Origin of the sequence: Halomonas sp. NyZ770 (assembly GCF_020616575.1) — a bacterium.
In the GTDB taxonomy this organism is placed as follows: domain Bacteria; phylum Pseudomonadota; class Gammaproteobacteria; order Pseudomonadales; family Halomonadaceae; genus Vreelandella; species Vreelandella hamiltonii.
In genome coordinates this window covers 286,165-342,787 of record NZ_CP085143.1, presented here as the reverse complement: position 1 = coordinate 342,787, position 56,623 = coordinate 286,165, and the positions used below count along the sequence as shown (strand labels likewise).

At 61.9% G+C, this 56,623-nt stretch carries 54 protein-coding genes, 1 tRNA gene and 1 other RNA gene (2 of these 56 running past the window's edge); 18 read left to right on the top strand and 38 right to left on the bottom strand.

Going from position 1 to position 56,623, the window contains the following annotated elements; genetic code table 11:
• The 3 genes from dnaJ to grpE all read right to left on the bottom strand — a co-directional run.
• On the bottom strand, positions 1-373 hold the start of the coding sequence (gene dnaJ / locus LG409_RS01670) for a molecular chaperone DnaJ (RefSeq protein ID WP_227407476.1). 779 nt of this gene lie to the left of the window's left edge; the window shows 373 of its 1,152 coding nt (coding positions 1-373); its start codon is at positions 371-373; its stop codon lies beyond the left edge, outside the window.
• 109 nt (positions 374-482) lie between these two features.
• The gene (gene dnaK / locus LG409_RS01665; RefSeq protein WP_096921580.1) at positions 483-2,417 is read right to left on the bottom strand and encodes a molecular chaperone DnaK; all 1,935 of its coding nucleotides are present in this window, start codon (positions 2,415-2,417) and stop codon (positions 483-485) included.
• Between the two features lie 151 nt (positions 2,418-2,568).
• Complete coding sequence (gene grpE / locus LG409_RS01660) at positions 2,569-3,198, bottom strand: nucleotide exchange factor GrpE (protein ID WP_227407475.1); 630 nt, start codon at positions 3,196-3,198, stop codon at positions 2,569-2,571.
• Between the two features lie 200 nt (positions 3,199-3,398).
• Here grpE and recN point away from each other — a divergent pair, with 200 nt between their 5' ends.
• A complete protein-coding gene (recN, locus tag LG409_RS01655) occupies positions 3,399-5,072 on the top strand; it encodes a DNA repair protein RecN (protein ID WP_227407474.1) in 1,674 nt (557 codons plus the stop codon).
• Positions 5,073-5,221: 149 nt separating this feature from the next.
• Here recN and fur read toward each other — a convergent pair whose 3' ends face one another.
• Complete coding sequence (gene fur / locus LG409_RS01650; protein ID WP_016915905.1) at positions 5,222-5,674, bottom strand: ferric iron uptake transcriptional regulator; 453 nt, start codon at positions 5,672-5,674, stop codon at positions 5,222-5,224.
• 72 nt (positions 5,675-5,746) lie between these two features.
• Between fur and LG409_RS01645 the strand changes: the two genes are divergently transcribed.
• Positions 5,747-6,214 (top strand): outer membrane protein assembly factor BamE, encoded by a 468-nt coding sequence (locus tag LG409_RS01645; protein WP_227407473.1) that lies wholly within the window; start codon positions 5,747-5,749, stop codon positions 6,212-6,214.
• 3 nt (positions 6,215-6,217) lie between these two features.
• Here LG409_RS01645 and LG409_RS01640 read toward each other — a convergent pair whose 3' ends face one another.
• Both LG409_RS01640 and LG409_RS01635 read right to left on the bottom strand, forming a co-directional pair.
• A complete protein-coding gene (locus LG409_RS01640) occupies positions 6,218-6,529 on the bottom strand; it encodes an RnfH family protein (protein ID WP_016915903.1) in 312 nt (103 codons plus the stop codon).
• Positions 6,519-6,953, bottom strand: coding sequence for a type II toxin-antitoxin system RatA family toxin (locus LG409_RS01635; protein WP_039181434.1), 435 nt, complete (start codon positions 6,951-6,953; stop codon positions 6,519-6,521). The genes LG409_RS01640 and LG409_RS01635 overlap by 11 nt, the downstream gene beginning before the upstream one ends.
• A 126-nt stretch (positions 6,954-7,079) precedes the next feature.
• Here LG409_RS01635 and smpB point away from each other — a divergent pair, with 126 nt between their 5' ends.
• Together smpB and ssrA are read left to right on the top strand one after the other, a co-directional pair.
• Positions 7,080-7,571 (top strand): SsrA-binding protein SmpB, encoded by a 492-nt coding sequence (gene smpB, locus LG409_RS01630; RefSeq protein WP_039181437.1) that lies wholly within the window; start codon positions 7,080-7,082, stop codon positions 7,569-7,571.
• Positions 7,572-7,615: 44 nt separating this feature from the next.
• Positions 7,616-7,995, top strand: a transfer-messenger RNA (tmRNA) gene (gene ssrA / locus LG409_RS01625).
• Between the two features lie 77 nt (positions 7,996-8,072).
• Here the strand turns inward: ssrA and LG409_RS01620 are convergent.
• Positions 8,073-9,017 carry a sodium-dependent bicarbonate transport family permease gene (locus LG409_RS01620; RefSeq protein ID WP_227407472.1) on the bottom strand — a complete coding sequence of 315 codons (945 nt, stop codon included), beginning with the start codon at positions 9,015-9,017 and terminating at the stop codon, positions 8,073-8,075.
• Positions 9,018-9,149: 132 nt separating this feature from the next.
• Here LG409_RS01620 and LG409_RS01615 point away from each other — a divergent pair, with 132 nt between their 5' ends.
• Both LG409_RS01615 and LG409_RS01610 read left to right on the top strand, forming a co-directional pair.
• Positions 9,150-10,118: a LysR family transcriptional regulator gene (locus LG409_RS01615; protein ID WP_227407471.1), complete on the top strand. Its 969-nt coding sequence runs from the start codon at positions 9,150-9,152 to the stop codon at positions 10,116-10,118.
• A gap of 100 nt (positions 10,119-10,218) precedes the next feature.
• Positions 10,219-11,175 carry a calcium/sodium antiporter gene (locus LG409_RS01610; RefSeq protein ID WP_227407470.1) on the top strand — a complete coding sequence of 319 codons (957 nt, stop codon included), beginning with the start codon at positions 10,219-10,221 and terminating at the stop codon, positions 11,173-11,175.
• Here the strand turns inward: LG409_RS01610 and LG409_RS01605 are convergent.
• Positions 11,172-11,402, bottom strand: coding sequence for a TAXI family TRAP transporter solute-binding subunit (locus tag LG409_RS01605; RefSeq protein WP_264477630.1), 231 nt, complete (start codon positions 11,400-11,402; stop codon positions 11,172-11,174). The genes LG409_RS01610 and LG409_RS01605 overlap by 4 nt on opposite strands.
• 311 nt (positions 11,403-11,713) lie before the next feature.
• On the opposite strand from LG409_RS01605, the gene LG409_RS01600 reads away from it, so the two are divergent.
• The 6 genes from LG409_RS01600 (at position 11,714) to nhaD (ending at position 19,283) form a co-directional block, all read left to right on the top strand.
• Positions 11,714-12,481, top strand: coding sequence for an HAD family hydrolase (locus LG409_RS01600; RefSeq protein WP_227407468.1), 768 nt, complete (start codon positions 11,714-11,716; stop codon positions 12,479-12,481).
• 19 nt (positions 12,482-12,500) lie between these two features.
• Positions 12,501-14,099, top strand: coding sequence for an ABC transporter substrate-binding protein (locus LG409_RS01595; protein WP_227407467.1), 1,599 nt, complete (start codon positions 12,501-12,503; stop codon positions 14,097-14,099).
• A gap of 14 nt (positions 14,100-14,113) precedes the next feature.
• Complete coding sequence (locus LG409_RS01590) at positions 14,114-15,073, top strand: ABC transporter permease (protein ID WP_016915892.1); 960 nt, start codon at positions 14,114-14,116, stop codon at positions 15,071-15,073.
• A 45-nt stretch (positions 15,074-15,118) separates the two neighbouring features.
• Entirely contained in the window at positions 15,119-15,958 is an 840-nt protein-coding gene (locus LG409_RS01585) for an ABC transporter permease (RefSeq protein ID WP_100731973.1), read from the top strand.
• On the top strand, positions 15,951-17,564 hold the full coding sequence (locus LG409_RS01580; RefSeq protein ID WP_144984309.1) for an ABC transporter ATP-binding protein: 1,614 nt from the start codon (positions 15,951-15,953) through the stop codon (positions 17,562-17,564). The genes LG409_RS01585 and LG409_RS01580 overlap by 8 nt, the downstream gene beginning before the upstream one ends.
• Positions 17,565-17,804: 240 nt before the next feature.
• Complete coding sequence (gene nhaD / locus LG409_RS01575; protein WP_096921589.1) at positions 17,805-19,283, top strand: sodium:proton antiporter NhaD; 1,479 nt, start codon at positions 17,805-17,807, stop codon at positions 19,281-19,283.
• A gap of 118 nt (positions 19,284-19,401) precedes the next feature.
• Here nhaD and LG409_RS01570 read toward each other — a convergent pair whose 3' ends face one another.
• The 5 genes from LG409_RS01570 to LG409_RS01550 all read right to left on the bottom strand — a co-directional run bounded on the left by LG409_RS01570 (position 19,402) and on the right by LG409_RS01550 (position 23,818).
• Positions 19,402-21,258: a putative bifunctional diguanylate cyclase/phosphodiesterase gene (locus LG409_RS01570; RefSeq protein WP_227407466.1), complete on the bottom strand. Its 1,857-nt coding sequence runs from the start codon at positions 21,256-21,258 to the stop codon at positions 19,402-19,404.
• Positions 21,213-21,962, bottom strand: coding sequence for a transporter substrate-binding domain-containing protein (locus tag LG409_RS01565; RefSeq protein ID WP_227407465.1), 750 nt, complete (start codon positions 21,960-21,962; stop codon positions 21,213-21,215). The genes LG409_RS01570 and LG409_RS01565 overlap by 46 nt, the downstream gene beginning before the upstream one ends.
• 8 nt (positions 21,963-21,970) lie before the next feature.
• The gene (locus LG409_RS01560; protein ID WP_189463003.1) at positions 21,971-22,642 is read right to left on the bottom strand and encodes a glutathione S-transferase; all 672 of its coding nucleotides are present in this window, start codon (positions 22,640-22,642) and stop codon (positions 21,971-21,973) included.
• Positions 22,643-22,891: 249 nt separating this feature from the next.
• Entirely contained in the window at positions 22,892-23,473 is a 582-nt protein-coding gene (locus LG409_RS01555) for an antibiotic biosynthesis monooxygenase (protein ID WP_227407464.1), read from the bottom strand.
• Positions 23,474-23,587: 114 nt separating this feature from the next.
• Positions 23,588-23,818, bottom strand: coding sequence for a DUF2835 family protein (locus LG409_RS01550; RefSeq protein ID WP_039181469.1), 231 nt, complete (start codon positions 23,816-23,818; stop codon positions 23,588-23,590).
• Positions 23,819-23,890: 72 nt separating this feature from the next.
• Here LG409_RS01550 and LG409_RS01545 point away from each other — a divergent pair, with 72 nt between their 5' ends.
• Positions 23,891-24,490, top strand: a complete 600-nt coding sequence (locus tag LG409_RS01545) for a putative metalloprotease CJM1_0395 family protein (protein WP_039181472.1) — start codon at positions 23,891-23,893, stop codon at positions 24,488-24,490.
• 10 nt (positions 24,491-24,500) lie between these two features.
• On the opposite strand, the gene LG409_RS01540 is transcribed toward LG409_RS01545, so the two are convergent.
• The 12 genes from LG409_RS01540 to LG409_RS01485 form a co-directional block, all read right to left on the bottom strand.
• The gene (locus tag LG409_RS01540; protein WP_227408085.1) at positions 24,501-26,216 is read right to left on the bottom strand and encodes a putative bifunctional diguanylate cyclase/phosphodiesterase; all 1,716 of its coding nucleotides are present in this window, start codon (positions 26,214-26,216) and stop codon (positions 24,501-24,503) included.
• A gap of 251 nt (positions 26,217-26,467) precedes the next feature.
• Positions 26,468-26,947: a C40 family peptidase gene (locus LG409_RS01535; RefSeq protein ID WP_144984320.1), complete on the bottom strand. Its 480-nt coding sequence runs from the start codon at positions 26,945-26,947 to the stop codon at positions 26,468-26,470.
• Between the two features lie 112 nt (positions 26,948-27,059).
• Entirely contained in the window at positions 27,060-27,689 is a 630-nt protein-coding gene (locus LG409_RS01530; RefSeq protein ID WP_039181483.1) for a histidine phosphatase family protein, read from the bottom strand.
• Between the two features lie 12 nt (positions 27,690-27,701).
• Entirely contained in the window at positions 27,702-28,517 is an 816-nt protein-coding gene (gene phnE, locus LG409_RS01525) for a phosphonate ABC transporter, permease protein PhnE (RefSeq protein WP_016915879.1), read from the bottom strand.
• 34 nt (positions 28,518-28,551) lie between these two features.
• On the bottom strand, positions 28,552-29,379 hold the full coding sequence (gene phnE, locus LG409_RS01520; RefSeq protein ID WP_016915878.1) for a phosphonate ABC transporter, permease protein PhnE: 828 nt from the start codon (positions 29,377-29,379) through the stop codon (positions 28,552-28,554).
• A complete protein-coding gene (gene phnC / locus LG409_RS01515; protein WP_096921597.1) occupies positions 29,376-30,260 on the bottom strand; it encodes a phosphonate ABC transporter ATP-binding protein in 885 nt (294 codons plus the stop codon). The genes phnE (LG409_RS01520) and phnC overlap by 4 nt, the downstream gene beginning before the upstream one ends.
• Positions 30,261-30,368: 108 nt before the next feature.
• The gene (phnD, locus tag LG409_RS01510; protein WP_039183168.1) at positions 30,369-31,349 is read right to left on the bottom strand and encodes a phosphate/phosphite/phosphonate ABC transporter substrate-binding protein; all 981 of its coding nucleotides are present in this window, start codon (positions 31,347-31,349) and stop codon (positions 30,369-30,371) included.
• Between the two features lie 129 nt (positions 31,350-31,478).
• A complete protein-coding gene (locus tag LG409_RS01505; protein WP_039183171.1) occupies positions 31,479-33,227 on the bottom strand; it encodes a bifunctional diguanylate cyclase/phosphodiesterase in 1,749 nt (582 codons plus the stop codon).
• Between the two features lie 98 nt (positions 33,228-33,325).
• Positions 33,326-35,272: an alkaline phosphatase family protein gene (locus tag LG409_RS01500; RefSeq protein ID WP_227407463.1), complete on the bottom strand. Its 1,947-nt coding sequence runs from the start codon at positions 35,270-35,272 to the stop codon at positions 33,326-33,328.
• A gap of 10 nt (positions 35,273-35,282) precedes the next feature.
• Positions 35,283-36,653, bottom strand: coding sequence for a sensor histidine kinase (locus LG409_RS01495; RefSeq protein ID WP_227407462.1), 1,371 nt, complete (start codon positions 36,651-36,653; stop codon positions 35,283-35,285).
• Positions 36,650-37,324: a winged helix-turn-helix domain-containing protein gene (locus tag LG409_RS01490; RefSeq protein ID WP_144984332.1), complete on the bottom strand. Its 675-nt coding sequence runs from the start codon at positions 37,322-37,324 to the stop codon at positions 36,650-36,652. Before LG409_RS01490 ends, LG409_RS01495 begins: the two co-directional genes overlap by 4 nt.
• A gap of 12 nt (positions 37,325-37,336) precedes the next feature.
• A complete protein-coding gene (locus LG409_RS01485) occupies positions 37,337-37,699 on the bottom strand; it encodes a PepSY domain-containing protein (RefSeq protein WP_144984335.1) in 363 nt (120 codons plus the stop codon).
• 124 nt (positions 37,700-37,823) lie between these two features.
• On the opposite strand from LG409_RS01485, the gene LG409_RS01480 reads away from it, so the two are divergent.
• A complete protein-coding gene (locus LG409_RS01480) occupies positions 37,824-38,300 on the top strand; it encodes a PepSY domain-containing protein (RefSeq protein WP_039183184.1) in 477 nt (158 codons plus the stop codon).
• Between the two features lie 88 nt (positions 38,301-38,388).
• Here the strand turns inward: LG409_RS01480 and LG409_RS01475 are convergent, their stop codons facing one another.
• Positions 38,389-39,738, bottom strand: a complete 1,350-nt coding sequence (locus LG409_RS01475; protein WP_227408084.1) for a Glu/Leu/Phe/Val family dehydrogenase — start codon at positions 39,736-39,738, stop codon at positions 38,389-38,391.
• Positions 39,739-39,936: 198 nt separating this feature from the next.
• Between LG409_RS01475 and LG409_RS01470 the strand changes: the two genes are divergently transcribed.
• Together LG409_RS01470 and LG409_RS01465 are read left to right on the top strand one after the other, a co-directional pair.
• Positions 39,937-41,250, top strand: coding sequence for a ferredoxin reductase family protein (locus tag LG409_RS01470; protein WP_227407460.1), 1,314 nt, complete (start codon positions 39,937-39,939; stop codon positions 41,248-41,250).
• A 102-nt stretch (positions 41,251-41,352) separates the two neighbouring features.
• Positions 41,353-42,372, top strand: coding sequence for a DUF1853 family protein (locus LG409_RS01465; RefSeq protein WP_227407459.1), 1,020 nt, complete (start codon positions 41,353-41,355; stop codon positions 42,370-42,372).
• Here LG409_RS01465 and proB read toward each other — a convergent pair.
• The 4 genes from proB to rplU all read right to left on the bottom strand — a co-directional run bounded on the left by proB (position 42,345) and on the right by rplU (position 45,474).
• The gene (gene proB, locus LG409_RS01460) at positions 42,345-43,505 is read right to left on the bottom strand and encodes a glutamate 5-kinase (RefSeq protein WP_227408083.1); all 1,161 of its coding nucleotides are present in this window, start codon (positions 43,503-43,505) and stop codon (positions 42,345-42,347) included. The two genes, LG409_RS01465 and proB, sit on opposite strands and share 28 nt — an antisense overlap.
• A gap of 39 nt (positions 43,506-43,544) precedes the next feature.
• Positions 43,545-44,735: an Obg family GTPase CgtA gene (gene cgtA / locus LG409_RS01455; protein ID WP_039183193.1), complete on the bottom strand. Its 1,191-nt coding sequence runs from the start codon at positions 44,733-44,735 to the stop codon at positions 43,545-43,547.
• Positions 44,736-44,874: 139 nt separating this feature from the next.
• Positions 44,875-45,132 (bottom strand): 50S ribosomal protein L27, encoded by a 258-nt coding sequence (gene rpmA / locus LG409_RS01450; RefSeq protein ID WP_016915864.1) that lies wholly within the window; start codon positions 45,130-45,132, stop codon positions 44,875-44,877.
• Between the two features lie 30 nt (positions 45,133-45,162).
• Complete coding sequence (gene rplU, locus LG409_RS01445) at positions 45,163-45,474, bottom strand: 50S ribosomal protein L21 (protein ID WP_016915863.1); 312 nt, start codon at positions 45,472-45,474, stop codon at positions 45,163-45,165.
• Positions 45,475-45,759: 285 nt separating this feature from the next.
• Between rplU and ispB the strand changes: the two genes are divergently transcribed.
• Entirely contained in the window at positions 45,760-46,764 is a 1,005-nt protein-coding gene (ispB, locus tag LG409_RS01440; RefSeq protein WP_039183196.1) for an octaprenyl diphosphate synthase, read from the top strand.
• A gap of 89 nt (positions 46,765-46,853) precedes the next feature.
• Positions 46,854-46,930, top strand: a tRNA-Pro gene (locus tag LG409_RS01435).
• Positions 46,931-47,013: 83 nt separating this feature from the next.
• Here the strand turns inward: LG409_RS01435 and LG409_RS01430 are convergent.
• From LG409_RS01430 to LG409_RS01395, 8 genes are all read right to left on the bottom strand, one after another.
• Positions 47,014-48,741, bottom strand: coding sequence for an ExeM/NucH family extracellular endonuclease (locus LG409_RS01430; RefSeq protein WP_052196489.1), 1,728 nt, complete (start codon positions 48,739-48,741; stop codon positions 47,014-47,016).
• Between the two features lie 28 nt (positions 48,742-48,769).
• Entirely contained in the window at positions 48,770-49,549 is a 780-nt protein-coding gene (locus LG409_RS01425; RefSeq protein ID WP_144984347.1) for a sulfite exporter TauE/SafE family protein, read from the bottom strand.
• Positions 49,550-49,597: 48 nt separating this feature from the next.
• Positions 49,598-51,865: an ATP-dependent DNA helicase gene (locus LG409_RS01420; protein ID WP_227407458.1), complete on the bottom strand. Its 2,268-nt coding sequence runs from the start codon at positions 51,863-51,865 to the stop codon at positions 49,598-49,600.
• Positions 51,862-53,541, bottom strand: a complete 1,680-nt coding sequence (locus LG409_RS01415) for a VRR-NUC domain-containing protein (RefSeq protein WP_227407457.1) — start codon at positions 53,539-53,541, stop codon at positions 51,862-51,864. The genes LG409_RS01420 and LG409_RS01415 overlap by 4 nt, the downstream gene beginning before the upstream one ends.
• Positions 53,542-53,573: 32 nt before the next feature.
• Positions 53,574-54,002, bottom strand: a complete 429-nt coding sequence (locus LG409_RS01410) for a hypothetical protein (protein WP_039183209.1) — start codon at positions 54,000-54,002, stop codon at positions 53,574-53,576.
• A 64-nt stretch (positions 54,003-54,066) separates the two neighbouring features.
• Positions 54,067-55,101, bottom strand: a complete 1,035-nt coding sequence (locus tag LG409_RS01405; protein WP_227407456.1) for a histone deacetylase family protein — start codon at positions 55,099-55,101, stop codon at positions 54,067-54,069.
• A 25-nt stretch (positions 55,102-55,126) separates the two neighbouring features.
• Entirely contained in the window at positions 55,127-55,414 is a 288-nt protein-coding gene (locus LG409_RS01400) for a GIY-YIG nuclease family protein (RefSeq protein WP_039183214.1), read from the bottom strand.
• A 9-nt stretch (positions 55,415-55,423) separates the two neighbouring features.
• Positions 55,424-56,623, bottom strand: the end of a protein-coding gene (locus LG409_RS01395; protein WP_227407455.1) for a bifunctional diguanylate cyclase/phosphodiesterase. It continues 2,286 nt past the right edge of the window; the window shows 1,200 of its 3,486 coding nt (coding positions 2,287-3,486); the start codon falls outside the window, past its right edge; it ends in the stop codon at positions 55,424-55,426.

Below are 56,623 nucleotides of genomic sequence, written 5' to 3'. Positions count from 1 at the left end.
GCAGGTCGGACCCTCGCGCGGGCGCATTGGGCCCCCGCCGACGACCACCGCCACCCCCGAAGATGTCGCCGAATACATCGCCAAAAATGTCGCCAAAATCACCGGCTCCGCCGCCGAAGCCGCCGCCACCAAAGCCACCGCCCTGGCCATCCACACCGGCATGACCAAACTGGTCATAGGCGGCGCGCTTTTCGCCGTCGCTCAAGACTTCGTAGGCTTCTGACACCTCGCGGAATTTTTCCGCTGCGGTGTTATCGTCCGGGTTTCGATCAGGGTGGAATTTTTGCGCCAGACGGCGATAGGCCTTTTTGATCTCTTTCTGATCGGCCCCTTTTTCGACCCCCAGGACTTCGTAATAATCGCGCTTGGACATGGGTCCTACGCCTCCTGGTTAGCTACGCACTATTGGCGTCTCGGCCGCGGAAACAGCAACGCGGGAGTTGCCTCCCGCGTCACCGCTTTCCTTGGCAGAAAGAGGTGGGTTACTGCTTCTTCTGCTCGTCGTTGACTTCTTCGTACTCGGCGTCAACCACGTCGTCGTCCTGCTTGGCGTTGGTGCTTTCCGCGCCTTCTGCGCCCGCCTGCTGGGCAGCGTCTGCCTGCTCGGCGTACATCTTCTGCGCCAGCTGGCCGGAGGCTTCGGTCAGCGCATCCAGTTTCTTCTGGATGTTGTCCTGGTCATCGGTCTTGACCGCTTCTTCCAGTTCGGCGATGGCCGTTTCGATGGCTTGTTTCTCGTCATCGGTGGCCTTGTCGCCCGCTTCCTGCACGGTCTTGCGGGTGGCGTGAATCATGCCGTCCGCCTGGTTGCGCAGTTGCACCAGCGCTTCGAACTTCTTGTCTTCGTCGGCGTGGGCTTCGGCGTCGCGAACCATCTGCTCGATCTCTTCGTCCGTCAGGCCGCTGGACGCCTTGATCACGATGGACTGCTCTTTGCCCGTCGCCTTGTCCTTAGCCGACACGTTCAGGATACCGTTGGCATCCAGGTCGAAGGCCACTTCGATTTGCGGTACGCCACGCGGTGCCGGCGGAATGTCGGAGAGGTCGAAACGACCCAGCGACTTGTTCTGCGACACTTGCTTGCGCTCGCCCTGCACGACGTGAATGGTCACCGCCGTCTGGTTGTCATCCGCCGTCGAGAAGGTTTGAGTCTTCTTGGTGGGGATGGTGGTGTTCTTGTCGATCAGCGGCGTCATGACGCCACCCATGGTTTCGATACCCAGGGTCAACGGCGTGACGTCCAGCAGCAGAACGTCTTTCACGTCGCCGCCCAGTACGCCACCCTGAATCGCGGCACCTACGGCGACGGCTTCATCGGGGTTGACGTCTTTACGGGCTTCTTTACCGAAGAAGTCTGCCGCTTTCTTCTGAACCATCGGCATGCGGGTCTGGCCGCCGACCAGGATCACTTCGTCGATTTCAGACGCGGACAGGCCAGCATCTTTCAGAGCCGTTTTGCATGGCTCGAGAGAGCGCTGCACCAGGTCTTCTACCAGCGACTCCAGCTTGGCACGAGTCACCTTGACGTTCAGGTGTTTCGGGCCTGTGTTGTCTGCCGTGATATACGGCAGGTTGACGTCGGTCTGCTGAGCGCTGGAAAGCTCGATCTTGGCTTTCTCGGCGGCTTCCTTCAGACGCTGCATGGCCAGGTTGTCGCCCGACAGGTTGATGCCGCTGTCGGTTTTGAACTGGTCGACCAGATAGTTGATCAGCGCCAGGTCGAAATCTTCACCGCCCAGGAAGGTGTCACCGTTGGTGGCCAGTACTTCGAACTGGGTTTCACCATCGACATCGGCGACTTCGATGATGGAGATATCGAAGGTACCACCGCCCAGGTCGTAGACCGCGATGGTCTTGTCACCACGAGACTTGTCCATGCCGTAGGCAAGCGCTGCGGCAGTCGGCTCGTTGATGATGCGCTTGACGTCCAGACCGGCAATACGGCCCGCATCTTTGGTGGCCTGACGCTGGCTGTCGTTGAAGTAGGCCGGTACGGTGATGACCGCTTCGGTCACCGGCTCGCCAAGGTAGTCTTCGGCGGTTTTCTTCATCTTCTTCAGCACTTCGGCGCTGACCTGCGGGGGAGCCATCTTCTTGCCTTTGACTTCTACCCACGCGTCACCGTTGTCGGCTTCGGCAATCTTGTACGGCACCATCTTGATGTCTTTTTGAACGACGTCGTCCTTGAAACGACGACCGATCAGACGCTTGATGGCGTAAAGGGTGTTTTCCGGATTGGTCACGGCCTGACGCTTGGCCGCCTGACCTACCAGCGTTTCGCCGTCATCGGTGTAGGCAATGATGGAAGGCGTGGTACGACCGCCTTCGGCGTTTTCAATGACTTTAGCGCTGTCACCATCGAGCACGGCTACACAAGAGTTAGTGGTGCCCAGGTCGATACCAATAATGCGTCCCATAGCAAAAACCTCGAATTCGGTTGAAACAAAAAACTAGTGGTTTACGCCGTCAAAACTGTTTAAGGCGTTTGCGAGCATTCTCGCGGGTTGCCCTTTATTTGGGGGCCGGCTGGCGCATTTCAAGGGCTTTTTTCTGCAATGCGTCATCGGATTAACCGGCTTTCTGGCTGACCACCACCATCGCAGGACGCACCAGACGGCCATTCAGGGAGTACCCCTTCTGTATGACGTCCATTACCGTATTGGGCTCCAGCTCGGGATTGGGCACCATAGCCATGGCTTCATGCACCTGCGGGTCGAAGGGCTCGCCCTGGGGCTCGATGCTTTCGACGCCAAACTTGGCCAGCACGCCCAGCTGCATCCTCAGAGTCATGGAGACGCCTTCACGATGCACGTCGGAAGCGTCTTCCTGCATGCTTTCCAGGGCTTTCTCCAGGCTGTCCACGACGGGCAGCAGTTCCTTGACGAACTTCTCCAGCGCAAACTTGCGCGCCTTTTCGGCCTCTTGCTCGGCGCGACGGCGCACGTTCTGTGCTTCAGCGGCGGCACGCAGGGCCTGGTCCTTGGCCTGGGCCAGGCTCTGCTCCAGCTCTTCTACCTGGGCGGCCAGCACGTCGGCTTCAGGGTTGCCTACGCTGCCATCGAGCACTGCTTCGTTTTCGATCAGCCCTTCCAGCTCGCCTTCTACCAGGCGTTCTTCTGCCGTTGGCTCCGTGACTTCGGCTTCCTGCTCCTGACGCGCCAGCTCTTCATCCAACGGGGTTTGCGGTTCTTTAGCCATGCCTTGCTCCTGAAATACGTAGCGGTGCCGTTGGCGGCCACCTGAGTTGATTCGCGGGATTTAGACCACGGATAAAAGCTATATGGGGGCCATCAAAGCCATCTCAAGAGGGGCATTGAAGTGAGTTATCGACTACTGTATAAAACAACAATTATTGGATAAGCATCCAGCATTCGGGATGCACCGCCTCAGGAGGCCTCATGCTGACACAGCTAGCGATCCAGGATTACGCGATTGTTGACCGCCTTGAACTCGACCTCAGCCGTGGCATGACCGCCATCACGGGGGAAACCGGGGCGGGTAAATCCATCTTGCTGGGCGCACTGGGGCTCTGCCTGGGCGAGCGTGCCGACGCAGGCAGCGTGCGCCACGGCTGCGAGCGCACCGACCTTTCCGCCCGCTTCGACATTCAACACCTGCCCGCCGCCATCGAGTGGCTGCAGGCCCGAGAGCTGCCTACCGACGAGTGCCTGTTACGCCGCGTCGTTACCGCCAGCGGGCGCTCCAAAGCATGGATCAACGGCCACCCGGCCACCATTGCCGACCTGAAATCGCTGGGCGAACAGCTGATTCAAATCCATGGCCAGCACGCCCATCAGGCGCTCATGCGGGAAGAAACCCACCTGGCGCTGCTGGATGACTACGCCGGGCTTCGTGAGCGCAGCCAAAAGTTGGCCGAGACTTACCGTGAATGGCGCAATGCCCGCCGTCGGTTGAAAAAGCTCAGTGAAGAGGGCAGCGAGGTAGAGGCCAAGCGCCAGCTGTTGCGCTATCAGGTGGAAGAGCTCGACCAGCTGGGCCTCGCCGAAGGCGAGCTGCAAACCCTGGAAGAAGAGCAGCACACGCTGGCCCACGCGGAAGAGACCCTGCGAGAAACCCAGTTTGCCGCCGACTGCTGTGAAAACGATGAGGGCGGTGCGCTGTCGTTGCTGAACCAGGCCTACGCGCACTTGAGCGCCCTGCCCGGCAGCGACAAGGGTACGCTGGCCAACACCCTGGCCATGCTCAGCGATGCGCGCATTCAGGTAGAAGAAGCCGCCAGCGAGCTGCAGCGTCTGGCCAGCACCACCGAACTGGACCCCGAGCGCCTGGCCTGGGTCGAGGAGCGCATGGGCGACGTGCACCGCATTGCGCGCAAGCACCATGTCGCCCCGGAGGAAATCTGCGCTCTGCATGCCCAGCTACGCCAGGAAGTGGCGCAACTGGAAGCCAGCGATGATGACCTGGAGGCCCTGAGCAGCCAGGTGGCCGACTACCGCGAGCGCTACCGCAGCGATGCCAAGCTGCTCAGTGACGCTCGCCAAAAGGCAGCGGTGCGGCTAGGCAAGGAAGTCCAGCAGCAGCTGGCTTTTCTGGCCATGGGCAAGGCGCGTTTCGATGTCGACGTTACCCCTCGCGACACGCCCACCCCAGAAGGGCTGGATCACGTACAGTTCCTGATCAGTGCCAACCCTGGCCAGCCTGCGCGCCCGCTGGCGAAAGTGGCATCCGGCGGTGAACTGTCGCGTATCAGTTTGGCCATTCAGGTCGTGGCGGCCTCGCACTCCACCATTCCCAGCCTGGTCTTCGATGAAGTGGACGTGGGTATTTCCGGTGCGACGGCCGAAATCGTCGGCCAGCTGCTGCGCAAGCTGGGCGAAAACGGCCAGGTGATGACCGTGACCCACCTGCCGCAGGTGGCCGCCCAGGCGCATCAGCATCTGCATATCGAAAAACGCGCCAAACGCGATACCACCTTGACCCACATGGCACTGCTGGACGAGCGAGGCCGCATCAGCGAGCTGGCCCGCATGCTGGGCGGGGTTACGCTTTCCGACCAGACCCTGGCCCATGCCCGCGAGATGCTGCACGCCAGCCAGCGCCCTCCTCACTAAGCTCAACCAAACTCAACCAAACCCACGCCAAGCCTTTGCCCTTCGCCGGGCGAAGGCAGCGCTCGGCCATCACGCGACCTACAAAAACGCCCCTGAGGCGCCAGATGAACTGCTCTGGCACCCCAAGGGCGTTTTCATGTGGCAGCGGACTACTTGCGGTTCGTGGGGCCACTGTCCTGGCGCGTGACGTCCGACCCACGGGGGCGTACGTACAGCACCAGAGCGTGGTCCACTAGCTCGTAGCCGTGCTCTTCGGCGATCTCTTGCTGGCGACGCTCGATGATGTCATCGACGAACTCGATGATTTCACCGCTTTCCAGACACACCATGTGGTCATGGTGGTCTTCTTGGGTCATCTCGAAGACCGCATGGCCACCGTCGAAATTGTGACGAATCACAAGGCCTGCCGACTCGAACTGAGTCAGCACGCGGTAGACGGTCGCCAGACCAACATCCTCGCCCGCATCAATCAGTGTTTTATACACTTCTTCTGCGCTAAGGTGGTGTTGGCCCGAAGCATTTTCGAGAATCTGCAGGATCTTGACGCGCGGCAGGGTCACTTTCAGCCCGGCTTTGCGTAGTTCATGGTTCTGATCGGCCATGGTTGCTCTTCGCAGTAACAGGTTAGGTCGGGTATCATCGACCGAAACCACGATAGTGAAGAACAGGCTCAAATGCAAAAATTGACTCGTATCATTACTCTTTCCGTTGCCCTGACCGTCGTTAGCGGCTGCAGTTACGTCGGCGTGTACAAGCGCGACATCCCCCAGGGCAACCTGGTCACCCAGGAGATGGTCAGCCAGCTCCAGCCGGGCATGACCCAGGAACAGGTCACCTATGTGATGGGCAGGCCGCTGCTGGAAGCCCCCTTCGATGCCCGCCAGTGGGACTACGTATACCGCCTCGATAAAGCGTACGGGGGCGTGGAACAGCGTCGCGTCACGCTCACCTTCGATAACGCTGGCCGACTGGTGAACGTCGAGCAGCAAGGCGACCTGTCTAGCGACCTGCCGGTCAGCTCTGACCGCGGCATGGGGCCTGCCGTAGAGGGCACCGAGCCCATGGACAGAACGCTGCCGACCCAACAGGCTCCCACCCCTGAGACCGCGCCAGAACCGCAGCCGGTGCCCATCAGCCAATAGCGGTCACTGGCCGCTGGCCTGACGTTTGGCCCGCTCCAGGCGGGCCGCTTTGGGGTCGATCTGCAGCGGCCGGTAGACTTCTACACGGTCGCCTTCGCGCAGCGGCTCCTTATCGGGGTGGCGCAACGCCTTGCCGAAGATGCCCAGCGGCGCCTGCTCGAAGGTCTCGGCGGGCAGTTCCTGAAACAGGCTGGGCAGGTCGGCCATGGCAACGGCTGCTCTGGCAGTGGTGCCGCTGGGTACCTTCAGCGCGACGATACGCTGCTTGTGAGGCAGCGCGAAGGCTACCTCGACGGCAATGTCATCAACGGCCATACAGTTCGTTGGCGCGCTTGGTGAAGGCATCGACCAGTTGTCCGGCAATCTGCTGGAATAACTTGCCAAACGCCATGCTCAGCAACCGATTGGCGAAAACGAACTCCATTTCCAGGCTGACCTTGCAAGCATCATCCCCCATGGGGATGAACAGCCAGCGGCCTTTGAGCTGCTTGAAGGGCCCTTTGACCAGCGAAAGCTCGATCCGCTCTGGTGCGTGCAGGTCGTTGCGCGTAGTGATGGTTTGCTCGACCCCCGCACGACCCAGAGTCATTTCTCCGACCAGGTGCTGATCGTCCTTTTCCAGCAGACGCGCGCGGCGGCATCCCGGCAGGAACTCGGGATAGCGTTCGAAGTCATTGACCAGATCGAACATTTGCTGGGGGGTATGGCGCACCAAAGCGGTACGATTGACGGTTGGCATTGACCTCTCCGCTGACTTCACAGTGCCCAAAGCGTATCATGGGAAACATAGTTACAGACCTTGAATGGTATCACGCCTCCCCGCATAACGAAGGGGGTGCGAACGACAGATCAACGATGAGGTTCCATGGCCACTAAGAAAGGTAACAGCAAGGGCCCCGGCAGCAGCGTGATAGCCCAGAACAAGAAGGCGCGGTTTGAGTACCATATCGACGAAACCTTCGAAGCGGGCCTGGCACTGGCAGGCTGGGAAGTCAAAAGCATGCGCGCCGGAAAAGCGCAGCTCACCGACACCTATATTTTGATTCGCAACGGCGAAGCATACCTGCTGGGCAGCCATATCACGCCACTGAACACGGCCAGCACCCATGAAATAGCCGACCCCACCCGCACCCGGAAACTGCTGTTGCACCGCAAGGAGATCGCCAAGATCTTTTCGGTCACGCAGGACAAGGGCCACACCTGTGTACCGCTCAAGCTGTACTGGAAGCGCAACAAGGTGAAGTGCGAGCTGGCGCTGGTGACGGGCAAGAAGATCCATGACAAGCGCGCCACCGAGAAGGACCGCGACTGGAATCGCCAGAAAGGCCGAATTATGCGGGAACATAACAAGGCATAACTGGTCAATTGGGCACGAGCACGTTAGAATGCGGCTCTGAACAAGGGGGCGACATGGTTTCGACGCCGGTGACAAACCCTGCGGTGCATGCCGAGAGCGTGATGTATCTCGTAAATACCACATCACGAAAAATAGTCGCAAACGACGAAAACTACGCTCAAGGCGCGCTGGCAGCTTAAACCCTGCTAGCTTCTTGTCTGGCCCCAAAGTGATGTGCCTATTCATCGCAGCGGGGATATGAGCTAAAGCTGATAGGACCGCGGTTGGTGGTGTCTTCTCGCCAACCGTCAAACTTTAGAAGGCTCGCGTAGCTGAATCCTGATCGTCGGAGTCAGACACGTTAAAGCAAATGACGAAATCTAAGCATGTAGAGCCAATGGGCGCGTGCTGGCGGACGCGGGTTCAATTCCCGCCGCCTCCACCAGACACCCCTTCGAATCAAGCACCCTCGGGTGCTTTTTTCGTTTCTGGGCGCGGTGAAAGCGCCCAGAAACCATGGCGTTACGACACCAGCAGCCACTCGATCAGCCGGTGGTAGACCGGGATGCCCAGCATCACGTTGAGCGGGAACGTGATGCCCAGCGAGGCCAGCATGGCGAGGCCGATGTTGGCTTCTGGGATGGCGGCCCGCATGGCGGCCGGGGCCGCGATGTACGAGGCGCTGGCGGCCAGGGTCGCGAGAATCACCACCGAACCAATCGGCAGGCCGACCAGCGCTCCCACGGCAATCCCCATCAGCGACAACACCATGGGCGTGACCAGCGCAAAGGTCACCAACCGCCAGTGATGCCAGGGCATTGGCCGTAGCGTTTGGGCGGCAGTCAGGCCCATCTCGAGCAGGAACAGGGCCAACACGCCCTTGAAGGCACCGGTAAACAGATTGGTGACCTCTTCGCCCTGGAAGGGGCCGTAAAGCGCACCGATGAGGACACCGCCCGCCAGCAGGATGACTCCACGGTTCGTGAGCGTTTCATGCCACAGTTTGCTGGTACTTTCCTTGACGGCTGCGCCCTGGTAGCGCCGGTACAGGGCAATGGCGATCATGATGGCGGGTAGCTCCATGGCCACCAGATAGAGGGTGACCTCGCTGCCCACGGCCAACTGGCGCGCCTCCACATACGCTAGTGCCACAGCGAAGGTACCTGCGCTCACCGAACCGTAGTGGGCGGCAATGCTGGCACTGTCCGCCGGCGATAGGCGTACCAACCGCCTGAGCACGGGCATCAACATCAAGGGAATGACCGCAGACAGCAGCGCTACGCCCATCAGTTCGGGCACCAGCCCCCAGTGCAGGTTGCCATGCAGCGCCATGCCCCCCTTGAGGCCAATGGTCAGCATCAGCAACAGGCTCAGCGTGTCGTAGGTGGCCTTGGGAACCTGAAGGTCGGACTTGACCGCGCCAGCCAACAGTCCAAGTAGAAAAAACATGACCACTATATCGGGCATCGCCGCTGCTCCATCGGATGAAAGTGGCCGCATTTTGCGATGTACACGGCAAGACAACTAATCATATATTGAATGCTCGGCATAGATGATTCTCTATACCCTGAACTTGACCTTCGTATAAAGGCTGCCTTCGTGAATATCCGCCATTTAACCTTTCGTCTGTTGCAAGTGTATGTCGCCGTGGTGCGCCATGGCTCGATCAGCGAGGCCGCCCGGCAGCTGCACCTGACACAACCCACCGTGTCGCAGCAGTTGAAGCGGCTGAGCGAGGCCATTGGCAGCCCGCTGCTGGAGCACCACGCTCAAGGGCTGACCATGACCGCCACGGGCCAGGCGCTGTATCAGGCCAGCCGTGACGTATTGGGGCGCTTCGATGATTTCGCGGACCAGCTCAGCGATTTGCAATATGGCAGCAAGGGGCGCTTCAGCATTGCCTTGGTGAACACGGCGCAGTACGTGCTGCCGCGCCTGCTGGGCCCGTTCAGCCACGCGTTCCCTGATGTGGACGTCACCGTTAATATCGGCAATCGACGGCAGGTCCTGGCTCGCTTCGAGCGGCGCGAAGACGACTTGTATATCTTCAGCCACCCCCCTGCCCTGGCCCACGCCGTGGCGGCCCGCTTCATGCGCAACCCGCTGGTGGCCATTGCTGCCGCCCATCATCCGCTGGCCAGCCAGCCAAACGTGACCATGGAGCAACTGCTCGGCGAGCGCCTGCTGCTCCGCGAGCCCGGCTCGGCATCGCGCATGCTGCTGGAAAGCTGGTTACAGGAGCATGGCCTGACCATGCGCAAGACCCTGCAAATGGCCAGTAACGAAGCCATTCGCGTGGGCGTGGCCGCCGACATGGGGGTAGCGGTATTGTCAGAGCACGTGCTGCCCAACGAGCACTCCGAACTGGCTGTACTTTCCATCGCTGGCTTGCCCATCGAAAGCCATTGGCAGTTCATCGTGCGCAACGACCAGCGCTTGCCCCCCACTGCTCAGCGCTTTCTGCACTATGTGCATGAGCATTTAAGCCAATGGATCGAGCCACGCTTCGTCTGCAACGAATTAGGGCTTTTACTGGAGGCCTACCCCACCTTCCCGGTGCGCGAGTGAGCCATCATCAAGCAAAGACGTTGCAGCCATCTTCAATCCCGCTATGTTGACAACATGAGGCCCGACACCAGGTCGGGCCATTGAACAAGGAAGCGACACCATGCTGTATGGGCTGAGCCTGCTGGCAGGGATTGGACTACTGTTTCTGGGCGGTGAAGCGCTCATCCGTGGAGCCGTCGCCAGCGCCCAGCGCATGGGCGTCTCTCCGTTATTGACCGGGCTGGTAGTGGTGGGGTTTGGTACCTCCGCGCCCGAGCTGGTGGTGTCGGTGGACGCAGCGCTTCGTCAACAGCCGGATATTGCCGTGGGCAATATCGTGGGCAGCAACATCGGCAACATCTTGCTGATTCTGGGCTTGTGTGCCGCCATCTGCCCCATGACCGTACAACCATTGGCACTGCGCCGGGATGGCGTGGTCGTCGTGGCGGCCAGCGTGCTTTTCATCGTGCTCTCATGGGGGGGAGCATTGGGGGTATGGCAGGCCTTGCTACTACTGGCCTCATTGGCCGCTTATCTGGTGTGGGCCTATCGTACCGAGCGCAATGTGCCGCAACCTGCCGGTGAGATGCACAGCGCTGAAGCCGAGGAAGTGTCGGCGGTCCCCAGGTCTACCGGCATGATCGTCACGGCGCTGGTCGTCGGGCTAGGCATGCTGATTGGCGGCTCGCAGCTGCTGCTATACGGCGCCATCGGGCTGGCGCAGGCCGTGGGTATTTCGCAAGCGGTGATTGGCTTGACCATTGTCGCGGTGGGCACCTCACTACCGGAAATGGCGGTATCGGTCATTGCAGCCCTGCGCCGCCATGCCGACGTTGCCGTTGGCAACATCCTGGGCAGCAATATCTTTAACGTGCTGGGCATACTGGGTATTTCCGCCCTGCTGCAACCCCTGCCCATCGCCGCGCGCGTCGGTCAGTTCGACCAGTGGGTCATGCTGGGCTCGGCAAGCCTGCTGCTGCTGTTCCTGTATACCGGCATGCGCCTTTCACGCGGGGAAGGGGCGGCGCTGCTGGCGGGATATGGCGCTTATATTGCTCTGAGCTTCACGGTGTTCTAACGCAACGCTTCCGGTAGTTCGACCTCGGCTTCTTCGTAGTAGCGCAGCGCACCGGGGTGCAGGTCCACCGGCAGATGGGCCAGCAGCTCAGCAGTCACGCTGCCCCACCAGGGTGATGTCTCCATCAACGCGGCCTGCTGCTCCCAGAATGTCCTGGTCAACCGGTAGGCCACGTCTTCGTCCATGTGCACCGTGGCAAGCGCGAAGACTGGCGACGACGTGGTCACTACCCCTTGTCGATGCCTGGGTAAGTACCGCCGGGAATGATCTGGTGTACGGCCCTGTGCGCTCGACCTGCTCATCGGTCAAACTGATCATGTAGACGTGACTGGCCAACCCCTGCGAACCCTTCCACTTGACATCAACGATAGGAATGCTCAGGATAAATTTTTATTTTCAATTGAACGTTCAAAAAAAATCCTTGGTAATGGTTTGGGTGATTTTCACGCTGCCTGACACGGCTAGTGTCATGAAACCCGTGTAACCTATGTGCCATTGTCACCTTCATGAGATGGCTGCATCACAGCCCTGACACTTTATGCCCCAACTCACCTTGCACGGCGCGATTTACGATATCGATGCCATTTTGTTCGACAAGGACGGTACGCTGCTCAATTTCGGCGACCTCTGGATTGGTTGGTTCGACCAACTGGTCACGACCCTTAACCAAAGTCTGCCCGAGGCACACGCGCTATCGCACCAAGCGCTCTACCCCAGAGTCGGCATCGATCCTGAGCAGCGCCTGTGGGACCCCACCGGCCCGTTGACCATTGGCTCGCTGGACGACATCGCCACCATCGTCTCGCTTAGCCTGTTCGAGGCGGGCATCGCTTGGAACGACGCTACTCAGCTGTCCCACGATGCCATCGCCCGCCTGGCCGACACGCTGGACTGGCCCAATTGCGTGACCCCCGTCAAGGGCCTGATGAACTTCGTAGCGCAGGCCCGGCAGGCAGGCATTTCTCTGGCCGTGGTCACCTCCGATGACGCCCACAACGCGCATTTGCATCTAAAGCTGCTCTCGCTGGCCGATGCGTTCTCTGTCGTGTTGGGGCATGATCAAGTGTCGCGCGGCAAGCCCTACCCGGAGATGGCGCTACTCGCCTGCGAACAGTTGGGCACGTCGCCGCAACGTACGCTGATCATCGGCGACTCCAATGGCGACATGGCCATGGGGCAAGCCGCCGGTCTACTGGCCGGCATCGGTATCTGCGCCGCTCCTCACCTGGACGGCTCCCATCTTACCCACGCGGATCACGTGATTCGTGACTATGACGAGTTGACTATCGCACGGCCTCATCATTAATCCATCAAGGGAATACACCATGCATCCAACACTCGAGTCTCTCACCCAGCAAGCAAAACGCGGCCAGCTGTCGCGCCGCGACTTCATGCGTCGCGCCATGGCTCTGGGCATTGCCGCGCCCTTTGCTGGCTCGCTGCTCTCCAGCCAGGTATTGGCCAGCTCGGGCACTCCTCAACGCGGCGGTATTCTGCGCGCCGGTATGCAAGGCGGGGAGTCGACGGACAGCCTTGACCCAGCCAGCTGGACCAGCCAGGTGCAGCACTCCTTCGGGCAGTCCTGGGGGGAAGCCTTGACCAATGTTTCACCAGAAGGCGAGCTGGTACCCCGCCTTGCGGAAAGCATTGACTCTTCCTCGGATGCCAAGACCTGGGTCTTCAAGCTGCGCCGTGGCGTGCTGTTCCACGATGGCCAGGAGATGACCGCCGACGACGTCGTGGCCACGCTGGAGCGCCATTCGGACGAGAGCTCGCAGTCGGGTGCGCTGGGCATCATGCGCGGCATCGAGTCGATTCGCGCCACGGACACCTACGAAGTCACCATCGTCACGCTGGAGCCCAATGCCGACCTGCCGTTTTTGCTTTCCGATTACCACCTGATGATTCAGCCGGGCGGTGGCAAGCAGGACCCGGCTGCAGGCATCGGCACCGGCCCCTACAAAGTGGTGGAGTTCCAGCCCGGCGTGCGCCAGATCGCCGAGCGTTTCGATGGCTACTGGAACCCGGACGAGTACGGCTTCGCCGACCAGATCGAGATCACCATCATCAACGACCCGACGGCGCGCATCTCGGCGCTGCAGAGCGGTCAGGTGCACATGATCAACCGGGTCGAGCCACGGGTGGTGGACATGGTGCAGCGCCTGCCCAACATCGTGATCAACAACACTTCCGGGCGTGCTCAGTATGTCTTCCCCATGCACTGCGACACGGCGCCGTTCGATAACAACGACCTGCGACTGGCCCTGAAGTACGCCATCAACCGCGAAGACATGGTCGAGCGTATCCTGCGCGGGTATGGCAGCGTGGGCAACGATTTCCCCATCAACGCTGCTTACCCGCTGTTTCCCGACAGCATTCCCCAGCGGGAATTCGACCCCGAGCGGGCCAGCTATCACTACAAGAAATCCGGCCACGACAGCCCCATCGTGCTGCGCACCTCCGACGTGGCCTTTCCCGGTGCCGTGGATGCCGCACAGCTGTTTCAGCAGAGCTGCGCCCAGGCGGGCATCAACATGGAAGTCCGCCGCGAGCCCAGCGACGGCTACTGGTCGGAAGTGTGGAACAAGCAGCCCTTCTGCGCCTCCTACTGGAGCGGTCGCCCCACCCAGGACCAGATGTACTCCACGGCGTACATTTCCAGCGCCGACTGGAACGACACCCGCTTCTTCCGCGAGGACTTCGATGCCTTGGCCCGCGAAGCACGCGGCGAGCTGGATACAGACCGCCGCAGCGAGCTGTACCACGACATGGCCATGATCGTCCGCGACGAAGGCGGATTGATTCTGCCCATGTTCAATGACTACATCGAGGCCACTCTGGACAACGTGGGCGGCTGGTCAGCCAACCCGATGGGCGAAATGATGGCAGGCTTTGCGCTTTCGAAGTGCTGGTTGACGTCATAACCCGGAAGGCTGCCATGAACTCTTTTGTCCTTAAACTGATTGCCCAGCGCCTGGCGCTGGGCCTCTTGCTCCTGCTGGCCGTGTCGGTGCTGATTTTCGCGGGCACCGAGATGCTGCCCGGCGACGTGGCCCAGTCGATTCTGGGGCAAAGCGCCACGCCCCAGGCCGTCGACAACCTGCGCAGGGAACTGGGCCTCGACCAGCCGGCTTGGTCACGCTACATCGACTGGCTGGGCGGCATTCTGCAAGGCGATCTAGGCACTGCCCTGTCCAACCGTCAGGATATCGCCCAGTCTCTTTGGGGCCGCGCAGGCAACACGCTGTTTCTAGCCTTCTGGACAGCGATCGTTGCAGTGCCGCTGGCCATCCTGCTGGGGCTGGTCGCCGTGCGCTACCAGAGCCGCTGGCCGGACCGGGTGATTTCCGGCTCCACGCTGACCGCTATTTCCCTGCCGGAATTCTTTATCGGCTACCTGCTGATCTACCTGTTCGCCGTCCAGCTCAACTGGTTTCCCAGCGTCTCCACGGTGCATGGCGGCATGAGCCTGGGTGAACGTCTGCACGCCATCGCACTGCCTGCGGCCACGTTAACGCTGGTGATTCTAGCTCACATGATGCGCATGACTCGGGCCGCCATTCTCAACGTCATGCAGTCCCCCTATATCGAAACCGCCGAGCTCAAGGGGCTGGGCTCGTTTCGCATCATTGCCCGCCACGCGTTTCCCAATGCCATCGCGCCGGTGGTCAATGTGGTGATGCTGAACCTCGCCTTCCTGATCGTCGGCGTGGTGGTGGTCGAGGTGATTTTTGTCTACCCAGGCATGGGGCAGTACTTGATCGACCACGTCTCGAAGCGCGATGTCCCGGTGGTCCAGGCGGTGGGGCTGATCTTTGCGGCGGTGTACATCGGGCTCAATATGCTGGCCGACATCATTGCCATCTTGACCAACCCACGCCTGCGTCATCCCAAATGACCGGCTGCTTGCCAGGCCACAGTGACCAGACAGGAACGTAACACCATGTCGAAACCCTTAACGCTGCTGAAGCGCATGCCCGTGACCGCGCTGGTCGGGCTGCTGCTGACCTTCAGCTTCTTGATCATGGCGATATTCGCCCCTTGGCTGGCGCCCTACAGCATGTCCGAGAGCGTCGGCGACATGTGGATGGGCCCGTCTGCCGAGTTTTTGCTGGGCACCGACAACCTGGGCCGCGACTTACTCTCGCGGCTGATCTACGGTGCCCGTACGACCATTACCATTGCCGCCCTGGCCACGGCGCTGGCCTTTTCGATTGGCTCGGTGCTGGGCATTCTGGCGGCCGTCTATGGCGGCTGGATAGACCAGCTGATTTCCCGAGGGGTCGATATCGTGATGTCGATTCCCACGCTGATCTTCGCGCTGGTGATCCTGTCGGTCATGCCCAGCACCCTTCTCATGTTGATTCTGATCATGGGGGTGCTGGACTCCACGCGCGTGTTTCGTATCTCCCGCGCCGTGGCGGTCAATATCAACGTGATGGATTACGTGGAAGCCGCACGGCTACGCGGTGAAGGCAAACGCTGGATCGTCTTCCGCGAGATTCTGCCCAATGCGCTGACGCCCCTGGTGGCCGAGCTGGGCCTGCGGTTCATTTTTGCCGTGCTGTTCTTGTCGTCGCTGTCGTTTCTGGGCCTGGGGGTACAGCCTCCGGAAGCCGACTGGGGCAGCATGGTGCGCGAAAACCGACAGGGCATCGTGTTCGGCGTTCCCGCCGCCCTGATTCCCGCCGCCGCCATTGCCGTGCTGGCGATTTCGGTCAATCTGGTGGCCGACTGGATCCTGCGCCACACCACTGATCTGAAAGGAGGCCGCAGTGGCTGATACGCTGTTAACGATTCGCAACCTGACCATCGATGCCACCGCCTACCCTCCCGGCGAGCCGCCCCAGGAGATCAACATCGTCAAAGGGGTCGACCTGACGCTGGAGCGTGGCAAGGTGCTGGGGCTGATCGGCGAATCCGGGGCAGGCAAGTCCACCATCGGACTCTCGCCGGCTGGCTATGGCCGGGGCGGCATACGCCTGGGCGGCGAAGTCTGGGTCAACGGCCGCAACATTCTCGACGGCTCGCCCAAGGCGCTGCGCCAGCTGCGCGGCAAAGAGGTGTGCTACGTGGCCCAGTCGGCCGCCGCCGCGTTCAACCCTGCCCATACGCTGATGGAACAGGTCATCGAGACCACCCTGCTCCACGGCCTGGCCAGCCGCAAGGAAGCCGAAGCGCGCGCCGTGGAGCTGTTCCGCCAGCTGGGCCTTCCTGACCCGGAACACTTTGGCAGCCGCTACCCGCATCAGGTCTCCGGCGGCCAGCTGCAGCGGGCCATGACGGCCATGGCGCTGTGCCCCGAGCCCGACCTGATCATCTTCGATGAGCCGACCACCGCGCTGGATGTGACGACCCAGATCGACGTTCTGGCCGCCATCAAGCATGCCATCAGCAAGACGGGAGTGGGCGCGCTGTATATCACCCACGACCTGGCCGTGGTGGCCCAAGTGGCGGACGACATCATGGTGCTGCGTCACGGCGCCATGGTGGAGTACGGCCCGACGCGACAGATCATCGAGGCCCCTCAAGAGCCCTACACCCAGGCGCTGGTCTCGGTGCGCTCCATCGATCATGCGGCCAAGACGCCGGAAGACACGCCGATCCTGGCCATCGAGCAGGTCAGCGCCGCCTACAGCAACAGTGCAGGCAACGTGCTTCACGAGGTCAGCATGGCGGTCAGCCCTGGCCAGACGCTGGCCATCGTCGGGGAGTCCGGGTCGGGCAAATCGACCCTGGCTCGGGTGATCACCGGCCTGCTGCCGCCCAACCAGGGGCAGGTCAGCTTCCAGTCACGGGCCCTGCCCAACACCCTGGGCGAGCGCGGCAAGGAGACGCTGCGTGAACTGCAGATGATCTACCAGATGGCCGATGTGGCCATGAACCCACGCCACACGGTGGAAACCATCATCGGCCGCCCGCTGACGTTCTATTTCGGCCTGAAAGGCAAGGCGCGACGCCAGCGGGTCATCGAACTGCTCGATGAGATCGAACTGGGAGAAAGCTTCATCGACCGCTACCCCGCCGAGCTGTCCGGGGGGCAGAAACAGCGGGTCTGTATTGCCCGCGCCCTGGCGGCCAAGCCCAAGCTGATCATCTGCGACGAAGTGACCAGTGCGCTCGACCCGCTGGTGGCCGACGGCATTCTGAAGCTGCTGCTGCGTCTGCAGGAAAGAGAGAACGTGGCGTATCTGTTCATCACCCACGACCTGGCCACCGTAAAAGCCATCGCCGACAGTATCGCGGTGATGCACCAGGGCAAGGTCGTCCGCTATGGACAGCGTGATGAGGTACTTGCCCCGCCCTTCGACGACTACACCCAGACGCTGCTGGCGTCGGTGCCGCAAATGAAGCTGGGGTGGCTGGAAGAGGCCATGGCGACCCGCTAGCGAGCGTTTTCCCGCTCATTGGCGACTAAAGCAGTGGGCGGGACCCAACAGCCGTTACTCATGACACTGTTATGAGTACTTTACTATTAGCGAAACGGATAATTTCAAAAAAAAGACGTAATCGCTTACGTCATGTCGCTTTTCATTCGGTTTTATTCCGTATTGCAATGCAATATAGGTTGTTAAACTGGCGTGGCTTATTAACCCCTTTCTTCTCATCATTATAAGGATAAACACGCCATGTTGACGTTGCATCATGACCCTGGCCAGCCTCGATGGACTCGTGGCTGGCTTTTTTTGTTAGCGGCTTTACTACTGCTGGCAAGCCCGGCCGCCTTTGCGGTCACGGGCGAGATCGACTTGACCAGTTCTGCCATTGGCTTTTTTGCCGTGGCCATCTTCGTGCTGGCCTACGCGCTGGTCATGGCCGAAGAGAAGATCCACATGCGCAAGTCCAAGCCCGTGCTGGTGGCAGCGGGGGTGATATGGGGACTCATTGGCTGGGTGTACGTCCAGAACGGCATGTCGGAAACGTCGGAATATGCGTTTCGGGTGACGCTGCTGGAGTTCACCGAGCTAATGCTGTTCCTGCTGGTCGCCATGACCTATATCAACGCCATGGAAGAGCGCCGAGTCTTTGATGCACTGCGTTCATGGATGCTGCGTAAAGGCTTCAATTACCGCACGCTATTCTGGTTGACCGGGGGTTTGGCTTTTATGCTTTCCCCGATTGCCGACAACTTGACCACGGCACTTTTGATGTGTGCCGTTATTACTAAAGTGGCAGAAGGCGATAAACGCTTTATCAATCTCGCGTGTATCAATATCGTGGTGGCTGCCAATGCGGGCGGTGCTTTTAGTCCTTTTGGCGATATCACGACACTCATGGTCTGGCAGGCCGGTTTGATCCAGTTTCAGGAATTTTTCATCCTGTTCATTCCGTCGCTGGTCAACTTCCTGATCCCTGCCGTCATCATGAGCATGTTCATCAAGAACCAGAAACCCAACAGTGTCTATGAGGACGTGCAGCTCAAGCGCGGTGCACGCCGCATCATTGCGCTGTTCCTGCTGACCATCACCACCGCCGTCGCCTGCCATACGCTGCTGCACCTGCCCCCGGTACTGGGCATGATGACGGGCTTGGGCTATCTGCAGTTCTTTGGCTACTACCTGCGCCAAAGCCTGCCCCGTTCGCTGGAGCGCAAGCGCGAACGCTACAGCCGCCTGGGCGACAACAAAAAGCTTGAGCAACTGGGCGGCGTGGTGCCCTTCGACGTCTTCAACCGCGTGGCCCGCGCCGAGTGGGACACACTGCTGTTCTTCTACGGGGTGGTCATGTGCGTGGGCGGCTTGGGCTTCATGGGTTACCTGGGGCTACTCTCGGACGCGCTGTACACCAACTGGGACGCTACCTGGGCCAATATTGCGCTGGGTGTCGTGTCAGCCGTGGTGGATAACATTCCGGTGATGTTCGCGGTACTGACCATGCAGCCGGACATGTCCCACGGGCACTGGCTGTTGATCACGCTGACCGCCGGGGTCGGGGGTAGCCTGCTGTCGATTGGCTCGGCGGCGGGCGTGGCCGTCATGGGCCAGGCACGCGGCTACTATACCTTCATGGGGCACCTGCGCTGGGCGCCGGTCATCTTGCTGGGCTACATTGCCAGCATCATCGTGCACCTGTGGCTCAACGCAGGCAGCTTTTCGGTATACGGCTGAGCACTGACGGCCTGACCACCGTTCTGGCAACGCCCACCCCTCCATGGGGTGGGCGTTTTGCTGTGGTGGGCGTTTCACTGGGGTAGGCGTTTTGAGACGAAGGCTTGCGCGCGCTCGGCTAGTAGGACTCGAACAGATACTCGATCGGTGTAGGACGACCAAACAGGTAGCCTTGATAACGGTAGCAGCCGTGCCCTTTCAGCCAGTCCAACTGCTCCTTTTTCTCCACACCTTCGGCGACCACGGTCAGCCCGAGGCTGACCGCCAGAAGGATCGTGGTATCGACGATGGCGGCATCGGTCTTGTCGGTCAACAGCTCACGAATGAAAGACTGATCGATCTTCAGCTCATCCAGAGGCAGGCGTTTCAAGTAGCTCAGGGAGGAGTAGCCGGTGCCGAAATCATCCAGCGCAAAGCGAATCCCCTGAGCCCTCAATTTGAGCATGGTGTTGCGCACTCGCGTGGGCTCTCGCATCAGCAGGCTTTCCGTTACTTCCAGCACCAGCCGCCCCGGCGGCGCCTGGGTTTCGGCCAACAGGGCTTCCACGTTGCGCACGAACTCCGGCTGCTGGAACTGCACCGAGCTGACGTTCACAGAGACGGTCAGCGACGCGTAGGAAGGCTGATTCGACCACTTGGCCAACTGCTCGCATGCACATCGCAAGACCCAGTAGCCAATGGGCACGATCAAGCCATTTTCTTCGGCCAGCGGAATGAACGTGCCTGGCGACACCCAGCCGCGCTGGGGATGGTACCAGCGCAACAGCGCTTCCACGCCGGTCGTCACTCCCTGATGATCCACCTGTACCTGATAATGCAGCGCCAGTTCCTGACGCTGCAACGCCTGGTGCAGATCGCCTTCCAGGCTCGCCCGCTCCAATACGCTGGTCTGCATGTCCACATTGAAGAAACGCAGCGTATTGCCCCCGGATGATTTGGCCTGCTGCAGCGCCATGTCGGCCTGTTGCAACACCCCGTTCATGGGGTTGCCAGCGCCATCGAAAAGGGCGATCCCCACGCTGGCCGTGATCGGTAGGGCTCGGTCATTGCGCAACTGCGAAATGGTGTCCAGCAACTGCCGAGCCACGCGCTCGACGTAGGAAGCAGCCTCATGCTGCTGCTCGCCAAGCCGATTGATCAGAATCACGAACTCATCGCTGCTGAAGCGTGCCAAGATCGCATCCTGAGTCAACCGCTGCTGCAGGTTTTCTGCCACGTTGACGAGCAGCTGGTCGCCGCTGTCGTGGCCCTGTATGTCGTTGACCAGACGGAAATTGTCGAGGTCCACGATCAGCAGGGCGCTGTAGCCCCCAGAGGTACTGTGGGTGGCTTCGGCCAGTGATTCGAGCAGCAGGCGACGGTTGGGCAAACCGGCCAAGGCATCATAAAACGCCAGATGATGGGTACGCGACTGCATCTCCAGGTAATCGGTCACCTCGGTGGAAATACCGCACAGGCTGGGCGCTTCTCCCGGAGACATGACCAGCGGCATTTTGACCGAAAGGAAGGTACGCACCCGCTCTTCCCCCTGGAGCACGTTATGCTCTTCGACCGTCGTTTTCTTGCCTGTCGCCAGCACCCGACGGTCTACCTCGGCCATTTCTGCAGCGCTGGCCGCATCGAAAAAGGCATCGTCCCCCTGGCCGATGATCTGATCGACCGGCCGAGCAAACAGGTCACAGATCTGATGGTTCACATAGCGGTATTTGAGGTCAGGGGTCTTGATGTAGATATAGGCATCCACGCTATCCAGAATACTGGTCAGCATATGCTCGTGAGTAGAGAGCTGCTGCCGGTTGAGGCTCTCCCGTCGCCGCAGCAGGACATTGCCCGCCAGCGCTATCACCAATACCACGATCAACACGCCACCCAGCCACCATAGCCAACGTGGCGCCAAGGGTGCAGGCAGGCTGTGGGGGCGCCAAGCGCTCAGCGTCTCGTAGTACGTCGAAGCAGCGTCGTTTTTCCACTCCACCAGGGTGGCGTCGATGCGCTCGAGAATGTGGCTGTCCAGGCTAGGCGAAGCGGCATAAAGAGCCGTGAAGGCTGGAAAATGATCGGCGTTTCACGCAAACCATAGTCATTGGCGCGCCAGTCACCAAACAGATGATTGGAGGCCACCAGATCGGCATCCCCCAGCGCCACTGCCTGAAAACCCGCCGCGAAACTATCCACCGGCAGCCACATCACGTCGATGTCGAAGCGCTGCGTCACGGTCAACAGATAGCTTTGCTGGATGGAGCCCTCCACCACCGCAACACGCTGTTGTTCGAGGTCCAGAATGGCCTCGACGCGGCTGTCGCTGGGCTGATAGAGCTGTGACCAACTGTGCATGACGGGCTCGGCATGAAAGGCGAAGCGCTGGGCACGCTCTTCGCTCCACGCCAAGTCCGGCAACAGGTCGATGGCATCCTGCTCCAGCAGCGTCAGGCACTGTTGAAAATCACACGAGACGCTTTCCAGCTGCCACTGCTCTTTCAAGGCCATTGCCGAGAGCAGCTCACCCAGCACACCACGCAATTGCCCCTGGTCGTCCGTAAACAGTTTAGGCGGGTTGTGATAAACCCCGACACGCAGCATTTCTGCGGCCAGCGTTGGAGATGCCATACCGAACAGCACCACCATCAGAAAACCTTGGTAAACGGCCTGTCTAGCACGCCCATCGACGTTGCGCAGCATGGCAGCGGTCACTCACCGGGCATGGTCAGTGGCCCTGCGCGTTCCACGACCCGTTGCCAGGCCGGGTCCTGCTGAATACGTGCCACGAAGGCGGTAATCGCCGGAAAGGCATCCAGCGATTGGGTGGCGGCCACGGCCTGCATAGGAAAGCTCATTTGAACGTCCGCACCGCTCGGGAACTCACCGGCAAAATTGCCGTGGGCCTTCAAGTGCGACTCGATCATGCCAAGATGTTGTTTCAACTGTGGTTGCAGGAAGCGTTTTTGAACAGTGCCGCTAATACCCTGGGCAATGGGCCTGACGAACCACGGCGATTGTTTAGGAATTTGACTAAATACCAATCCCATCACCAACAGCGGCATTAAAGAGCCTTCGGCATAATGCATCCAGTAACGATAATTAACCCACTCGTTACTGTTCTCCGCCGAGGGCTGGAAACGTTCTTTTCCGTATCGGTTGACCAGATAATCGATGATTGCCCCCGACTCGGCGACGGTCAGTTCGCCATCGGTAATCACGGGTGACTTGCCCAACGGGTGCACTTTTTTAAGGGCGTCAGGGGCTTGCTGTGTTTTCGGATCGCGCTGATAGACCTCGATGTCATACTCCAGTTCGAGAGCCTCCAACAGCCATAAAATTCGGTGAGAACGTGATTTTTCCAGATGATGTACGCGGATCATGACTACTCCATAAGGCGACTTGGTACTCAGCGTTTAGGCTGATACCAGCATCCATTGACTGCACGCGTTAGCTTGATGATTCCAGCTTAGCACTATTGCAGCGTTGAACCCCATAGAGACATCCACGCACTGAGAATATTTAGCACGTCTTTGCGAAAAACGTCTTCCAGAACATTTTAGACAAATCTTAAGCAACTGTTTTTAATTATAATAATCACTAAAAATAGTGACCATAAGAATCGTCACGAGTCATGTCCTGTACTGTTGCCACATCCGGTGAATCATATCCCTCGGTGACCATTTACCCTGCAGCCAAGGCGCCAGCAACCGCGTTGAAAGCGGAATAAATACAAACACCATCACAGGCGTCAGCACCAGCGTACTGAGCAACACGCGTGGAATCAGCGCCCACTCGGCCAGCAGGCTACCAAACAGCCAGTGAAACAGCAGTGAGACAGGAAAAAATGCCAGCCAGACAGCGACGGCTTGTTTCCAACGCGGGGGCGCAGCGCCATTGGGGGCCACGTTGAACCAGCTATCCAGACCGGTGGCGCGGTGCTCGTGAGGTGCATCGTAGAGCCCTTTTCCGCGCTGCAGCCAGGCATGGCGCGAAGCGGAGTGCTCCCAGGAAGCGAGTCGCGCTGCGCTTTCGAAACGGAAAATGATCTGATATTCGTCATCGTCCTGGGGCGGTGCCAGCACCCCTGAGCCCAGATAGCCCGGAAAGTCGGCAGCCAACTCACGGCCTTCGTTGAGCCAACGGATGAAGTCCTGATAGCGGCCATTGGCCACACGTCGCGCCACCATCAAGGTGACAGGTGAGGTAGACATGGGTGATCTCCTGATAAGTAGGCAACCACTGCCGGGTAGGCGGGTTGCAGGCATTCAGGTGGGTACGCCTGAAGCACACGGCTACATTATAGAGAGAAAACCCCACGGGCACAGCTAGGCATGCGGTGCCAAAGGCACAATATCGTGGAATTTACCCTGATCGGTAAAGAACAGTCGAAACACGCCATTCACGCCGTCACGTCCCACTACGCGGCGCAATGCAGTGGCCGGGAAGATCACCCAGCGGCCATCCACGCTGCGCGCGCGCACGTTGTCGTACTGCCCTTCGTAATGGGCTAGGCATTCGGCTGCCGTCAAATGGATCATCACGTCAATGGAAGGCATGGCGTTGCGTAATCGAGTAGTGTCGCTGATACTGCATCATACTGGATACGATCATCATATCGGTAACTGCTCATGGATCTTTCATCACTCGGCGCTTCCTACAGCGCAACGCTCTGGCCTTCGCCGACCCTGCCCAACGCACGGGTCACTGCCGAACCCCAAGCCCAGCGCACAGGCGATGCCGACGAGGAAGCTGCCAGCGATGAAACGGCCTCGGCAACGGCGGGCCCCACCCGCCCCGACGGCACCCCACTGGAACCCGAAGAGATCCAGCAGCTGGAGCAGCTCAAACAGACCGATCGCGCGGTGCGCCAGCACGAAATGGCGCACCAAACCGTTGGCGGGCCTTATACGGGAGGCGCCACCTACGAGTACGAAATCGGCCCTGATGGGCAGCGCTATGCGGTCGCGGGTGAAGTGTCCATCGACTATGGCCCGGTGCCTGGGGACCCCCAGGCCACCATCGAAAAAATGCAGACCGTGATTGCCGCAGCCCTTGCCCCCGCCGACCCCTCACCCAAGGACCTGCAGGTGGCCGCCCAAGCGCGTCAGTACCTGCTGGAAGCCCGCCTTGAAGCTGCCCGAGAGCAAAGCGAGATGAACCAGGCCCGAGGGGGCGAGCCCAGTGATCCGACCGAGCCCATGCCCCCATCCTCCGAGCAGGCCGCCTGAGCCACCTGCCTCACTGCAGGCGGCTCAAACCATGCCAGTCATCGCGTAGCGGCCACTGCTCAAGCCAGCCCGGCAGCGCTTCGGGCGGCATCGGCCGAGCGATACCATAGCCCTGGGCCAGCTCGCAGCCCAATACCATCAGCGCCCTGGCATGTTCGAGGGTTTCGACCCCCTCGGCCAGCATCGGCCGCTGAAAGCGGTTGGCCATGTAAATGACGCTTTCGACAATCGCCATGTCATCATGATCCACCAGCATGTCACGCACGAAACTCTGATCGATCTTGATCAAGTTGACCGGCAGTTGACGCAGATGGGTCAGCGATGAGAATCCGGTGCCAAAATCATCGATCGCAAAGCTGACGCCCAGTGCTTGGCAGTGCGCCATGGTTTTCAGCGCGGCGGTCACATCATGCATGGCCGCGCTTTCCAGCACTTCGAGTTTCAGCAACGCAGGCGAGACGGAAGGATAGCGTGCCAACAGCGCGGCCAGACGCTGGCTGAACTGGCTGGTCAGCAGGTGTGCGGGGCTGATGTTGACGTTGATGGGCAGGACGATGTTGGCCACTTGCCAGCTCGCCAACTGGCGCAGTGCCTGCTCGATTACCCATTCACCCAGGTCGATTTCCAGCGGTGTAGCATCGATGGCGGGCAGGAACTGCGCCGGTGACAGTAGCCCGCGTTCGGGATGTTGCCAGCGGATCAATGCCTCCACGCCGACGACCTGACCACTGCGCATGTCCACCTGGGGCTGATAGTGTAGTCGCAGCTCATCGTGGGTCAGGGCATCCATGAAACGCTGGCGCTGCTCATGGCGGACTTGCAGCAAACGGTCGTGATGAGGGTCGAAAAAGTGATAGGTATCGCGCCCGCGCTGCTTGGCGCGATACATGGCCTGGTTGGCGTGGCGCAACAGCACATCCCCCTGCACATGATCATGGGGATAACGGGTGATGCCCAGGCTCGCGGTCAAGTAAACGGTTTGCCCTTCGATCATCAGCGGCTGACGAATGGAGGCCAGCAGCTTCTCGAAAAACACGTCATCGACCCCATGATGCAGCAGCAAGACGAACTCGTCGCCCCCAATGCGGGCCAGCACGTCATCACCGAACAGCAAGTGGCTGAGGCGCTGCGCAAATGCCGACAACAGCTCGTCCCCCACCGGAAGACCAAGACGCTCGTTGATGAGTTGAAAGTGGTCGATATCCAGTGAGCATACCGCCAGCGTCTGCTGCTGGTTTTCCGCGTGCTGAATCGACTCCTGAATCAGTTGCGTCAACAGCTGCAGGTTGGGCAAACCGGTCAAGGCATCGAAATAGACTTCGCGGTTGAGGTGCCGCGCATGGGCAGGAATGGCCGACAGGTCTGCCAGCACCATGACATGGTGGTCCACCCGACCCTGGGTGTCGCGGACGCGATTGATCGACATCATGCCAGGATAGAACTGACCATCATGGCTGCGGTAGCTGACCTGGCTTTTGCTGCGATCACGTAGCTGCAGCTCTTCACGCATCAAACGTACGCTGCGGTGGTCGTCCAGCGGCAGGATACTGAACGTTTCCGGGGTCTTGCCCCGCACATCGTCCAGCGCCAACCCCGTGAGCTCACTGAACGCCGGGTTCACCTCCATCACGCGGTTATCGGCATTGGTGATGATAATGGCTTCATTGGCATAGCGAAATGCCGACTCGCTGGGCGAGGCAGTGTCTTGTGTATCCAGCGTGGACATTGCCACGCGCCACGCCGAGGCTTGCGCATGGGCAGACGTAGCGGTGTGAGGCAAAGACTGCTCCTTTGGGTCATTCAAGGGCGGGCACATGCGTCTCTGCTCTCCTCGTCTAAACAGCGTTAATTTAATGACTTTTCGCCATATTAACACCGTCTTGCCCGCTATGTTCCTGGCGGCAACAGCGCTCTATCAACGCGCGTGCCGGCATTCGCAAAGGCAACGTGTGATTACCGGAGCCTTTTCGGTTGCTGCTAGGGCGCCAGGGAGGCCGCGCCCAGAAAACGCTGCTGCCAGTAGTCGATATCCAGCGGAACGCTGACCACGGCACGGCCACTGCCCGGGGCATGGATCATCTGGCGATTACCGCCATAAATGCCCACGTGGGTGGCCTTGCTGCCCTCGCCAAAGAACAGCAGATCGCCTGGGCGGGGGGCATCGACACGAGGCAGAGCGCGGTACTGGCCGTCCGCCGTGCGGGGCACACGCAACCCGGCAGCGCGGTAGGTCATTTCGACCAGACCAGAGCAGTCCAGACCATCCGGTGAGTTGCCGCCAAAGCGATAAGGAATGCCGATGGATTGCTGGGCATAAGAGAGAATCAGCGCACGCTCCAGTGACATGCCCCCTTGCACGGGAGGCTTTGCAGGGGGAGCCACGTCCTTGCTGGCACAACCGGCCAGTACTAACAGCAGGGCCAGAGACAGGAGGGAATAAACGCGGGCAAACGGCATGGGGCACTCCTGAGAAGCCTCGATAGGGTGTCTCTATCATGGCCCAGGTCACGCGTGCCCGCTAGCCGCCTATACGGGAGAGCATCCGAAAGGGCGTATCAGGCAACGCATCTCAGCGACCGATCCACTCCACGAAGGTCGTTTCGCCCAGCGCATGGCGCTCGTGGCGTAGTCGACTCATGGCGGCGTAAGGCAGGTCCATCACCAGCCCGTGGGTCAGCGGCTGGGCAATCACCTGACGCAGCAGCGCATTGCAGACGAACAGATGCGCCACCACCAGCACGTGCTTGCCCGGCGGGCGGCTCAGCAGGCGCTGCCATGCTTCACTCACCCGGGCATCCAGCGCCGCCAGGCTTTCCCCTTCCGGCGGCGCTGCCGTGGTGGGATCGTGCCAGAAGGCGTTCATCAGCGCGTGCCCCTCCTCGGCAAACACCTGGTCATGGGTCTTGCCTTCCCAGCGTCCCAGATAGAGCTCGGCCAGGTCATCGTCCACCTGCACGGGCAGGTCGAACTCCTCCCCCAACCACAAGGCAAACTCATGGCAGCGCGCCAGGGGGGAACTGACGATGGCATCGAACGGCGGCCTGCCATCGACCGTGTGACGCATCACGGCCGCCGTGGCCTGCTGCCAACCGGTTTCGCTGAGGGGGTGGTCGGTGCTGCCGCGCAGCATGCGGCCACCCAGTGGCTCACCGTGGCGCATCAGGTCGATGGTCATGATGTCGGCATCAGGAAAGCGCATGGTATCTCCCGGTCAGATGATGGCGTGGCGCACGCGGGCAGAGACCCACTCGGACACCAGCACGGTGGCAAAGATCAGCACGAAGATGACACTGACCTGATTCCAGGCCAGGCTGTTGATCGAGGCGTTGAGCTGCAGCCCGATGCCGCCTGCGCCCACCAGCCCCAGCACCGTGGACTCACGAATGTTGATATCCCAGCGGTACACGCTGATACCGGCGAACGCGGGCATCACCTGGGGCAACACGCCGTAGTTCATGACCTGCAGGCGGCTCGCCCCGGTAGCGCTGATGGCCTCGACGGGCGTGGGGTGGATCTCTTCGATGGCTTCATAGAGCAGCTTGCCCACGAACCCAATGGAGCGTAGCGCAATGGCAATGATGCCCGCCAGCACGCCGGGGCCGAGAATGGTCACCAGCAGCATCGCCCAGATCAGTGAGTTGATGGAGCGTGACGAAACGATGATGGTCAACGCCAGGCTGCGCACCAGGGGGTGGGGCGTCGTGTTGCGAGCCGCCAGAAACGCCACCGGAAACGCCATGACGATGCCCAGCGCGGTGCCTAGCGTGGCGATGTTGAGGGTGTCCCACATGGGCTTCCAGAGGACACTGGCGTACTCCCACCGGGGCGGCATCATGCGGTTGATCAGGTCACTGCCCTGGCGGCCAGCATCCTCCACGAACACCCACATGGTGTTGTCGGAGATCACTTTCCAGCAGAGCAGGAAAAGGCAGATACCTGCCAGCCAGGCCACATACTGGAGCCACTGGGCACGGGTGGTGCGCCGCTGCCACTGCGGCACGCCTTGGGGGGAACTCGAAACGGGCATGGAAATTTCCTTTACGGGTTAAGGCATCGCAGCGCTACTGGGTCCAGCGGCGCACATGGCTGGAGGCGTATTCACTCATCAGCACGATGGCAATGATGATCAGCAGGATCGCCGCCGAAGTGCCGTATTCGTAACGGCTCAGCGAGGTGTTCAGCGTGGCGCCAATGCCCCCCGCGCCGACGATGCCGATCACCGACGATTCACGGAAATTGATGTCCAGACGGTACATGGAGAGCCCGATCAAGCGCGGCATCACCTGCGGCTGCACCGCATGGTTCATGGTTTGCCACCAGCTTGCCCCCGTGGCACGCACGGCTTCGACCTGTTTCCAGTCCAGGTCCTCGATATCTTCTGCCAACAGCTTGGCCATGAAACCGATGGTGGCGAAGGCCAGCGTCAGCATGCCCGCAAACGGCCCGAAGCCGAACATCACCACGAACAGAATGGCGATGATGATCTCCTGAAACGTCCGCGAGATGGCAATGATGGCGCGGCACAGGGTATAGATGGGCAGCGGGGCAATGTTGCGTGCCGCGCCCAGCCCTACCGGAATCGCCAGCAAGACGCCGATCACGGTGGAGGTCAGCGTCATGGTCAGGCTTTCCATCAGCCCGGCGATGATGTCGTTCTGGCGGCTGAGGAAATCGGGCTGCAAAAAGGCCCCTAGAAAGTTGAGCGCTCGACCGGAGCCTTCCGCCACCCGCGCCCAGTTGACCTGCACCGACGACAGCGCCAGCACCAGATACACCACCACACCAATGGCCAGGCCCCAGCGCAACCGTGGGTTTTCGATCAGCGGCAAACGCCGCCACTGACCCTGGCGCGCAGCTTGCTGGCGCGCCGTGGCGTCTGCCGTGCTCATAGCGCGCCTCCACTGGCAACCTGGGTGAGCGGCCGCGCGTCATGGTGTGCTTTGGCTGCCGACGTGGGCGCTGCCGATGTGGGCGCAAGGGCTACCTGCGATGGCTCATCTTCTTCGTCGGCGGGCTCGGGCGTGGTGTCCCAGTCCTCTTCCCCATAGATGGTGGTGAGGATCTCGCTGGTGAGTTCGCTGGGCTTGCCGTCGAAGACGATTTGTCCGGCACGCAGGCCCACGATGCGGTCGGCAAACTGCTGCGCCAGAGCCACGTCATGAATGTTGATGATGGCAGCCAGCTCGCGCTCGGCGCACAGCTCGCGAATCAGACGCATGATCTGGCGCGAGGTTTTGGGGTCCAGGCTGGCGGTGGGTTCATCCACCAGCAATAACTTGGGGCTTTGCAGCAGTGCGCGGGCGATGCCGACACGCTGGCGCTGGCCACCCGACAGCGCATCGGCGCGCTTGTCGATGGCATGGGGCAAGCCCACCCGCTCCAACAGACGAAATGCTTCAGCAACGGCTTCCTGGGGGTAGCGGCGCAAGAAGCTGCGCCAGAAGCCGACATAGCCCAGTTGGCCCGACAGCACGTTTTCCATGACGGTCAGCCGGTCCACCAGGGCGTATTCCTGAAAAATCATGCCCATGGAGCGACGTGCGTGACGCAGGCGGCTGCCCGACAGTTTGGTCAGTTCGGTCTCTTCCAGGCGGATACTGCCCTGGCTGGGTTCCACCAGACGATTGACGCAGCGGATCAGGGTACTTTTGCCTGCACCCGATGGCCCAATCAGCGCCATCACCTGGCCTTTGGGCAGCGATAGGTGAATATCGGTCAGCGCGCGGTCGCCCGTCGGGTAACGCTTGCCAACGCCAGTGAGTGTCAACATGTGGAATGCCTCGTTTGCTTGTCGCTCAAAACGTTCAACTGACTCGACCCCATAACGCGTCGGCCAGAAGGTTGCCCTCCTGGCCGACAGGGTCACGCAGCGCTGGAATCAATCGCAGTCGTAAGTGACGCCATTGGCATCGGCAATGGTGCGGATGACCGACCAGTGCTCTTCATAGCTGATGGGAATGAACTGCGCTTCGCCTGAGTTCTCGAACTCCGCCTGCAGGGCGGTGCCTTCCCAGTCGTAGCTGAAGAACGCATCCTGAATCTGCTGCTGCAGTTCGGGCGTCAGGTTGTGGGCGGTGCCGTATGCCGTGGTGGGGAAGGTTTCGGAGGTGTAGATCACCTCGTAGTCACCCTCGTTGATGACACCCCGTGACAGCATGCGATGGGCAACGGAGTTGGCAATGGCCGCCGCATCGTAATCCTTGTTGATGACGCCCAGGATGGAGTTGTCGTGGGAGCCGGAGAACGCCGTTTCGAAGTCATCACCGGCTTCCAGACCGTACTCGGAGCGCAGCAGCGCGGACGGTGCGCGGAAGCCCGAGTTGGACGTTTCGGAAGTGAAGGCCAACTGACGACCCTGCAGGTCTTCCATGCCGTCGATACCGCTACCGGGGTAGGTGATGATCTCCATTTCGTAACCGTAGCTGCCATCTTCGGCCGCCATGATGGCGAAGGGACGGAAGCCGCCACAGTTGACCGCCACCGGTACGCCACCGGTGTTGAAGCCAGCCACGTGCAGACGGCCAGCGCGCAGCGCTTCCTGCTGGGCAGCATTCGACTGCACCGGGAAGAATTGAACGCGTTTACCCGTCGCTTCGCTCAGGTGATCCAGAAAACCCGCCCATACGTCGGCGTAGACCGCCGGGTCTTCAACCGGCGTGTAAGCAAAGACCAGCGTGTCCGGATCGACCAACCGAGACTCATCGCTGGGGATATCGGCCACCATGTCGCCATCGTTGTCCACGTAGCGTGAGGAGAGGTCGGCAGCCGCATTCATCGCACTGAAAGCGAAGGCACTGGCAACGGCAGCACTGATCAGGGTGCGCGAGAGTGACACGGTAGAGAGACGAGAGGATTGCATGGATCACCTAACGGGGTAGTAAGAGGTGGATGTATCCTGACGCCCCAAGATGACAGCGGCGGGTCTGGCGGGTGACAACTTCGTGACGTCTACATGACACCCGCGTGAACGACCTGCTGCTTTGTCGGCTCACTGCTCCACGCAGCAGCCACGCCGTTCCACGAACAGGCTGTTCCCGGCAATCTTCTTCGCCTGGTGCTTGAGTTCGGAGAGTTGGCTGGCAATGTCCAGGGCCTTGCAGTGGCCCGGGTCACTGATGGGCTTGACGGCTACCGACACGCTGACGAAAGGGAAAAAGCTGACGCCTCCCTGACGGCTTTCGATGGAAAGCCCGCCTCTCTGGCGGTCCTCTTCCTCGTAGAAACTCGGGGCCATGACCTCGAAGGAGGCCAGAATCTGCTGGCACACGCTCTCCCAGTGCTCCAGCGGTAACAGCATCATGAAGTCGTCGCCACCGATATGTCCGATGAAGCCCCCCGCGCTTTCCACCTGAGCCTGCAGCAGCCGCGACAGCGAGATGATCACATGGTCCCCGCGGGCATAACCATAGGCATCGTTGAACGCCTTGAAGTTATCCAGATCCACGTAGGCAGCGGCAAAGCCATTGCCCTGGCTCAGATAGGCCGTGAGGGTTTCATTGATCAGGATGTTACCGGGCAGCCCGGTGAGTGGATTGGCATGGCGCGCCTGACGCACCTGGATGGCGGTGATCTCGCGCAGCAAATCGACGATATTGCCCATACCCAGATACTGCCCTTCGCCATCGACGATGACGAAGTCCTCCTGTTCGATGTCGCGGCTGTCGGTCAGCTGCTGGCTCAGCGTTTCCAGGGGCATGTCGGCGGCGGCCACCAGCATCTTGCGATCGGCGATGTCCAGCACGCAGCGCTTGGCGTACAGCGAATGGCTATAAGGGTTGGTGAACAGCGTCAGGAACCCGTTGCGCCGCACCACGGCAATGGGCACGCCCTGTTCGATCACGGCCACGCAGCGCAGATGCGGCGTTTCACGAAACCGTTCCGCCAACGTGGGCACTGACACACTGGGCGCCACGGCCTCCACGCTGCGCAGGATGGTATGCGCCGTACGCCCGGCGGGAGTTTTCAATTGCGTGGTGGCGGGCAGCAGCGTATTGAGCTGAACAGGCGGCTGAACGCTGGGACGTGCGAAGTAGAAACCCTGCAATAGCGCCAATCCACGGTCCAGCTCCCACAGGCACAGGTGCTCTGCCGCGGTTTCGACCCCTTCTGCGATGAGCTGGCAGTCGAGGCTTTTGGCGACGTCCAGTATCGAGCGCAGAAACTCCCGCTTGGCGGGCTCCTGATCGATGCCGGAAATGAAATGGCGGTCCAGCTTGACGAAATCCGGGCGCAGCTCCGCCCAGTGGCGCAGGCTGGAGTGACCGGCCCCCAGGTCATCCAGGGCCACCTGAAACCCCATGTCGCGGTAGTGGGCCACCGCCTGGCGCATCAGGTCGTAATCGTGGATGGGCACGTGCTCGGTCAGCTCGATCACCACCCGCTCCGGCGGCAGGCCACTCTCCTGAATGAAGCCCAGCGTCAGCCCCTCGCGGAAATCACGCTCGACGATGGTCAGCGGCATGACGTTGAGGAACAGCAGCCCAGGGAGTGCGAGTTCGGCAAAACGGCGAATGGCGAGCCGTCGGCAAAGCAGGTCCAGCTCCACCAGCAGACCAGCCTGGGTCGCCACGTCGAACAGCCTTAGCGGTGAATGCAACGGAGAGGTGCTGGGGCCACGGATCAGCGCTTCGTAGCCATAAATGGCCTGCTGATTGGCATCGACAATGGGCTGAAAAAGTACGTGCAGCTCTTCTGCCGCGATAATCTGGTGAAGCCACTGAGTTTCTTGTGCGGTCATGTGCCTGCTGCCCTGTCAAACGTCAACGATCCCTATGACTTGTCAACTCCATCAGGAAGGTGCCAGGGCAGCAAGCGTGCGTCATTTACATGACATTTTCATGACGAACCACCGGTGGGCGCCTTCATGCCGGGGATGTCCGGCGGCGGAAACACCGCGTCGCCACCGCGGGCATCCAACTGACGAATATCGGTGGGACGCCCGTTCTCGTCGAGACTGACCAGGCCTATCCCGCTGGCATTCCACAGCCGCTCGCCAGCGCTGGCCTGCTCGGGGTCCCGAGGGTAGATGCTGAGCTTGCGCCGCTGGGTAAACCAGTTGAGGGGCGACAGCGGCGCGTATAGCCAACGATTGAGCCGATCGAAGGTATCCAGCAGCCGCCGAGGGAAGGTATTTTTCACGCCGCTGGAAGTGATCTGCCACAGATGCGGGGCCTGCTCCTGCCCGCGTACGACGATGTCGTAGGCAAAGGAGTAGTGCACGTCGCCCGACAGGATCACGTAGTTGCCGGGTGTCTTGGAGTGCCGCCAGATGTGCAGCAGCACGCTGGCGGCACCGCGATGGGCCATCCAGTTTTCGGCATCCACCATCAACGGTTTGCCGGCCAGGGTAAACAGCTTTTGAATGCCCTCGATCAGCTTGACCCCGAACATCGGGGCAGGCGAGACGATCACCGCGCTGGGGGTGCCCAACAGCGCCTGCTGCATCTCCATGAGCGCCTCCCAGTCCATCAGCCCGGAGGGCCGTTTGGGGTTGCGCTCACTGCGCCAGCGGCGCGTACGGGTATCGAGCACGATCAGCGCGGGGGCCCCTGGCACCTGAAACTCCCACCCTTGAAAGCGCAGAAGCCGCTCGATCACGCTGTCCTGGGCCTGGGGGTTCAAGGTGCCCGACCCATCGAACAACGTGCCGACCTGATGCAGCAGCGGGTTGAGTTTGTCCGGGGCATTGCCCCACCCTTGGCAAAGCAGGTAGGCCACCAGCGCGTTGCCAATGATGCGTTTGGAGAACGGATGCCCATAAGCACAGCGCTCCCAATCGGCGGTCAGGTTCCAGTCATCGGTGACGTCGTGATCGTCGAAGATCATCAGGCTGGGCACGTGGGCCATCAACCGCGCGCACTGGGGCAGACCTGCCACGAAGGCATCGATGACCGCCTGTTCGGTACGGTACGCTTCGGCCTCCTGCTCGGCCAGCTCGGGAGGCGTGGGCGCAATGATCTGCCAGGGAGTCGGCGACCAGACCAGACAATACATGGCCAGCATTTCGGCAAGGGTCATCAGGTGGTTCTGGGCGTGCGCCGAGGTGAACACCGGCTTTTTCACCCCACCGAAGAAACGCTCGCGCAGGGCCGCGTTGCTGGTGACATCCGGCAGCAGCGACTCGCGATGATAATAGGTTTCGGGAGCCGCATAGAGCGCCTGGCTATCGTTCACCGTGGCGCCTTCCAACTGCTCATCGGCCAGCCCCAGCCGGGCGATGAGTGCATGCACGGCGCGCAGGGTGGGGCCTGCCACGTCATCCACGTAGACCTGGTCACCGGTCATCAATAGCCAGGCAGGCCACTCGCCAGGGGCTTCCTGGCGCTCGGCCAGCCAGGCATCGGCACGCACCAGACCATCGGGGCTGTCGTGGTGGGGCTTGCGGCAGGAGCCGTGCATCAGGCGGTGGTGACGCGATGCCAGCACAAAGGCCGGGTAGGCCTGCCCGGCGTGACATAACCACGGTGCCCACTCGGGAAGGCGCTGCCATACGCCCTGGCGGCTCTGTACCTGCAGGTCGTAGGCGATGCGTATATCGGTGGGCAGTGCCCTGGGCAAGCTCAGGTCGATGCAGTACAGGTAGGCCCGCTCGCCGATGGCCACACATTGGTGATCCTGGCGAGACAGTGGGTAGGTTTGCTGGTCGGGGGTGTCCGGAAACAGAACCAGCTGGAGAGCCAGCGGTCGCGTGGCCACCAGCCACATCACCAGGCGTGACGGCGACAAGCGACGCAGCAGCGGACCCACCAGTACGTCAGGCAGTGTTTCGGTGACGTCGATCATCGTTGCTCCTTCAGGCCCGCGCGGCCAGCACGGGTAGTTCGATCACCACCTCCAGCCCGCCCTGTTCGGCGCGCTGCAGGCGCATCTGCCCACCATACAGGGCCACCAGATCGGCCACGATGGCCAGCCCCAGCCCACTCCCGGAACGCTGCTCATCCAAGCGCTTGCCGCGCTGCACGGCCTCCTGGCACTCCTCGGCGGTCATGCCGGGGCCGTCATCGCTCACCGTCAGCCTCAATACGCCTTGCTGCGCCTGAAAGCTCACATGCACCGTCTGGCTGGCCCAGCGCAGGGCATTATCGAGCAAATTGCCCACCATCTCCTGCAGGTCCTGGTCGTCCAGGTGTACCCGCATCTGGCTATCCACGGTCTGCGTCAGGGTGATGTGCCGCCGCTGGGCAAGACGCGCCAATCCGCTCATCAGCGGCGCCAGGGTGGCCTGCAGGTCAATGGCGGCGAAGCGCCCGCTGTCCCCGGCCGCCGAGGCCCGGGCCAGGTGGTGACGCACCGCATTGTCGATTCGCGAAAGCTCTACGTCCCAGGTGGCTCGGCTGTCGCTGGGCAGCTGCTTCACCAGCAGACGCATGACGCTGAGCGGCGTCTTGAGGGCGTGGGCCAGATTACCCGCCGTATAGCGTCCGCGCTCGATCAGCCGCTGGTCGCGCGCCAATACGGCGTTCATGGAGCTGGCCAGGGTGGCCAGCTCTTGCGGCAGTCGGGTATCCAATTGCTCGGCACGGCCCTGCTCCACGTCGCGCAGGTTGGCATTCATGCGCCGTAACGGCGCCAACCCCCAACGCACCTGGAGCGCCAGCACCCCCAGCAACACCGCGCCAAGCCCCAGCAGGCCTAACCACAGCATGCGCTGGAAGGCCTGGATTTCAGCCACCAGGGCATCGTCACGGGCGGCCACGCTGACGTGCAGCGGCGATTCCAAAGGCGCCAGATAGATATCCCGCTCCACCACTCGCAACTGCTGCCCTCTAGGCCCTGGCAAGGTCCGTGCAGACACCTGTTCGCTGTGGGTCACGGACAGCCGCTGATCCCATAGCGAGCGCGACGCCACCGTGTGCTGCTCGCTGTCGGTGATCTGCCAATACCAGCCTGAAAACACGTATTCGAAGCGGGGGTCGCCCAAGGCACGTTCATAGCGCAGCTGTTGGCTCAGTGGGTCGTAGGCAACACCGGCAATGATCACGTTGAGCGTCGCTTCGAGACGCTCGTCGAACGCGTTCACGGCGGCGCTACGATAATGATGGGCCAGCAGCCCACCCGCCACCGGCAGGGCCAATAGCACGATCAGCAGCGCTGCCAGCAGCAAGCGCAGGTGGATGGAGCGGCTGGCCCAGCGTTGACGCCAATGCAGCTCGGCAGCGCTCATGGCGTGTCGGGCTCATCGGCCAGCAGGCGATACCCCTGGCCGCGCAGGGTGGCGATACGCCAGGCACCCAGCTTGCGCCGCAGGCGGCTGACCTGCACGTCGATGACGTTGGAGTCGGGCTCGTGGTCACGGTCATAGACGTGCTCCGAGAGCTCACTGCGGCTTACTACCCGCGGCGCGGCATGCATGAGATAACTCAGCAGACGGGTTTCCTGGGCGGTCAGGCTGACGGGCCTGCCTGCCAGGGTAACGTGCTGGGTGTGGGTATCCAGGCTCAACTCGCCTACCCGTAGCACCGGGTGGGCGTGGCCATGGGTGCGTCGCGCCAGGGCGCGCAGCCGAAACAGCACTTCGGCGGGCTCGAAGGGTTTGGTCACGTAGTCATCGGCCCCGGCAGTAAACCCCGCGGCCTTGTCGGCCCAACGCTCGCGAGCGGTCAAGATCAGCACCGGCAGGTCGATGCCATCCTCCCGCCAGGAGGAGAGCCAGCGGGTGCCATCGCCATCCGGCAGGCCGATGTCCAGGATCACCGTATCGTAGGCTTCCGTACGCACCAGAAAGTCGGCTTCCTGACCATTTTCGGCTCGCTCGACGATCCAATCGCCTTCACGCAGGGCCTGGCTCAGCTCACGGGCAAGCGCCTGGTCATCCTCTACCAGCAAACACTTCATCACGCTATCCTTTCATGGGTTACGCTGCATCTCGCGAATGCGGACACCTTCGATCTTCATCAACTGGCCGCTGTGACCATCGAATTCGAACTCGACCACCTGCCCCTGGGGCCCCAGCATCTTGATCTCATACTCCACCAGCCCGTCGTCCCGGTCGATCTCGATTTCCAGAATATCGCCAATGTAACGCTCTTCGAGCCAGTCGAGTATCGTTTCCAGCGGCACCACATCGCCGCGCCCCACTTCACCGTGCAGCGCTTGCCAGGGCTGGTCGCCAATGGCGTTACCCATCCAGACAAGCGCCAACGCGCAGGCCATCACCCGAAGGCGGGGCCAGGTGCGTAAGGAGCGTAGGAAAGCGGTCATGGTTTTCATGATGCCAGCATGCCAAAGTCAACATGAACGGTAGATGAACGACTTTGTCAGCTTCCGGTAAGACCCCGGCTGCTATAACTGTCTCGTCGCTTCAACTGACATATCGTGAAAAAAGGAGCTTGTGATGAACGCCATGAAAAAAATGCTGATGATTCCTGCCTCTGCCCTGCTACTGAGCGCAGCCGCCAGCACCGTGTATGCCGATACCCAGCCGGTGGATCGCATCGACGACATTCTGACCTACGCCAGCGATTATGGTTTTACGCACTATGAAGAGATCAGCGTCAAGAGCCGTGGGCGCGCCGAAGTCGAAGGCTGGCTGGACGATGAGTGGTATGCCGATATCGAGTTCTCGCTGGATAACGGCGATACCCTGAAAGAAGAGCGCAAGCGTTTGATCACCGGTGCCTGGGGCATGACCGAAGACGATGTACGTCAGGCGCTCAATATCGCCAGCCAAGAAGGCATGACGGAGTTCGAGGAGATCGAGATCAACAAGAGCGGCAGCATCGACATCGAAGGGCGCGACCAGAATGGCCGCGAACTGGACATCAAGATGCGTCAGGGTTCGTTCCAGATCACCGAGATCGACCGCGACTGATACGCGCGAGCAACCTTGCATGGCGGGCCCTGGTGGCCCGCCTTTTTCATGCCATCGTCATGCCGTCATGACGCCTCGACACCGTGGACTAGCGGCAGTCCTGGCAGTTGCCGCGGGCCATGATCGCCTCGGCAATCCGCTCGATGCCCTGACAGTACGCCGCGTGACGAAACGACACCTGCTCTTGCTCGGCCCGCTTCAGTACCTGGCTTGCCTCGCGCTCCAGCAGGGTATTCAGCCGCTCGTTGACCTGCTCTTCACTCCACTTTTCACCGGCACGATTCTGCAACCACTCGAAGTAGCTGACCACGACTCCGCCGGTATTGACCAGTACGTCGGGCAGCACGTCCACGTCGCGCTTTTCGAGTGCCCGGTCGGCGTCACTGGTCAGCGGGCCGTTGGCGATCTCCAGGATGGCGCCAGCCTGCACCTCGGCCACGTTGTCGCCATGTACCTGATTCTCCAGCGCGGCCAGGGCCAGCACATCCACCTCCAGCGCCAGCAACTGCTCGCCACTCAGGGCTTTCCCCTGCTGACTCTTCGACAGCTTGCCGTGGGACTGCTTGTCCTTTTTCAGCGCTTCGATATCCAGACCGTCCGCCGCATAGCGGCCTCCGCTGGAGTCGGAAACCGCGACCACGCGGTACCCTTCGGCACTGGCCAAACGGGCAAAGTGGTACGCGGCGTTGCCGAAGCCCTGCACCGCCACGGTGGTCTCTTCCGGCGCCCGCTCCCGCTGCGCCGCCCACAGGTCGAGCACCTTGAGCGCGCCACGGCCAGTGGCTTCCACCCGGCCTGGCGAGCCTCCTAGCGGCAGCGGTTTGCCCGTGATGGCGGCTGGCGCCTGGGCGCGCAGGATGTGCTCGTACTCATCGATCATCCAGCCCATCACCGTGGCATCGGTATTCACGTCCGGTGCGGGTATGTCGCGGTCTGGCCCCATGATGTCGGCGATGGCGCGGATATAGCCTCGCGCCAGCCGCTCTCGCTCCAGCGACGACAGCGACTTGGCATCCACCTGAACGCCGCCCTTGCCGCCGCCGTAAGGCAGGTTGACCACCGCGCACTTCACCGCCATCCAGAAGCTCAGCGTGGTGACTTCATGCTGGTTCACGTCCGGATGGAAGCGGACCCCGCCCTTGGCAGGCCCCAGGCTGGTGTCGTACTGCACGCGCCAGGCGGGAAACGCCTTCAGGCTGCCATCATCCATGCGCACCGGCACGCTGACCTGCAATGAAAGGCTCGGCTGCATCAAACGCGCCTGAGCATCCGGGTGAATCTTCAGCGCCTCGAACACGTCCACCAGCCGCGAACGGGCATCTTCAAACAGGGCAGCCCCGGTATCGGGGGTCAGCTGCTGTGGCGTTTTCGCGGACACGGGGGAAGATGACGTGGCGGACTTGCTCGACTGGCGTTTCTTCGACTTTCCTTTGCCCATCATGCTGCTCCTGTCGGGTGAATGCTGGCGCTATCGGCCATACTGACTCTCGATGGCCACTTCAGTCAGCGTAGCAGTTCCTGCCGCGTTGGCGGCTAGACTTGCGAAATGCCCGGTTTTTCCCACACTTGGACAAGCTACCCACAGGAAGACGGGGCAATACTCGCCATTCGCAAGGACGCACAAGGAGAAGCATTCGTGAACCACGTCATCCGCCAAGCGCTGCTTTGGGTCACTCTCTACATGGTGCTGGCATTACTGCCGGTGAGCTGGCTGCTGGTGTCGCCGCCAGCTCCACGCAGCGCCTTGGCCGAGGCAGGCGTATTGCTGGGCGCGCTGGCGCTGAGCATCATGGCGCTGCAAGCGCTGATTTCAGGCCGTCACGGCTTTGGCAATCGCGCAGGGTTCGACAACGTGCTGCAGTTTCATCGCCAGCTGGGGATCGGTGCCCTGCTGCTGGTACTGGCGCATCCCACGCTGACATTCATCGCCGAGCCCAGCCTGCTGCACTATCTCGACCCCCGCGAGGACACCCTCCGCGCCCTGGCCCTGATGGCCCTGCTGCTGGCCAGCCTGACCCTGGTGGTCACCTCGCTATGGCGCAAGCGGCTGGGGTTGAGTTACGAGACATGGCGACTGCTGCATGGCGGCCTGACCGCTTTCGTGGTCATGGGCGGGCTGGGGCATGCGCTGATGGCTCAGCGCTACACCCAAGGCGTCGTCACCTCGGGCGTCTTTGCCCTGCTGCTCCTGCTGCCGCTAGGGCTGCTGGTGGAAACTCGCCTGCTGCGCCCGTGGCGACTGCGCCGCCAGCCCTGGCGCGTGGTGGATAACCAGCTGGAGCGAGGCGATACCACGACGCTGACGCTGGAGGCAGATGGCCAGCACCAGCTGGACTTCCAGCCCGGGCAGTTTTTCTGGATCACCTTGGGCAACACCCCTTTTGCCTTGCAGCAGCACCCTTTTTCCATCGTTTCCAGCGCATCACAGCCGGGCAGGGTGGCTTTCAGTGCCAAGCGGCTGGGGGACTTCACCCGTACGCTGCCCAAGGTCAAGGCCAACACACGAGCGTTCATCGAAGGGCCATACGGCGCCTTCATTCCCAATCCCGATAACCCCCATGGCATCGTGATGCTGGCGGGCGGTATCGGTATCACCCCGTTCATCAGCATGCTGCGCAGCTTTCGTGATACAGGCAAGGCGCCCCCTATCTGGCTGATCTATGCCAACCCGACCTGGCAGGAAGCCACCTTCCGTGAGCACCTGGAAACGCTCAGCAAAGCGCTGCCCCTGACAGTGGTTCACGTGCTGTCCGACCCGCACGAAGGGTGGCAGGGCGAAACCGGCTATGTGGATGAGGCGCTGATCAAACGTGTCTTGCCGGACCTGGACCCGCGGATCGACTGTTACATTTGCGGCCCAGACCCGATGATGGATAGCGCCGAACGCGGGCTGATTGCCCACGGCATACCGCCGACGCACATTTTTTCCGATCGCTTCGACATCGTCTGAGAGAGGTTCGCATGCTGCACCACTACGCCCGCCACCTGGGCACTGCCACGCTGGTCGTGTTGATTGCCCTGACGCTGCTGGCCCTCTGGCTACGTTGATGGCATGAGCGACGGCTGCCTGGAAGGCGTCTGGCCCCACTCGCCGCAGCGGCTGCTGCGCGACATGCTGTGGCTGCTGGCAACCCCGGACCTGGTGACGCTGGCCGATCTGGCTGGCCGCCCCACTCCCGCCGAGCTGGGCCTGGCCAGCGCCGCACAGCGTCACGCCTGGCTGGCCCGCCATGCGGACCATTTTCGGCAGGATGAGTCTTCAGCCGTGCCTCGACAGACGGCTGCTCGACCGACACGTCGTGTACCGCCTCAGCGCATGGGGCATTACCATGAACGGCTGTGGCATCTGCTGCTGGACAGCGCGCCCAACACTCGCCTGCTGGGCCACAACGTACGCATTACCCAGCGCCGCCTGACGCTGGGCGAGCTGGATATTCTCTACCGTACTCGGCAGAACCCGGCGCCCATGCACCTGGAGGTGGCCATCAAGTTTTATCTGGGGTTGCCCGAAGGGCCTGGAGAGCAGACGAGCCAGAGCCGTTGGGTCGGCCCCGGAGGGTTGGATAGTCTGGCGCTGAAGTGCCAGCACCTGCGCCAGCATCAGCTGCCGCTGTCGTGTACGCCACCTGCGCGACACTTGCTGCGCCACTGGCTCGCCCCCCGCGACAGCGGCGAAACCCTGCCCGCCTTGCAGCCCCGAGTGGCCATGCCCGGCGTCTTGTTCTACCCGTGGCACGCAACGCTGCCACCGCCGGACGGGGCAACGCCTGACCACCGGCGCGGGCTGTGGTGCTACAGGAAGGATTGGCCAGCACTGGCAGAGAGCTACGCCGACGCACCCAGCATGGCCTGGCTGGAAAAGCCTCACTGGCTGGCGCCGCCGCTGCCGGAAGCCTTCGATGCACTGGCGCTACAAACGGCCAGCGTGATGCCGCTGATCGACCGCTACGGGCCTCAGCAGGTGATGCTCAGCCACCCGGCTCACCCCCCGTTGCGGGTGATGATCGTGCCGGACGGCTGGCCACAGCAAATACCGCTGCCGCCTTACACCACCACCAGATTATCGCGATGAATCAGCTCGTGGGACTCCACATAGCCGAGGATGGCCTCGATCTGGTGGCTGGGCTGGCCCGCCAGCTGGCGTGCCTCATCGGCACCGTAGTTGACCAGCCCCTTGGCGACCCGTGCGCCCTGTTCGTCCACACACAGCACCATGTCGCCGCGTCTGAAGCTGCCCTGTACGTCCCGCACGCCCACGGCCAGCAGGCTGGAGCCTTTGCCGCGCAGCACGTTGACCGCACCGGCATCCAGCACCAGCGTACCGCGTACCTGTAGCTGCCCTGCCAGCCAGCGCTTGCGGGCCGCCATGGGCGCCTGGTCCGGGCGCAGCAGCGTGCCCAGCGGTTCGCCCTGCACGATACGGGTGATCACCTCGGGCTGACGGCCGCTGGCGATCACCGTTACCGCGCCGGAACGCGCCGCCAGCTGCGCGGCACGCACCTTGGTGCTCATGCCCCCTCGGCCCAGCGCACCGCCGCTGCCTGCCACGGCGGCCAGCCGTGGGTCATCGGCACGGCCTTCGGCAATCAATCGAGCGTCAGGATGATGGCGCGGGTCGGCATCGAACAGGCCCTCCTGATCGGTGAGCAGCAGCAGCGCATCGGCTTCGAGCAGGTTGGCCACCAGCGCGCCCAGGGTGTCGTTATCGCCAAAGCGGATCTCGTCGGTGACGACGGTATCGTTTTCGTTGATCACCGGCACTACGCGCATCTCGACCAGGGTGCGCAGCGCCGACAGTGCGTTCAGGTAGCGCTTGCGGTTGGAGAGGTCGTCGTGGGTGAGCAGAATTTGCGCGGTGAGCATGCCGTGGCGAGCAAAGTGCTGCTCGTAGCACTGGGTGAGCCCGTTCTGCCCCACGGCCGCCGCCGCCTGCAGTTCATGCACGGCGCTGGGGCGTGCCTGCCACCCCAGGCGTACCATGCCTGCCGCCACGGCTCCCGAAGAGACCAGCACCACTTCGATACCCTGCTGGTGCAGGGCAGCAATTTGATCCACCCAGCCGCCAATGGCCGCTTCATCCAGCCCGCGACCATCGTTGGTGAGCAGCGCGCTGCCAATCTTGACCACTATCCGGCGGGCGCTACTCAGCGCCTCACGGCCCGGCAACTGCTCGTTGTGTTCCACGTCGCGACTCTCCCACGCCATTGCGCTCACGCGATTCATCCTGGTCGGCACGCCTGCCGTTTACGGGGCGTACTCTACTTCGACATCGTAATCATCGTCGTCGAAATCGTCATCGTCTTCTTCGTCATCGCGCTTGCGGCGACGGCCAAGGCGCGCTTCGGTACGGGCCACCGACTCCTCTTCCATGCGGCGCCGCATCTCCTGCTCGCGGGCATGGGCCTCTTCGTCTTCGTTTTCCAGACGCTGCTGCTCGGTGAGCCAGCGGTACGCCGCCTGCACCAGCTTGTCGGTGCCTTCGCTGCTGATCGCCGAAATACGGAACACCGGGCCCTCCCAGTTCAACGCATCGATGATCGCCTGGGCCCGCGCTTCGCGCTCCTCTTCCGGCAGCAGGTCGAACTTGTTCAGCACCAGCCAGCGCGGCCGCTCGGAGAGCGCCGGTGAGAACTGGCCCAGTTCGTGCACGATGGCCTGGGCAGCGTCGACCGGATCGGATTCGTCGAACGGCGCCACATCGACCACGTGGAACAGCAGCCGCGTACGGGTCAGGTGCTTCAGAAAACGCAGCCCCAGGCCTGCGCCGTCAGAGGCGCCTTCGATCAGCCCCGGTACATCGGCCATCACGAAGTGCTCGTGCATGCCCAACTTCACCACGCCCAGGTTCGGCACCAGGGTGGTGAAGGGGTAGTTGGCCACCTTCGGCTTGGCCGCCGACACCGAACGAATCAGCGTCGACTTGCCGGCATTGGGCATGCCCAGCAGGCCCACATCCGCCATCACCTTCATTTCCAGGCGCAAATTGCGGCGGTCGCCTTCGGTACCCGGCGTGGTGCGGCGCGGTGCGCGGTTGGTGGAGGATTTGAAGTGGATGTTACCCAGGCCACGACGACCACCGGCCGCCACCAGCACGACCTGCCCGATCTCGGTCACATCGGCGATCACTTCGAGGGTGTCCTCGTCGATCACGGTGGTGCCCACCGGCACCTTGACGTGCAGGTCTTCACCAGCCTTGCCGCTCATTTGGCGACCCATGCCGCCCTGGCCGTTCTCGGCCTTGTAGAAGCGCTGAAACTTGAAATCGATCAAGGTATTCAGCGAATCGTCACCAATCAGATAAACGCTGCCCCCGTGGCCACCATCACCACCGTCCGGGCCACCCTTGGGCACATATTTCTCGCGGCGAAAGCTCAGACAGCCATTGCCGCCTTTACCTGCCTCAACAATGATCGAGGCTTCATCGACGAACTGCATTGGATTCTCCCGGCCGCTTCCGCCGCCCTGACTGCATCACCCTGTTCCCGGTACGGGCAAAAGGGCTTGAAAAGACAAAAAAGCCCCGCCATGGCGGGGCTTTTCTTTCGTCATCTTCGCACTGCGCAACCTGAGTTGCTTAGGCAGAAACGATGCTGACGAATTTACGGTTTTTCGGACCTTTGGTCTCGAACTTGACGACACCGTCGTTCAGAGCGAACAGCGTGTGGTCACGGCCCAGGCCAACGCCAGTGCCGGCGTGGAAGCGCGTGCCGCGCTGACGCACGATGATGTTACCGGCGGTTGCCGCTTGGCCACCGTACAGTTTCACACCCAGGCGTTTGGATTCGGAATCGCGACCGTTACGCGTGGAGCCGGCTGCCTTTTTATGTGCCATTGCAAAATCCTCCTAAAGGGAAGTGACTGCTTACGCAGAAATTCCGGTAATTTTGACTTCAGTGAACCACTGGCGGTGGCCCTGACGCTTCATGTGGTGCTTCCGGCGGCGGAACTTGATGATGGTGACTTTGTCGCCACGGCCGTGGGAAACGATTTCGGCGGAAACTTTGGCACCGCTGATGAAAGGTGCGCCAATGTTCACGTCGTCGCCGTCTGCAACCAGCAGCACTTCATCGAATTCAATCGTTTCGCCGGTCGCGACTTCGATTTTTTCGAGCTTGAGGGTCTGACCTTCTTGAACGCGGTACTGTTTGCCACCGCTTTTGATAACTGCGTACATGTCGCTCTCCGGACTTGTCGTTAATGCCAGTTACGCCCCGCGTAACCAACGCTCATCGCCTTCCGCTCTTATCGACCTGCTGCGAGTGGCGCCTCTTTTGGCAGCCATCTGACAGGGAGCATGATGAGTGGGTCGCGGATTATAACGACTATCGCGCTTTACCACAAGGCCACCGGGGCCTGTCAATCACCCCGCCGCCCGCCCGGCGCCGCTATGCCTTGACGCCTCACAGGCAGCCCCATAGCATGACCCCCACTCTCTTACCTGCCGCGATGAACGGAACCCATGACAGCCAACGTCTCCTCAACCCCGCCTGCCAGCCCTTCGCCTTCACCGCTGCACGCCGTGGTGGCCGACGATTTTGAGGCCGTCAACCGTACCATTGTGACGCAGTTGAATTCTCGCGTGCCGCTGGTGGAAACCATCGGCCAGTACATCATCGAAAGCGGCGGCAAACGCCTGCGCCCGCTGCTGGTACTGCTGGCAGCGCGCTCGCTGGGCTACGAGGGCGACAAGCACATCACCCTCGCCACGCTGATCGAGTTCATGCACACCTCGACCCTGCTGCATGACGACGTGGTGGACGAGTCGCACATGCGCCGTGGCAAGAAAACCGCCAACGACGCCTGGGGCAATGCGCCCTCGGTGCTGGTAGGCGATTTCCTCTACTCCCGCTCGTTCCAGATGATGGTCGATGTCGGCTCCATGCGCATCATGGCGATCCTCTCCGGCGCGACCTGTGTCATCGCAGAAGGCGAAGTCCTCCAGTTGACCAACATCGGCAACCCGAGCATCTCGGAAGCCGACTACTTCGAGACCATTCAGGGCAAAACCGCCATGCTGTTCGAAGCCGCTTCCCACAGCGGCGCGGTGCTGGCCGATGCCACCCCGGAGCAGGAGCGCGCGCTGCAGTACTACGGCCGCTATCTCGGCCTGGCCTTCCAGCTCATCGACGACCTGCTGGACTACCAGGGCGACGCCGACGCCATGGGCAAGAACGTCGGCGACGATCTGGCCGAGGGCAAACCGACCCTGCCGCTGATTCACGCCATGGAGCGCGGCACCCCCGAACAGGCCAAGCTGATCCGCCAGGTGATTCGCAAAGGCGGCCTGGAGCAACTGGACGAAGTGCTGGAGATCATTCACGCCACCGGCGCTCTCACCTACACCCGCGACCGCGCCGTCGAGATGGCCGACAAGGCCCTGGCCGAGCTGAACGCGCTGCCCGAAAGCCCCTTCCGCGACAGCATGGCCCAGCTGGCCCGCCTCGCCGTGGAGCGTCAGGCCTGATCGGCACCTGGCAAGCGCAAAAGGGGCTTGAAAACAGCCCCTGAACTACGTATGATGCGTCCCGTTGTTAAGCACGCCTTGGCAACCTTCGGAATATAGCTCAGCTTGGTAGAGCGCTGCCTTCGGGAGGCAGAGGTCGTAGGTTCGAATCCTGCTATTCCGACCAAGAATTCAACGAAAACGGCCACTTAGCTCTTAGAGCAAGTGGCCGTTTTTGTTTTTGCGCCCCTCATCAGCGCCCACCACGTTTCATGGCCATACCAGGTCCACCGCGATGGGGTCGTGGTCTGACGAGCGAAACGGGTTGGGCGGGGTGTCGTCCGGCTGTTGGTCGTAGCTCAAAAAGCGCGGCTCGTCGGCGTTGATGGGCCAGGTATGCACCTGCTGCACGGCCTCGGCCAGTTCAGCGCTGGCCAGGGCGTGGTCAAGATACCCGGACTCACCGCGAAACACGTAGGTGTAACGGCGCTCGGCGGGGAGATGACGCGCGATCAGGTCGGTCATGCCTGCATGTACCAAAGTGCGGATCGGGTCTTCGGCACCGTAGGCATTGAGGTCCCCCAGTAGCAGCAAACGCTCATGGCCCGCTTCCTCGCGCAAGGTGTCCAGAAAACGCTGGGTGGCCTGCGCCTGAGCAACACGCCGCTCGTTCCAGCAGCCTTGGCCACGGTCGATATCCCCCTGCGCAGGGCAGCCGGATTTGGCCTTGAAGTGCGCGGTCACCACCCCTACCTCTGGCCCACCTCGCACACTGCGGAAGAAGCCGGCCAGCGGCGGTCGGTCGTGGGCATCGTCACGGTCGATATGCAGGGCTCCCAGGGCCTCCACTCGGTCCGGCCGATAGAGCAACGCCACCCGAATGGCGTCCGTTCCATGACGCTCGGGCTCGCCCACCGGCTGGTAGCGAATCCCCGTGCGCTGGTGCAACTGCTCGACCAGATCGGTCAATGCGTCGGGGCGGTTCTCTATTTCGATCAGCGCCAGAATATCCGCCTCCAGCCCCGCGATGGCAGCTGCCAGCTTGCCGCGCTGGCGCTCCAGCGCGGGCGCATTGGCGGCGCCACGCTCCCCCAGGGTGATGAAGTAGTTCTCGACGTTGAAGGTAGCCACCCGCAGGGCATCACCCGGTGCTTCCAGCGGGCCGGGGCGGGGGTTGCTGTCGGTGAACGTGACCGCTTGCGTGGGGTGCAGACGGTAGTCGCCAAAGGCGTGGGTGAGCACCCCGGTCAGCCCGTCGAGGGTGCTGCCTACGCGGCGGGAGCCCTGCTCGTTCAAATAAGGCACGGGATCGGGGTTCGTGCGGTAGCTGCCATCGTCCAGCAGCAGTGGCGCAGGCGAAGGAGCTGCCTGAGCGGCACTATGGGTCGGCCGAAAGCGTCGCTCGCTGGCCAGCCCCAGCGTGCCGTAACGGCCCAGATCATGGTTATCGGTGACCGTCAGCGGCTCGGGGAAAGTGACCAATAGCGCCTCCATGGCGTCCAGCGAGGCCGCGTCCTGGGGCCAGGATAACGCAATGGGCTCGGGCAGCTCGCCTGCGCTGTCACAGGTCACCAGCTGAGTGACGCGCTGCAGCTGGGGGTTGCCGCGAAAGCTTCCTGTACGCGCCTGTAGCTGCAGATGCTGGCCCGCCACGACCTGCGCGACCTTGTGCTCGGCCAGCTCCGGCGCATACACGAACATGCCTACCGGGCCCTGCTCGGTGGTTTGCTGCAGGTAGAACCCGCTGAGGCGCTCGCGCCCCAGAAACTCCCCGGTCACGACGCCATCGATGGTCACACGCTGGCCTTCGGCGAGGGCAGACTGCTCGCCAATGCCTTTGATGTGCGCCAGGTCCGTGGTGGACGCTGCCGGGCAGCTGGCCATGGCAGGCAGCGCCAGCGGCAGCACGAGCCACACGATGCCGTGGGTCGCTCGCCGAAGGGACCTGTGCAGCTGGCCTGCGCGTTGCAGGTTGGCCAGCGCGTCGATGAATCTCATGCGACCACCGCTCCTCTTGAAAGGTTATTCAGCCTGGCATGCTCAGCAAGCCCACCACACTGACCAGAATCAGCACCGCCCCCAGCACCCGAAAGAACAGCCCGGTATCGGCATGGAGCAGGTAACGGTGCGCCTTTTCGCCCAGCAGGTGGCCAATGAAAGCGCACGGCAACAGCCATAGCTGATGCACCAGCTGCAGGTCGACCCCCGCCACCACGAACGACACCATCTTGATGACCACGAGGATGAACCACAGCACGAACATGGTATCGCGCAGCTGCTCCTTGGCCACATGGGCGGCAAACACCGCCACGATCAGCGGCGCGCCAATCAGCGAGGTGCCGCTGACATAGCCGCCCAGCCCCAGCAGCAGGTAATCCACATAGCGGTGCTTGCTTTGGAACGGCTTGTTCAAGACGTAGCCAATGGCGTAGATGATCACGATGCCAAAGATGATGCTGGTCATGACATGGTTGGGCAGGGTCAGCAGGCCCACCACCCCGACCAGCTTGGGGATGATCATGATCTTCAGCGCCTTGACCAGATACCCCCAATCGATATTGCTTTGCACCGCGGCTCCATTGCCCGCCTGCCGCACCTGCCGGTGCCCGTTCCAGGCAATCCAGCTGGAGAAGATCAGCAGATGAATGGCAATGATGGGCAGAAAGACCAGCGGCTCGTTGCTGACCAGCAGCAAAAACGGCAGCGCCAGCACGGCGCCACCAAAGCCCAAACTGGTGCGCACGAAGCCACTCCAGGCAAAGATCAGCCCAATGAGTACGTACTGGTACCAGAGTAGATCGGCCATGGTGCAATGCGGTCCTTGTGGTTATGGGTTAGGGGACGTGACTCAGCGTCAAGGGGTATCCAGCTGCCACCAGCGTGGCAGCAGCGCCCGTATACGCGCCTGGGAAAAGCGGTCATCCATTAATACCACAACCCCACGGTCCTCGGGGCCACGGATCACCCGGCCCGCTGCCTGCACGACCTTGACCATGCCCGGCACACGGTAGGTATAGTCGTCTCCGCGCCCAAAGCGCGCCTGTAGCCGAGCCTTCAGCGCTTCGTTGAAGTCGTTGAAGGGCGGCAAGCCCAGCGTGGCCACAAAGGCACCGATCAACCGCTCGCCGGGCAGGTCGATCCCCTCCGCGAAAGCGCCCCCCAGCACTGCAAAACCGATGCCGCAGCCGCCGGGCGTAAAACGTGCCAGAAAAGCGTCGCGCTCGGCCTCCTGCATGCTGCGCGTCTGGGCAAACACGGGAATGTCCGGGTGGGCCTGGGCAAACGCAGCCAGCACCTGTTCCAGGTAGGCAAAGCTGCTGAAGAACGCCAGGTAATGGCCCGGGTGGCGCTGGTACTGCGCCGCCAGGGTAGCCACGATGGGCGCCACCGAGGCCCCGCGGTGATGGTAACGGGTGGAGATATCCGTGCGCAGCTGCACTTCCAGCTGCTGCGCCACGAAGGGAGACGCCACCTCGCGCCACACGCTGTGCTCCGGCAGCCCCAGCAGGTCACGATAGTAGTGAAAGGGCGACAGCGTGGCGGAGAACAGCACCGCGCAGTGGGCACGCTTGAAGCGCGGGCCAAGAAAATCCGCCGGGATCACGTTACGCAGGCCGAGGACGGCACTGCCCTTCCCCGCGACGTCCAGGTCGCACAGCGAATGATCGCCAAACTGCTCTGCCAGGCGGCAGAACGCCAGCGCCTCGAACAGCAGTTCCTGAAGCGCCTGGCTCGCCCCGTCAGGATGCTCCACCAGATAATCCGTGATCGCCCCGGCCAAGGTATGCAGTGCACCCAACAATTTGCTGGGTAGCGCATCCAGCAGGTGATAACGACGCTCCGGCGCCTGGTCTTCCACCGCCTTGTTGAGGGCCTGCCACTGCCTGCCAACGCGCGCCAAGGGCTTGGCCAGCGCCGGTGGGGAGTGGCGCCGCAAGTAGCTCAGACGCTGCTGGGAGAGCGCAGCGCTGTACATGCCACGGGCACGCTCGACCAGATTATGGGCTTCATCCACCAGCAGGCCCACCCGCCAGTCGTTGGCCTGGGCCAGCCCGTGCAAAAGCGCGTGGCTATCGAACCAGTGATTGACATCCCCCACGGCCACATCGGCCCAGCGGGCCAACTCCTGGCCCAGATAGTAAGGGCACACCTGATGCGCCAGCGCCACCTCGCGCAGAGCCTCGCGGTCTAGCCAGCCATGTTCCACCGCCGCCTGACGGGCCGCGGGCAGGCGATCGTAAAAGCCTTTTGCCAGCGGGCAGGCATCGCCCTGGCACGCCGTACCGGGGTGCTCGCAGGCCTTGTCACGCGCCACCAGCTCCAGCACCCGCAGCGGCTGTGCGGGGGCCTGCAGGCTGGTGAGGGCATCCAGCGCCAGGCGGCGGCCGGGGGTTTTCATGGTCAGAAAGGCGATGCGGTCGAGCCGCTGGCGGGGCATCGCGGAGAGCATGGGAAACAGCGTGCCCAGGGTCTTGCCGATACCGGTGGGCGCCTGGGCCAGCAGGCAGCGGCCGGTGCTGGCCGCCTTGAAGACATCCTCGGCCAGTGCCCGCTGGCCGGGGCGGAAATCCGCATGGGGAAAGCTCAGCGTGGCGAGCCATGCATCGCGGCGCTCGCGGTGGGCCGCCTCCTGGTCGGCCCAGGCCAGGAAACGCTGGCACTGGTGGGCAAAAAACGTTTCCAGCTCATCGGCGCTTGCCTCGCAGGTCAGCCGGGTTTCCTGACCGCTGGCAATATCCAGGTACACCAGCGCCAGCGTGATATGTGCAAGGCCCCGCTCGGCACAGAGCAGCGCGCCGTACACTTTCACCTGCGCCCAGTGCAGCGCCCGTTGGTTATCCGCCATGCGCGCCAGGCTACCGCGATGGATCTTGACCTCTTCGACACAGTTGCCCGCCACATCGAAACCATCGGCGCGGCCAGACACGCGCAGCCCCTGATACTCACCGGAGAGCGGCAGTTCGGCGAGATAACCGGGGATCTTTTCCCGCCGCTTGGCCACCAGAGCGTGCCCCTCGATGCCCTCCTGAGCACTGGGTGCGGGCGTAAAGCGGTGGTCCAGGTCACCCTGGCGGGCGGTGAAGTCACACAGGGTACGCACCGCCACGCGATAGCGGCTCATGGGTCGGGCTGCCAGCGCACGTGGCAAACCTCGACGGGAATCCCCTGGCGGCAGAAGAAGTCGATCCAGCGACGCTGGTTATCCTGCAGACGATCCCCCGGCCCTTTGACCTCGATCATCCGATAGCGCGGCTCGCCATCTGCTGCTTCCGGCATCAGCTGAATGAGGTCCGGCAGGCCTGCGCGATTGTGCTTGAGGTCCCCCAGCAGGCGGGTAAAACAGCCGCGCAGGTGCGCAGCGGGCAGGCAGTCAAGCGCCATGGTGACCAGCGGTTCGCTCAGCACTCCCCAATGCACGAAGGGGGAAGCAAGGCCCTGCTTGTCCTGCCAGGTGGCCAGAATCGTCGCGCGGTAGCGGCCATCCTCCAGCTGCGCCAGGCAGGCGTTGATCTCTGCCTGGCGCTGGCCCACGAAGTCTTCGCGATAGAGGTCCGCAGGCCCGCTGTGGAACGGGTGAAAGAACGCTCCTGGCAGCGGCTTGAAAATGACTGGCCAGAGCAGCAGGCCGAACAGCCCCGTGATCAGGCAGTTTTCCACATAGAAGACCGGCGCACGGGCGGTGGATAAGTGCTCGGCAACAGCGCGCTCCACCGGCTGCGGCCCGGGCAGCTCCAGCACGTAAGTGGGGGCATCGACGGCTTTGGCGGCCGGTGGGGCGGGCAAATTCAACTTGCGCGTCAGGCGCGGCAGCAGGCGTCCCAGCGCCTGGGCTTCGCTCTCGCCTGCCTGAGCGAGCGACGCCTCGGCAAGCGCGTAAGCCTCCTGATAGCGGCCCAGGCGCTCCAGCACTCGCAGCCGACGAATACGCGCTTCGCTGTTGCTGGACTCGGCATACAGCGCCAGGGCCAGGGCCGCCTCACCGCTGCGCTCTGCCGTGTGCCCCAGGGTCAGCAACAGCCGCGAGCGGCGGGCGTCCAGCCAGCGGTTGCCGAAGGCAGCGGGCACGTCAGTGGCGAGCACTCCCGGAGCCTCGCCGCTCTCCAGGCGCTCGCGCAGGCGGTGCAGCGTGAGATAGGTATCGACCTCTTCGCGGCGCTGAAATGCACGCGAATCCGAAGAGAGCGGAAGCTGTTCGAAACGCTGCAAGCCAAGCTCGGTGAGCACGAATTCGGCCCAGTCCTGGCGCAGGTTGCCAAAGAACATCAGCCGCAGGCGGTCGCATAGCGCCATGATGTCGAGGCGCACGATGTTCGTGGTGGCCTCTGGCCACCACTGCTGCAGCGGGCGTGCCTCGGTAAGCCGTAGTGTCAGTGCCGCCTGAAGTTCGCGTTTGGTCGCCCTGGGGGCGATGCCCAGCTCAAGGATCGTCGGTTGCAGAGCGTCGCGCAGCTCGCTGAGGCGCAGCAGCCGAAATAGCGCCTCGATGCTCAACGGCGGCGTCTCGTCGACCCACCCCTGGGCCAGTAGCGGGGCCAGTGCCTGCCGGGTGTCGCCAATCTCGGGGTAGCTGAGCTTATCGATGCGGAACAGCTCGCCTTTGCGCATCACCATGCGTACCAGCAGCGCTTGAGCAGCCCGCGGCAGCTGTGACCATTGCTGGAGGGCGTGATGCTCCTCGGCACTCAGCAAATCGCCGTGACGCGACTGCACCCAATCGACCACGAAGCGGAAATTCGCCAGGTAGTAAAAAGGGTCATCGAGGGAGGCGGTGGCCGAAACGGCATGAGCACTGTTCATGCATCCATTGTAACAGCGCTGGATGGCGTGGGTTAACCCACCCGGTGTTGATAAAGCGCGTCTAGCGCGTCGTCCACGAAGGGATCTTCCAAGGAGGCATCATCTATGGAAGGGGCGGCAGGCTCGCTACCGGTCAGGGCATCACGGGGCTGACCCGCGAGAGGTGCAGTGCTGGTAACGTTCGAGGAGGGCGGCTTGCGACCGCCCACCAGCACGTACCACTCTGCTTCGCTGAGGTAGTGCTGGCACCAGCGGCTCAAACCATCGGCGACGGCGTCGCGAGTGCGTTCACCGCTGCGAAACGAGGTGGCCAAATAAATGAGATCCTGACGCGCAATGCGTGCACGGGCATTGCCGCCATGCACTTGGGAGAGCGGGCAGCGTCGGTCATAGGCCGCGTTGGTGAGGGCATTCAGCCAACGCTCCACTTCATGTGCCTGTATTCCGCCGTAGACTGCCACGACACGCTCCCGCCATCATCGATAGGCTAAAAAGGCGTAAGACTGCCCGAATTTGGTGCCGTTGTCATCTCGCACCCGCACCAAAGCCCTGCAAGACATTCACCACATTGACACCGATATCTCCCACTGCATAGCCCCCTTCCAGTAAAAAGACGCAGGGCAAACCACACTGGGCCAGCCGCTGGCCAAGGGCCGTGAAGTCGGCGTGCTGGAAGGTAAAAGCGCTGATCGGGTCGCCTTCGAAGATGTCCACGCCCAGCGACACCACCACCAGCTCACACTCGGCCTGGGCAATCCGGGTCAAGGCATCGTCCAACGCCGCCATCCACCGCGCCACCGACGTACCGGGCGGCAGCGGGTAGTTCAGCGTGTAGCCCTCGCCCTTGCCCTCCCCCGTTTCGTCGGCATAGCCGGAAAAGTAGGGAAAGGTCACGTCGGGGTCGCCATGCAGGGAAGCGAACAGCACATCGTCACGCTGGTAGAAAATCTGCTGGGTACCGTTGCCGTGATGAAAGTCCACGTCCAGCACGGCCACGCGATGCATGCCGCTGGCCAGGGCCCGCTGGGCAGCAATGGCGGCATTGTTGAAGAAGCAGTAGCCACCGAACTGATCGAAGGCTGCATGATGGCCAGGCGGGCGGCACAACCCAAAGCTGGGCTCGCCGGTGGCCAGCGTATGCTCCACGGCAGCCAGCGCAGTGTCCTTGCTGGCCATGGCCGCCGCAAACGTCCCCTCGCTGATCGAGGTTTCGGCGGCCAGCGCATAGTAGCCCAGCTGGCCGCTCACCGAACTCGGTATGCGGTCGCCGCGCAGGGTCCGCGCTGGCCAGATATTGGGAATGGCCTCGCCTTCATGACCGGCGGCCTGCCATGCCTGCCAGCAGCCATCCAGGAACGCCACGTAGTCTGCATCGTGCACCGCCAGCACGGGGTCGAGCCCATAGGCCTGCGGTGCCTGCACCTCGATATTGGCCTGCGCCAGCGCCGCCAGCACGAGATCCATGCGCTCCGGGCACTCGAAGGGGCTGACCAGCGTGCCATCGTGCAGTTCACTGCGCGCCTGACGCAGACGACTATCCTCGGAAAAAAACGTACGCATGAAGGCTCCTGTTGCCATGGTGTGTTTACTCGCTTTCCGGGTGCCACCCTTCGACCGGCCATTGGCGGGCCCAGTGGCGCTTTTGATCCGGGGTGCGCTGTTTCAAGCGGTACTCGGCCTGGCTGGCCGTGGCGCGATCAGGAAACGGCTGCGCCCCCAAGAGCGCCGTGGGCGGGTGCGCACGGGTATAGCGCGCGCCCTTGCCGGTTCGGTGGGCCTGGTAGCGCTTCGTCAAATCATTGGTGATGCCCACATAGGTGCCTCGGCGACACTCCAGCAGATACAGGTACCAGGTCGTGGTGGTCAACGCCATGTTTTCTCGTCAGCCAGAGGTGGTCGAAGCCGTGAATGCCGCCATGATGTTTTCGAGCTCCGCCAGCGGCATGGGTTTGGCCAGCCCGAAGCCCTGGAACATGTCACAGCGGTAAGTCATCAAACGTTGGTGCTGGGCGTCATTCTCGACCCCTTCGGCCACCACGCCAAGCCCCAAATGGTGGGCCATGGAAATGATGCCCTGCACGATGGCGGCATCGTCATCGCTGTGAATCAGCTCGTTGATGAAGCTGCGATCGATCTTGATGGTGCTGATGGGCAGGTGTTTCAGATAGCTCAAGCTCGAGTAGCCGGTGCCGAAGTCATCAATGGCGACGCTCACCTGCATGCTGCGCAGCGCATGCAGAATGCCAATCGCCGACTCGGTGTTGTTCATCAGGATGCCTTCGGTCAGTTCCAGCGTCAGCTGCTCGGCAGGAAGACCGGTCGATGAGAGCGTCTGGCGCAGCGTCGCCAGAAAGCTTGCGCGATGAAACTGCAAAGGCGAGAGATTGACCGCCACCTTCAGGCTTCCCAACCCCTTTTGCTGCAGGCTCAGCATGTCGGTACAGGCACGCTGCAGGACCCACTCGCTGATGGGCACGATCTGCCCCGTTGCCTCGGCCAGCGGAATGAAACGCGCCGGAGAAATATAGCCTTTCACGGGGTGCCGCCAACGTACCAGGGCTTCTACGCTGACGATGTTGCCCGCGCCGTCGAACAGTGGCTGATAGTGCAGCTCGAAGTTTTGATGGTCGATGGCTTCCTGCAAATCGTTGCGCAGGATGACGCGCTCACTGGCCAGCTCGTTGATGTCGTTACTGAACCAGGCATACGCATTGCGCCCTTGCTGCTTGGCCTTGTACATCGCCATGTCTGCCTGCTGAATCAAGCTTTGTGGCTGGGGCGTGGTCGGCCCACTGATGGCGATGCCAACACTGGCCGTCAGGTACAGCTCGTGGCCATCGATGCAGTAAGGGCGAGCCAAGGCGGGCAACAGGCGCTCGACGATGTCGATCACCTGCTTTTCGTCACTGACCGACGAAATCAGCAGCACGAACTCGTCACCGCCCAAGCGGGCCACCGTATCTTCCTGGCGCAGTGCCGCCTTCAGCCGCTGGCCTACTTCGATCAATACCTGATCACCCACGGCATGCCCCAGGCTGTCGTTGATCGGCTTGAAATCGTCCAGATCCACGAACAGCACGCT

What these genes read in the sequence shown, in the direction of transcription:
- dnaK (WP_096921580.1), bottom strand. Translation starts at nt 2,417, where the DNA reads ATGGGACGCATTATTGGTATCGACCTGGGCACCACTAACTCTTGTGTA.
- grpE (WP_227407475.1), bottom strand. Translation starts at nt 3,198, where the DNA reads ATGGCTAAAGAACCGCAAACCCCGTTGGATGAAGAGCTGGCGCGTCAG.
- recN (WP_227407474.1), top strand. Translation starts at nt 3,399, where the DNA reads ATGCTGACACAGCTAGCGATCCAGGATTACGCGATTGTTGACCGCCTT.
- fur (WP_016915905.1), bottom strand. Translation starts at nt 5,674, where the DNA reads ATGGCCGATCAGAACCATGAACTACGCAAAGCCGGGCTGAAAGTGACC.
- LG409_RS01645 (WP_227407473.1), top strand. Translation starts at nt 5,747, where the DNA reads ATGCAAAAATTGACTCGTATCATTACTCTTTCCGTTGCCCTGACCGTC.
- LG409_RS01640 (WP_016915903.1), bottom strand. Translation starts at nt 6,529, where the DNA reads ATGGCCGTTGATGACATTGCCGTCGAGGTAGCCTTCGCGCTGCCTCAC.
- LG409_RS01635 (WP_039181434.1), bottom strand. Translation starts at nt 6,953, where the DNA reads ATGCCAACCGTCAATCGTACCGCTTTGGTGCGCCATACCCCCCAGCAA.
- smpB (WP_039181437.1), top strand. Translation starts at nt 7,080, where the DNA reads ATGGCCACTAAGAAAGGTAACAGCAAGGGCCCCGGCAGCAGCGTGATA.
- LG409_RS01620 (WP_227407472.1), bottom strand. Translation starts at nt 9,017, where the DNA reads ATGCCCGATATAGTGGTCATGTTTTTTCTACTTGGACTGTTGGCTGGC.
- LG409_RS01610 (WP_227407470.1), top strand. Translation starts at nt 10,219, where the DNA reads ATGCTGTATGGGCTGAGCCTGCTGGCAGGGATTGGACTACTGTTTCTG.
- LG409_RS01600 (WP_227407468.1), top strand. Translation starts at nt 11,714, where the DNA reads ATGCCCCAACTCACCTTGCACGGCGCGATTTACGATATCGATGCCATT.
- LG409_RS01595 (WP_227407467.1), top strand. Translation starts at nt 12,501, where the DNA reads ATGCATCCAACACTCGAGTCTCTCACCCAGCAAGCAAAACGCGGCCAG.
- LG409_RS01590 (WP_016915892.1), top strand. Translation starts at nt 14,114, where the DNA reads ATGAACTCTTTTGTCCTTAAACTGATTGCCCAGCGCCTGGCGCTGGGC.
- LG409_RS01585 (WP_100731973.1), top strand. Translation starts at nt 15,119, where the DNA reads ATGTCGAAACCCTTAACGCTGCTGAAGCGCATGCCCGTGACCGCGCTG.
- nhaD (WP_096921589.1), top strand. Translation starts at nt 17,805, where the DNA reads ATGTTGACGTTGCATCATGACCCTGGCCAGCCTCGATGGACTCGTGGC.
- LG409_RS01565 (WP_227407465.1), bottom strand. Translation starts at nt 21,962, where the DNA reads ATGCTGCGCAACGTCGATGGGCGTGCTAGACAGGCCGTTTACCAAGGT.
- LG409_RS01560 (WP_189463003.1), bottom strand. Translation starts at nt 22,642, where the DNA reads ATGATCCGCGTACATCATCTGGAAAAATCACGTTCTCACCGAATTTTA.
- LG409_RS01555 (WP_227407464.1), bottom strand. Translation starts at nt 23,473, where the DNA reads ATGTCTACCTCACCTGTCACCTTGATGGTGGCGCGACGTGTGGCCAAT.
- LG409_RS01550 (WP_039181469.1), bottom strand. Translation starts at nt 23,818, where the DNA reads ATGCCTTCCATTGACGTGATGATCCATTTGACGGCAGCCGAATGCCTA.
- LG409_RS01545 (WP_039181472.1), top strand. Translation starts at nt 23,891, where the DNA reads ATGGATCTTTCATCACTCGGCGCTTCCTACAGCGCAACGCTCTGGCCT.
- LG409_RS01540 (WP_227408085.1), bottom strand. Translation starts at nt 26,216, where the DNA reads ATGTCCACGCTGGATACACAAGACACTGCCTCGCCCAGCGAGTCGGCA.
- LG409_RS01535 (WP_144984320.1), bottom strand. Translation starts at nt 26,947, where the DNA reads ATGCCGTTTGCCCGCGTTTATTCCCTCCTGTCTCTGGCCCTGCTGTTA.
- LG409_RS01530 (WP_039181483.1), bottom strand. Translation starts at nt 27,689, where the DNA reads ATGCGCTTTCCTGATGCCGACATCATGACCATCGACCTGATGCGCCAC.
- phnE (WP_016915879.1), bottom strand. Translation starts at nt 28,517, where the DNA reads ATGCCCGTTTCGAGTTCCCCCCAAGGCGTGCCGCAGTGGCAGCGGCGC.
- phnE (WP_016915878.1), bottom strand. Translation starts at nt 29,379, where the DNA reads ATGAGCACGGCAGACGCCACGGCGCGCCAGCAAGCTGCGCGCCAGGGT.
- phnC (WP_096921597.1), bottom strand. Translation starts at nt 30,260, where the DNA reads ATGTTGACACTCACTGGCGTTGGCAAGCGTTACCCGACGGGCGACCGC.
- phnD (WP_039183168.1), bottom strand. Translation starts at nt 31,349, where the DNA reads ATGCAATCCTCTCGTCTCTCTACCGTGTCACTCTCGCGCACCCTGATC.
- LG409_RS01505 (WP_039183171.1), bottom strand. Translation starts at nt 33,227, where the DNA reads ATGACCGCACAAGAAACTCAGTGGCTTCACCAGATTATCGCGGCAGAA.
- LG409_RS01500 (WP_227407463.1), bottom strand. Translation starts at nt 35,272, where the DNA reads ATGATCGACGTCACCGAAACACTGCCTGACGTACTGGTGGGTCCGCTG.
- LG409_RS01495 (WP_227407462.1), bottom strand. Translation starts at nt 36,653, where the DNA reads ATGAGCGCTGCCGAGCTGCATTGGCGTCAACGCTGGGCCAGCCGCTCC.
- LG409_RS01490 (WP_144984332.1), bottom strand. Translation starts at nt 37,324, where the DNA reads ATGAAGTGTTTGCTGGTAGAGGATGACCAGGCGCTTGCCCGTGAGCTG.
- LG409_RS01485 (WP_144984335.1), bottom strand. Translation starts at nt 37,699, where the DNA reads ATGAAAACCATGACCGCTTTCCTACGCTCCTTACGCACCTGGCCCCGC.
- LG409_RS01480 (WP_039183184.1), top strand. Translation starts at nt 37,824, where the DNA reads ATGAACGCCATGAAAAAAATGCTGATGATTCCTGCCTCTGCCCTGCTA.
- LG409_RS01475 (WP_227408084.1), bottom strand. Translation starts at nt 39,738, where the DNA reads ATGGGCAAAGGAAAGTCGAAGAAACGCCAGTCGAGCAAGTCCGCCACG.
- LG409_RS01465 (WP_227407459.1), top strand. Translation starts at nt 41,353, where the DNA reads ATGAGCGACGGCTGCCTGGAAGGCGTCTGGCCCCACTCGCCGCAGCGG.
- proB (WP_227408083.1), bottom strand. Translation starts at nt 43,505, where the DNA reads ATGGCGTGGGAGAGTCGCGACGTGGAACACAACGAGCAGTTGCCGGGC.
- cgtA (WP_039183193.1), bottom strand. Translation starts at nt 44,735, where the DNA reads ATGCAGTTCGTCGATGAAGCCTCGATCATTGTTGAGGCAGGTAAAGGC.
- rpmA (WP_016915864.1), bottom strand. Translation starts at nt 45,132, where the DNA reads ATGGCACATAAAAAGGCAGCCGGCTCCACGCGTAACGGTCGCGATTCC.
- rplU (WP_016915863.1), bottom strand. Translation starts at nt 45,474, where the DNA reads ATGTACGCAGTTATCAAAAGCGGTGGCAAACAGTACCGCGTTCAAGAA.
- ispB (WP_039183196.1), top strand. Translation starts at nt 45,760, where the DNA reads ATGACAGCCAACGTCTCCTCAACCCCGCCTGCCAGCCCTTCGCCTTCA.
- LG409_RS01430 (WP_052196489.1), bottom strand. Translation starts at nt 48,741, where the DNA reads ATGAGATTCATCGACGCGCTGGCCAACCTGCAACGCGCAGGCCAGCTG.
- LG409_RS01425 (WP_144984347.1), bottom strand. Translation starts at nt 49,549, where the DNA reads ATGGCCGATCTACTCTGGTACCAGTACGTACTCATTGGGCTGATCTTT.
- LG409_RS01420 (WP_227407458.1), bottom strand. Translation starts at nt 51,865, where the DNA reads ATGAGCCGCTATCGCGTGGCGGTGCGTACCCTGTGTGACTTCACCGCC.
- LG409_RS01415 (WP_227407457.1), bottom strand. Translation starts at nt 53,541, where the DNA reads ATGAACAGTGCTCATGCCGTTTCGGCCACCGCCTCCCTCGATGACCCT.
- LG409_RS01405 (WP_227407456.1), bottom strand. Translation starts at nt 55,101, where the DNA reads ATGCGTACGTTTTTTTCCGAGGATAGTCGTCTGCGTCAGGCGCGCAGT.
- LG409_RS01400 (WP_039183214.1), bottom strand. Translation starts at nt 55,414, where the DNA reads ATGGCGTTGACCACCACGACCTGGTACCTGTATCTGCTGGAGTGTCGC.